Annotated in this window: 48 protein-coding genes (1 of these 48 running past the window's edge); 19 read left to right on the top strand and 29 right to left on the bottom strand. The window is 67.6% G+C overall.

Annotated features, from left to right (window positions below; all coding sequences use genetic code 11):
• Both modB and ACTJJK_RS17145 read left to right on the top strand, forming a co-directional pair.
• Positions 1–545, top strand: partial view of a molybdate ABC transporter permease subunit gene (gene modB / locus ACTJJK_RS17150; protein ID WP_440730792.1) — the 3' portion only. It extends 148 nt beyond the left edge of the window; only the last 545 of its 693 coding nucleotides appear in the window; its start codon lies off the left edge, out of view; its stop codon occupies positions 543–545.
• A 44-nt stretch (positions 546–589) separates the two neighbouring features.
• Positions 590–1,222 carry a molybdenum ABC transporter ATP-binding protein gene (locus tag ACTJJK_RS17145; RefSeq protein WP_440730796.1) on the top strand — a complete coding sequence of 211 codons (633 nt, stop codon included), beginning with the start codon at positions 590–592 and terminating at the stop codon, positions 1,220–1,222.
• A 66-nt stretch (positions 1,223–1,288) separates the two neighbouring features.
• Here the strand turns inward: ACTJJK_RS17145 and ACTJJK_RS17140 are convergent, their stop codons facing one another.
• Entirely contained in the window at positions 1,289–2,473 is a 1,185-nt protein-coding gene (locus tag ACTJJK_RS17140) for a M56 family metallopeptidase (RefSeq protein WP_440730791.1), read from the bottom strand.
• 78 nt (positions 2,474–2,551) lie between these two features.
• Complete coding sequence (locus tag ACTJJK_RS17135) at positions 2,552–2,923, bottom strand: BlaI/MecI/CopY family transcriptional regulator (RefSeq protein WP_031372614.1); 372 nt, start codon at positions 2,921–2,923, stop codon at positions 2,552–2,554.
• Positions 2,924–3,007: 84 nt separating this feature from the next.
• On the opposite strand from ACTJJK_RS17135, the gene ACTJJK_RS17130 reads away from it, so the two are divergent.
• A complete protein-coding gene (locus ACTJJK_RS17130; protein ID WP_440730790.1) occupies positions 3,008–5,026 on the top strand; it encodes an acetyl-CoA hydrolase/transferase C-terminal domain-containing protein in 2,019 nt (672 codons plus the stop codon).
• Positions 5,027–5,633: 607 nt separating this feature from the next.
• On the opposite strand, the gene ACTJJK_RS17125 is transcribed toward ACTJJK_RS17130, so the two are convergent.
• The 14 genes from ACTJJK_RS17125 to ACTJJK_RS17060 form a co-directional block, all read right to left on the bottom strand.
• On the bottom strand, positions 5,634–6,464 hold the full coding sequence (locus ACTJJK_RS17125) for an acyltransferase family protein (RefSeq protein WP_440730789.1): 831 nt from the start codon (positions 6,462–6,464) through the stop codon (positions 5,634–5,636).
• A 187-nt stretch (positions 6,465–6,651) separates the two neighbouring features.
• Positions 6,652–8,652 carry a transketolase gene (gene tkt / locus ACTJJK_RS17120; RefSeq protein ID WP_440730788.1) on the bottom strand — a complete coding sequence of 667 codons (2,001 nt, stop codon included), beginning with the start codon at positions 8,650–8,652 and terminating at the stop codon, positions 6,652–6,654.
• A 304-nt stretch (positions 8,653–8,956) separates the two neighbouring features.
• Entirely contained in the window at positions 8,957–10,336 is a 1,380-nt protein-coding gene (locus ACTJJK_RS17115; protein ID WP_031372618.1) for a dicarboxylate/amino acid:cation symporter, read from the bottom strand.
• Positions 10,337–10,542: 206 nt separating this feature from the next.
• A complete protein-coding gene (locus ACTJJK_RS17110; protein WP_031372619.1) occupies positions 10,543–12,261 on the bottom strand; it encodes a BatD family protein in 1,719 nt (572 codons plus the stop codon).
• A 5-nt stretch (positions 12,262–12,266) separates the two neighbouring features.
• The gene (locus tag ACTJJK_RS17105; RefSeq protein WP_031372620.1) at positions 12,267–14,054 is read right to left on the bottom strand and encodes a tetratricopeptide repeat protein; all 1,788 of its coding nucleotides are present in this window, start codon (positions 14,052–14,054) and stop codon (positions 12,267–12,269) included.
• Entirely contained in the window at positions 14,051–15,052 is a 1,002-nt protein-coding gene (locus tag ACTJJK_RS17100) for a vWA domain-containing protein (RefSeq protein WP_440730787.1), read from the bottom strand. The genes ACTJJK_RS17105 and ACTJJK_RS17100 overlap by 4 nt, the downstream gene beginning before the upstream one ends.
• Entirely contained in the window at positions 15,052–15,507 is a 456-nt protein-coding gene (locus tag ACTJJK_RS17095) for a DUF4381 domain-containing protein (RefSeq protein WP_161786129.1), read from the bottom strand. Before ACTJJK_RS17095 ends, ACTJJK_RS17100 begins: the two co-directional genes overlap by 1 nt.
• On the bottom strand, positions 15,504–16,400 hold the full coding sequence (locus ACTJJK_RS17090) for a DUF58 domain-containing protein (protein WP_031372623.1): 897 nt from the start codon (positions 16,398–16,400) through the stop codon (positions 15,504–15,506). The genes ACTJJK_RS17095 and ACTJJK_RS17090 overlap by 4 nt, the downstream gene beginning before the upstream one ends.
• 67 nt (positions 16,401–16,467) lie before the next feature.
• Complete coding sequence (locus tag ACTJJK_RS17085; RefSeq protein ID WP_031372624.1) at positions 16,468–17,496, bottom strand: AAA family ATPase; 1,029 nt, start codon at positions 17,494–17,496, stop codon at positions 16,468–16,470.
• 348 nt (positions 17,497–17,844) lie between these two features.
• On the bottom strand, positions 17,845–19,935 hold the full coding sequence (locus tag ACTJJK_RS17080) for a type IV pilus secretin PilQ (protein WP_430536914.1): 2,091 nt from the start codon (positions 19,933–19,935) through the stop codon (positions 17,845–17,847).
• 15 nt (positions 19,936–19,950) lie between these two features.
• Positions 19,951–20,445, bottom strand: a complete 495-nt coding sequence (locus ACTJJK_RS17075; RefSeq protein ID WP_051885112.1) for a pilus assembly protein PilP — start codon at positions 20,443–20,445, stop codon at positions 19,951–19,953.
• Positions 20,446–20,503: 58 nt separating this feature from the next.
• The gene (locus tag ACTJJK_RS17070) at positions 20,504–21,214 is read right to left on the bottom strand and encodes a type 4a pilus biogenesis protein PilO (protein ID WP_031372627.1); all 711 of its coding nucleotides are present in this window, start codon (positions 21,212–21,214) and stop codon (positions 20,504–20,506) included.
• On the bottom strand, positions 21,211–22,005 hold the full coding sequence (locus ACTJJK_RS17065; RefSeq protein WP_031372628.1) for a PilN domain-containing protein: 795 nt from the start codon (positions 22,003–22,005) through the stop codon (positions 21,211–21,213). The genes ACTJJK_RS17070 and ACTJJK_RS17065 overlap by 4 nt, the downstream gene beginning before the upstream one ends.
• The gene (locus tag ACTJJK_RS17060) at positions 22,005–23,063 is read right to left on the bottom strand and encodes a pilus assembly protein PilM (protein WP_031372629.1); all 1,059 of its coding nucleotides are present in this window, start codon (positions 23,061–23,063) and stop codon (positions 22,005–22,007) included. Before ACTJJK_RS17060 ends, ACTJJK_RS17065 begins: the two co-directional genes overlap by 1 nt.
• A gap of 404 nt (positions 23,064–23,467) precedes the next feature.
• Between ACTJJK_RS17060 and ACTJJK_RS17055 the strand changes: the two genes are divergently transcribed.
• From ACTJJK_RS17055 to ACTJJK_RS17035, 5 genes are all read left to right on the top strand, one after another.
• The gene (locus ACTJJK_RS17055) at positions 23,468–26,056 is read left to right on the top strand and encodes a penicillin-binding protein 1A (RefSeq protein ID WP_440730786.1); all 2,589 of its coding nucleotides are present in this window, start codon (positions 23,468–23,470) and stop codon (positions 26,054–26,056) included.
• A 281-nt stretch (positions 26,057–26,337) separates the two neighbouring features.
• Positions 26,338–26,991 (top strand): hypothetical protein, encoded by a 654-nt coding sequence (locus tag ACTJJK_RS17050; protein ID WP_440730785.1) that lies wholly within the window; start codon positions 26,338–26,340, stop codon positions 26,989–26,991.
• A 313-nt stretch (positions 26,992–27,304) separates the two neighbouring features.
• Positions 27,305–28,261: a hypothetical protein gene (locus ACTJJK_RS17045; RefSeq protein ID WP_440730784.1), complete on the top strand. Its 957-nt coding sequence runs from the start codon at positions 27,305–27,307 to the stop codon at positions 28,259–28,261.
• A 71-nt stretch (positions 28,262–28,332) separates the two neighbouring features.
• The gene (locus ACTJJK_RS17040; protein WP_440730783.1) at positions 28,333–29,343 is read left to right on the top strand and encodes a hypothetical protein; all 1,011 of its coding nucleotides are present in this window, start codon (positions 28,333–28,335) and stop codon (positions 29,341–29,343) included.
• A gap of 151 nt (positions 29,344–29,494) precedes the next feature.
• Positions 29,495–29,869 carry a hypothetical protein gene (locus ACTJJK_RS17035; protein ID WP_440730782.1) on the top strand — a complete coding sequence of 125 codons (375 nt, stop codon included), beginning with the start codon at positions 29,495–29,497 and terminating at the stop codon, positions 29,867–29,869.
• A gap of 105 nt (positions 29,870–29,974) precedes the next feature.
• Here the strand turns inward: ACTJJK_RS17035 and ACTJJK_RS17030 are convergent, their stop codons facing one another.
• From ACTJJK_RS17030 to ACTJJK_RS16995, 8 genes are all read right to left on the bottom strand, one after another.
• On the bottom strand, positions 29,975–31,282 hold the full coding sequence (locus ACTJJK_RS17030) for a citrate synthase (RefSeq protein WP_031372635.1): 1,308 nt from the start codon (positions 31,280–31,282) through the stop codon (positions 29,975–29,977).
• 456 nt (positions 31,283–31,738) lie between these two features.
• The gene (locus ACTJJK_RS17025; protein ID WP_031372636.1) at positions 31,739–31,981 is read right to left on the bottom strand and encodes a type B 50S ribosomal protein L31; all 243 of its coding nucleotides are present in this window, start codon (positions 31,979–31,981) and stop codon (positions 31,739–31,741) included.
• A gap of 325 nt (positions 31,982–32,306) precedes the next feature.
• Positions 32,307–33,257, bottom strand: coding sequence for a nucleoside hydrolase (locus ACTJJK_RS17020; RefSeq protein ID WP_440730781.1), 951 nt, complete (start codon positions 33,255–33,257; stop codon positions 32,307–32,309).
• Complete coding sequence (locus ACTJJK_RS17015; RefSeq protein ID WP_440730780.1) at positions 33,254–33,880, bottom strand: DUF4166 domain-containing protein; 627 nt, start codon at positions 33,878–33,880, stop codon at positions 33,254–33,256. The genes ACTJJK_RS17020 and ACTJJK_RS17015 overlap by 4 nt, the downstream gene beginning before the upstream one ends.
• Positions 33,881–33,975: 95 nt before the next feature.
• The gene (gene recG, locus ACTJJK_RS17010; protein ID WP_440730779.1) at positions 33,976–36,093 is read right to left on the bottom strand and encodes an ATP-dependent DNA helicase RecG; all 2,118 of its coding nucleotides are present in this window, start codon (positions 36,091–36,093) and stop codon (positions 33,976–33,978) included.
• Between the two features lie 180 nt (positions 36,094–36,273).
• A complete protein-coding gene (locus tag ACTJJK_RS17005) occupies positions 36,274–38,697 on the bottom strand; it encodes a TonB-dependent receptor (RefSeq protein ID WP_440730778.1) in 2,424 nt (807 codons plus the stop codon).
• Between the two features lie 83 nt (positions 38,698–38,780).
• Positions 38,781–39,908 carry an SO2930 family diheme c-type cytochrome gene (locus ACTJJK_RS17000; protein WP_440730777.1) on the bottom strand — a complete coding sequence of 376 codons (1,128 nt, stop codon included), beginning with the start codon at positions 39,906–39,908 and terminating at the stop codon, positions 38,781–38,783.
• An 18-nt stretch (positions 39,909–39,926) separates the two neighbouring features.
• Complete coding sequence (locus ACTJJK_RS16995) at positions 39,927–41,156, bottom strand: parallel beta-helix domain-containing protein (RefSeq protein ID WP_440730776.1); 1,230 nt, start codon at positions 41,154–41,156, stop codon at positions 39,927–39,929.
• Between the two features lie 167 nt (positions 41,157–41,323).
• Here ACTJJK_RS16995 and ACTJJK_RS16990 point away from each other — a divergent pair, with 167 nt between their 5' ends.
• On the top strand, positions 41,324–42,385 hold the full coding sequence (locus tag ACTJJK_RS16990) for an AraC family transcriptional regulator (RefSeq protein ID WP_051885114.1): 1,062 nt from the start codon (positions 41,324–41,326) through the stop codon (positions 42,383–42,385).
• Positions 42,386–42,619: 234 nt separating this feature from the next.
• Here the strand turns inward: ACTJJK_RS16990 and ACTJJK_RS16985 are convergent, their stop codons facing one another.
• The 5 genes from ACTJJK_RS16985 to ACTJJK_RS16965 form a co-directional block, all read right to left on the bottom strand.
• On the bottom strand, positions 42,620–43,003 hold the full coding sequence (locus ACTJJK_RS16985; RefSeq protein ID WP_031372644.1) for a RidA family protein: 384 nt from the start codon (positions 43,001–43,003) through the stop codon (positions 42,620–42,622).
• 152 nt (positions 43,004–43,155) lie between these two features.
• A complete protein-coding gene (locus ACTJJK_RS16980) occupies positions 43,156–45,336 on the bottom strand; it encodes a RelA/SpoT family protein (RefSeq protein ID WP_031372645.1) in 2,181 nt (726 codons plus the stop codon).
• A 328-nt stretch (positions 45,337–45,664) separates the two neighbouring features.
• Entirely contained in the window at positions 45,665–45,964 is a 300-nt protein-coding gene (rpoZ, locus tag ACTJJK_RS16975; RefSeq protein ID WP_031372646.1) for a DNA-directed RNA polymerase subunit omega, read from the bottom strand.
• A 309-nt stretch (positions 45,965–46,273) separates the two neighbouring features.
• Positions 46,274–46,894: a guanylate kinase gene (gene gmk, locus ACTJJK_RS16970; RefSeq protein WP_031372647.1), complete on the bottom strand. Its 621-nt coding sequence runs from the start codon at positions 46,892–46,894 to the stop codon at positions 46,274–46,276.
• Between the two features lie 115 nt (positions 46,895–47,009).
• A complete protein-coding gene (locus tag ACTJJK_RS16965; RefSeq protein WP_031372648.1) occupies positions 47,010–47,870 on the bottom strand; it encodes a YicC/YloC family endoribonuclease in 861 nt (286 codons plus the stop codon).
• A 69-nt stretch (positions 47,871–47,939) separates the two neighbouring features.
• Between ACTJJK_RS16965 and rph the strand changes: the two genes are divergently transcribed.
• The 10 genes from rph to ACTJJK_RS16915 all read left to right on the top strand — a co-directional run bounded on the left by rph (position 47,940) and on the right by ACTJJK_RS16915 (position 57,395).
• Positions 47,940–48,704: a ribonuclease PH gene (gene rph, locus ACTJJK_RS16960; protein ID WP_051885115.1), complete on the top strand. Its 765-nt coding sequence runs from the start codon at positions 47,940–47,942 to the stop codon at positions 48,702–48,704.
• A 740-nt stretch (positions 48,705–49,444) separates the two neighbouring features.
• On the top strand, positions 49,445–49,837 hold the full coding sequence (locus ACTJJK_RS16955; protein WP_031372650.1) for a VOC family protein: 393 nt from the start codon (positions 49,445–49,447) through the stop codon (positions 49,835–49,837).
• Entirely contained in the window at positions 49,834–50,430 is a 597-nt protein-coding gene (gene rdgB / locus ACTJJK_RS16950; protein WP_031372651.1) for an RdgB/HAM1 family non-canonical purine NTP pyrophosphatase, read from the top strand. Before ACTJJK_RS16955 ends, rdgB begins: the two co-directional genes overlap by 4 nt.
• A complete protein-coding gene (locus tag ACTJJK_RS16945) occupies positions 50,427–51,011 on the top strand; it encodes a hypothetical protein (protein ID WP_152566272.1) in 585 nt (194 codons plus the stop codon). Before rdgB ends, ACTJJK_RS16945 begins: the two co-directional genes overlap by 4 nt.
• A 53-nt stretch (positions 51,012–51,064) precedes the next feature.
• Entirely contained in the window at positions 51,065–52,240 is a 1,176-nt protein-coding gene (gene hemW / locus ACTJJK_RS16940) for a radical SAM family heme chaperone HemW (protein WP_081930990.1), read from the top strand.
• 254 nt (positions 52,241–52,494) lie between these two features.
• Positions 52,495–54,786: a DUF1631 family protein gene (locus tag ACTJJK_RS16935; protein WP_051885116.1), complete on the top strand. Its 2,292-nt coding sequence runs from the start codon at positions 52,495–52,497 to the stop codon at positions 54,784–54,786.
• Between the two features lie 10 nt (positions 54,787–54,796).
• Positions 54,797–55,147, top strand: coding sequence for a PilZ domain-containing protein (locus ACTJJK_RS16930; protein ID WP_031372655.1), 351 nt, complete (start codon positions 54,797–54,799; stop codon positions 55,145–55,147).
• Between the two features lie 160 nt (positions 55,148–55,307).
• A complete protein-coding gene (gene pepQ, locus ACTJJK_RS16925; RefSeq protein ID WP_440730775.1) occupies positions 55,308–56,678 on the top strand; it encodes a Xaa-Pro dipeptidase in 1,371 nt (456 codons plus the stop codon).
• A gap of 7 nt (positions 56,679–56,685) precedes the next feature.
• Complete coding sequence (locus ACTJJK_RS16920) at positions 56,686–57,006, top strand: low molecular weight protein tyrosine phosphatase family protein (RefSeq protein WP_440730774.1); 321 nt, start codon at positions 56,686–56,688, stop codon at positions 57,004–57,006.
• Entirely contained in the window at positions 57,006–57,395 is a 390-nt protein-coding gene (locus ACTJJK_RS16915) for a hypothetical protein (RefSeq protein WP_440730773.1), read from the top strand. The genes ACTJJK_RS16920 and ACTJJK_RS16915 overlap by 1 nt, the downstream gene beginning before the upstream one ends.
• Positions 57,396–57,671: the final 276 nt, after the last annotated feature.

Genomic DNA, 57,671 nt, shown 5'->3' with positions numbered 1-57,671 from the left:
CCTTGCTGTACCTGCCGCTGGTGTTGCCGCCGGTGGTCACCGGCTACGCCTTGTTGATCCTGTTCGGCGCCCAAGGCGCGGTCGGGCGTTTCCTGTCGGACTACTTCCACTTCAGCTTCGCCTTCCGCTGGACCGGCGCCGCCCTGGCCAGCGCGATCATGGGGTTTCCGTTGATGGTGCGGGCGATCCGCCTGTCGATCGAAGCGGTCGACCGCCGCCTCGAACAGGCCGCCTCGACCCTCGGCGCGAACCGCTGGCGGGTGTTCTTCGGCGTGACCCTGCCGCTGGCCTGGCCCGGGCTGGTCGCCGGTGCGGTGCTGTCGTTCGCCAAGGCGCTCGGCGAGTTCGGCGCCACCATCACCTTCGTGTCCAACATCCCCGGCGAAACCCAGACCCTGTCGTCGGCGATCTACGGGCTGATGCAGGTGCCCGACGGCGAGTCCGGCGTGCTGCGGCTGGCCCTGGTCGCGGTGGCGATTTCGTTCGCCGCGGTGTTCGCCTCGGAGTGGCTGGTGCAACGCCAGCGACGCGAGACCCATCGATGACCGAGACCAAGCCCGATCGCGACCGTAGCGCGGGCGATCCGCCCATGGACGACATCCACGTCCTCGATTTCAGCCTGCGCCGCGGCAGCTTCGAACGCAGCGTGAGCATTCGCAGCCGCCATCGGGTGATCGCCCTGGTCGGCGAATCCGGCGCCGGCAAGACCTCGCTGCTGTATGCGGTGGCCGGGCTGCTGCGGCCGCAACGCGGCCGCATCGAGATCGCCGGCCGCTGCCTGTTCGACAGCGAACGCGGCATCGACGTACCGGCGCATCGCCGCCGCATCGGCTACGTGTTCCAGGATGCGCGCCTGTTTCCGCACCTCAACGTGCGCCGCAACCTGCTGTACGGCCTGCACGGCGAAGCGCGGCACTCGCCGCGCTTCGCCTTCGAGGCCATCGTCGACTTGCTCGGCATCGCGCCCTTGCTCGAGCGCGATACCGCCGGCCTGTCCGGCGGCGAAAGCCAGCGCGTCGCCCTGGGGCGCGCGCTCTTGTCCCAGCCGCACATCCTGTTGCTGGACGAGCCGCTTTCGATGCTGGACATGAACCGCCGCGACGAACTGTTACCTTATCTGCAGCGGGTACGCGACGAGATCGCCTTGCCGATGATCTACGTCAGTCACTATCCCGAGGAAGTACGACGCATCGCCGACGAGGTGCACACCGTCGGTGCCTGAGCGCGTCGGTTGCGCAAGCCTGGCGCGCAGCGTTCGGAGGAACGCTTCGAATCGACGGCGATGCCGTCAGCGCTTGACGTCGACCGGAACGAAGGTGACCGACCGGCCCTGGAACACCGGCTTCATGCCCGAACTGCCGGCGACGAGCTCCAGGGCACTGCGCGCCGGTATGCGATCGGCCTGCAGGCTGACGCCCTTGCCGCTGTCGTCGAGCACCTGCGGATTGGTCAGGATCAGGCCGGCCTGGGTGGCGATGCGACCGGCGACTTCGCGCGGCATTTCATCCCTCGCCGCGAGGGAGACCATCGGTTCGCCGGGCACCGAGTGCAAATAGACCGATTCGGTCTTCGGCGCGTCGGCGGGTTGGCCGGCCCATACGCCGAAACCGGCGGCAGAGGCGACCAGGGCGAGCACAACTACGCCGATTGCGACCCGCTTCGGCGCAGGCAAAGGTTGCTTGAGCATGAGAATTCTCTCCTTCAAAGGATGGGCTTGCGCCCAGTGGCATGCCAACGGCGAAGGGTTCGCCGCCAGCAGGGTTTTCAACATCGCTTCGCCGTAGGTACGCCGCGAGCGGGGATGCCGGGCGAGCACGCGCAGATCGCAGGCCAGCTCCTGGTCGTGGCGGAAACGGCGCACGGCGTAATGCAGCAGGGGGTTGAACCAATAAACGCAACGCAACAGAACGACGAAGGCATTGACGTGCAGATCGCCGCGCCGGATGTGGCTGCGTTCGTGGGTGCGGATCAAGGCCTGCTGTTCGATCGAGTAGCGCGTGTCGAAATCGCGCTGCACCACGATGCGCGGCCGCAACAGGCCGAGCGCCGCCGGCAACCCGAGGATCGCTTCGGCTTGATAGAGGCCGTCCTCGCGGCGCGCGACGCGGCCAAGCCCGCGTTGGAAACGCCGTTGCTGGCCTAAGGTCGCTACGGCCATGACGATGGCGCCTGCAAGCCAGACGGCGAGCAGCCAAGGCATCGGGTCGAAATCGGACGACGCGGCCGCCTGCATCGACGGCGGCGGGATCGGTGCGGCGCTTGCGCCGGCGACCACCGCAGGCAATCTGTGCCCTGCCGTCGGCAGCAACACCGCGATCATCAGCAGCGGCACCAGTGCCCAGGCGGCATAGCCGATCGCGGCACCGAAAGCGCGGCGCAGCGGCAGGCGCGCGGCCAACACGAACAACACCGCCAGACTCGTCGCCACCGTGGTTTCGATCAGCCAGGTCGTCCATTCCGTACCCATGATCATGAGTCGCTCTCCAAACCGCCGGGGATTGCCGTTGCGTTCACGGCGCCGCATCTTGATGCGACACGCCTGCCAGCGACGTCAGTGCGCGTCATCGTCGAGCTCGTCGAGCAATTTGCGCAGATCGGCGATGTCCTTGCGGCTGAGCTTGCGCTGCTCGCTGAAGTGCGCGACTAGGGGCGCGACGCGGCCGTCGAACAAACGGTCCAGCAGGCTGCGGCTCTCGCCCATCACCCAGTCCTCGCGCTTGAGCACCGGCGCGTACAGATAACGGCGGCCGTCCTTGTCGGCGCGCACGGCCCCCTTGTTCAACAGCCGGTTGAGCAGGGTCTTGATCGTCGCTTCCTGCCAGTGCTGACTGTCGGCGAGCGCGGCAATGACCTCTTCGGCCGACTGCGGATGGCGGCGCCACAACACGTCCATGACGAGAGATTCGGCTTCGCTGATCTGCATCGTTTACATCCGTAATTTTTATTTAGATTACGCCTGTAAACGCTACTGTCAAGCCCGCCCTCGGCGGAATGCGATACTGCTCGCATGACCGCTCCCGCCCGCTTCGATTCCCTCGACGACGCCGTCGCTTTCCTCTACGAACGGCTGCCCGGCCCACTGCATGTCGGTGCCCCGCTCGGCCTGGGCAAGCCGCATCGGCTGCTCAATGCGCTGTACGCCCGGGCCGAACGCGAAACCGCGCGTCCGCTGCATCTGTACACGGCGCTGTCGCTGGATCCGCCAGGAGCCGGCAAGGGTTTGGAGGGGCGTTTCGTCGGTCCGTTCGCGCAGCGCCATTTCGGCGACGACTTCCCGCGCCTGCGCTATGTGCAGGCGCTCAAGCGCAACACCCTGCCGGCGCATATCGAGATCGAAGAGTTCTATCTGCAATCGGGCGCGCTGCTCAACGCCGTCGCCGCCCAGCGCCGTTACGCCAGCCTCAACTACACCCACGTCGCACGCGCTCTGGCCGACCGCGGCGTCAATGCCATCGTGCAGAAGGTCGCGGCCGAGCCCGGCGGCGATCGCCTGTCCTTGTCGTGCAACACCGACCTGACCTGCGATGCGGTCGACGCGATCGTCGCCCGCGGCCTGCCGCGGCCGGTGCTGATCGCCGAAGTCGATCCGCAACTGCCCTGGCTCGGCGGCAGCGCCGCCGTCGACCCCGGCTTTTTCGACGCGGTGGTGACTCCGGCTGGTCCGCACCCGAAGCTGTTCGGGCTGCCCCGGCAGCCGGTCGCCGACGCCGACTATGCGATCGGCTTCTACGCCAGCACCCTGGTGCGCGACGGCGGCACCCTGCAGATCGGCATCGGCACCCTGGCCGATGCGCTGTGCCATGCGCTGGCGCTGCGGCAGACCGACAATGCGGCGTACTTGCGGGTGGTGAAGGCGCTGGGGGTCGAGGTGGACGAAGCGGGTGCGCCGGTTGGGCGAACCGCTTTCAGTGCCAATGACCTGAGCTTGGGGCGTAACGCGATGGCGCCAGTTGCGCCGCTTGGACCATTTAGCACTGGGCTTTTTGGCTGTTCCGAGATGATCAACGAAGGGTTTCGGCGTCTCGTCGAAGTCGGCGTAATCAAGCGCAAGGTCGTCGACGACCTGGAGCTCATGCGCCGGCTCGACGACGGCAGCGCAAGCCCCGCAGACCACGCGCGGCTCGAAGACGAAGGCGAATTCCTGCAGGGCGGCTTCTATCTGGGCTCGCCGGACTTCTACCAGTGGCTGCGCACCTTGTCGGACGAGCAACGGCGCGGCATCGGCATGCGCCGGATCAGCGAGGTCAACGAACTCTACGGCGGCAACGAGACACTCGAACGCCTACAACGCCGCGATGCGCGTTTCTTCAACAGCTGCATGATGGCGACCGCGCTCGGTGCGGCAGTCTCGGACACGCTCGACGACGGCCGTGTCGTGTCCGGCGTGGGCGGCCAATACAACTTCGTCGCCATGGCGCATGCGTTGCCGAACGCGCGCTCGGTGTTGATGCTGCGCTCGACCCGCGAAAGCGCCGGCACGGTGCGCTCCAACGTGGTCTGGAACTACGCCCAGGCCACCATTCCGCGCCATCTGCGCGACGTCTACATCACCGAATACGGCATCGCCCACCTGCGCGGCAAGACCGACGAGGACTGCATCGAGGCGATGTGCGCGATCGCCGACACGCGCTTCGCCGGCGCCCTGCGCGAAGCCGCACGCGCCTCCGGCAAGCTGGCGCCGGGCGCGGCGGAGCCGGCGTCGAGCGCACGCGGCGGCGCCAACACCCCGGAACGTTTGCGCGACCTGCTCGCCCCGTTCCGCGCCGACGGCACCCTGCCCGACTATCCGCTCGGCAGCGACTTCACCGAAGTCGAACAACGCCTCGTCAAGGCGCTAGGCCTGTTGAAGGCCAGTACGACCACGCGCGCGGGCACCGCCCGCACCGTGCTGCGGGCCTTGTTCTCCCGGCCCGGCCACGACCGCGAGGCCATGCAACGGATGGACCTGGTACGACCGGCCGGCCTCGGCGACAAGCTGCAGGCGCGACTGCTGTCGTGGGCGCTGGCACAAGACGGGCAAGGCTGAGCCGGCTTCGGCGAGCACAGTGTCCCCTGTCAACGAATCGAAGCGCTGCGAACCCGAAGCCCGCCCCTGTTCGTTGCCGTTGCCGTTGCCGTTGCCGTTGCCGTTGCCGTTGCCGTTGCCGTTGCCGTGGAGATTTTGCTCTTGCTGTGGCTGTGCGTCGCTTGGCACTAGCGACGGCTAAAAAAGACCCGGAGGGCGGCGCGCAAGGATGCGCGCCGTTTTTCATCGGGACAGGGATGTCCCGTATGAAAAATCCCTGCGGAAGCACCGCTCGCGCGGGCCCTTGATTCAAAGAGAAGCATTTTTCTTTGGTTACCTTTCTTTTGTTGCTTATGACAAAAGAAAGTAACCCGCCGCTTTAGTGGCGGAAGCTTTTAGCGTTTGATCTTGATCTTGCTTCAGCGTTGCGCCGCAAACTTGAAAGGACGCGGTCGCGGCTCGCGCCGCTCCTACCCCGGCGAAAGCACGCCGCGTCGATGAATGACATCGGCCTTGGGGCCTCTGCGCGTCCCGCGGTCGCGGCTCATGACCGAAGGAAATCCAGTAGGACGCCGCTCCTACAGGAGAAGGATTCGCAAGGCTCCGCTCTTCAAGCAAGAGCCGACCCTCAGTAGGCCCCCTGCGTCTCGCCCGCGGGCGCCCGCTTACGCGCCGATACGCGAGCGAACAGCCGATGCCCGAGGCGGATGCCCGGTTTCTCGACGAAGCGATAGGTCAACCACGCGGCCGGAATCGCCAGCGCCAAACTGATCGCCGCACAGCCGGCATACGCCGCTCCCGGCGGAAGGTGCTCGTACGACCGTGCGAACACGCCATACAAGAGCGACACCACAAACGGATGCACGAGATAAAGCGAGTAGCTGATCGTACCCAGGAAACAGGTCGCACGATTCACCAGCAGCCGATTATTTGCCAGCAACAGGCCGAGCAGCATCGCGCCGTAGAACACGGCGCTCTGGTTCCAACCGCTCAACCCAGGCACCGGCGGCAGCATCCGATAGAACAATAAGGCGCTGCCGATCATGCCGACCAACAACAGAGCAACGCCGAGCGGTCGGCGAATGCGCACGGGCTTGTCGCGCAGGCATAACCAGAGCTGAAACAGGACGCAGCCCCAGGCCAATACCAGCCAATGCGTCAAAGCCAGCAGCAAGGGCGCGATGCGGAACCACCGGTTCAGATAAAAACTGCGCAAGGCCACGCCCGATGCGGCATGGCGCGTCCGGGTCAGGGACAACGAAAACGCACTCATGACGAAGAACAGGGCGACACGGGTGACCGCCCATCGACGAACGGCAGGAGCGCCGCTGGCACGGCGAGATCGGGATCGGCCATCGCCATGACGTGATAGATCACCACATACAAGGCGGCCAGTCCGCAGCGCATCCAACTGGGGCAAGCGGGACTGCAGCGGCTCGGTGTCGAGGTCTTGTGCCATGCCATGTCATGGCCTCGGCAGCTAAGGAAGGACTCGGTCGCCGGCGCGATCCGCCGCAGGGCGTCATCCGACTCGGTTCCGGATCGGCCCTGAGCCTCGTCATGGGTTGGTGCGACCGCCGGAGCGTCGTCGCACCTTGCCTTGCAGGCCCACGCCGCCGAGCGGCGGCGCGGCCTGCCGGGACCGGTCAGGCCAGGTTCTTGACCGCCGACACCACGCGCTCGACGGTGAAGCCGAAGTGCGGGAACAGGGCCTCGGCCGGGGCCGAGGCACCGAAGCCGTCGATGCCGATCACGTCGCCGTCCAGGCCGACATACTTGCGCCAGAAGCCGGTGACGCCGGCCTCGATCGCAACGCGCTTGCGCACCGCATTGGGCAGCACCGACTCACGGTACTCGAAGGGCTGGCGGTCGAACACGTCGCTCGACGGCATCGACACCACGCGCACCTTGAGGCCTTCGGCGCTAAGCACGTCGGCAGCCTGGGTGGCGAGGCCGACTTCGGAACCGGTCGCGATCAGGATCGCGTCCGGGGTGCCGTCGCTGTCGCGCAGCACGTAGCCGCCGAGCGCGATCTGCTTGACCTGCTCGTCGTTGCGCGGCTGATGCATCAGGTTCTGACGCGAGAAGATCAGGCAGCTCGGGCCGTCCTTGCGCTCGATCGCCGCGCGCCACGACACCGCCGACTCGACCGCGTCGCAGGGACGCCAGACGTCGTTGTCGGGGATGTAGCGCAGCGAAGCCAGATGCTCGACCGGCTGGTGGGTCGGGCCGTCTTCGCCGAGACCGATCGAATCGTGGGTGTAGACGTGGATCGCGTGCGCGCCCATCAGCGCGCTCATGCGCACGGCGTTGCGGGCGTAGTCGCTGAACACCAGGAAGGTGGCGTCGTAGGGGATGAAACCGCCGTGCAACTGCAGACCGTTGCTGATCGCGGTCATCGCGAATTCGCGCACGCCGTAATAGATGTAGTTGGCGTTGGGGTCGTCGGTCGCGACCGACTTGCTGCCCTTCCACAGGGTCAGGTTGGAATGCGCCAGGTCGGCGGAACCGCCGATCAGTTCCGGCAGCAGCGGCGCGAAGGTCTCGATCGCCATCTGCGAGGCCTTGCGCGAGGCGATGGTCGGGCCGTCGGCCTGCAGTTTAGCGATGTAGGCGTTGGCCTGGGCGAGGAAGTCGTCGGGCAGCTCGCCGTGCGAACGGCGGGTCAGCTCGGCGGCCTCGTCGGGATAACGCGCGGCATAGGCGTCGAACAGACGATTCCACTGGTCCTCGCGGACCAGGCCGGTGCTGCGCGAACGCCAGCCGTCGTAGATGCTTTCGGGAATCTCGAAGTCGCCGTACGGCCATTCCAGCGCGGCGCGGGTCGCGGCAATCTCGTCCTTGCCCAGCGGCGCGCCGTGCGAGGATTCCTTGCCGGCCTTGGCCGGCGAGCCGAAGCCGATGGTGGTGCGGCAGCAGATCAGGGTCGGCTTGTCGTCGTGCTTGAGCGCGGTGTCGATGGCGGTCTTGATCTCGACCGCGTCGTGACCGTTGACGTTGCGGATCACGCGCCAACCGTAGGCCTCGAAGCGGGCCGGGGTGTCGTCGGTGAACCAGCCGTCGGTGTTGCCGTCGATGGAGATCTTGTTGTCATCCCAGAACGCGACCAGCTTGCCCAGGCCCCAGGTGCCGGCGAGCGAGGCGGCTTCGTGCGAGATGCCTTCCATCAGGCAGCCGTCGCCCATGAACACCCAGGTGCGGTGATCGACGATGCTCAGCTCGGGGCGGTTGAAACGCTGTGCGAGCAGCTTCTCGCCGAGCGCCATGCCGACCGCGTTGGCCAGGCCCTGGCCGAGCGGACCGGTGGTGGTCTCCACGCCCGGAGTCATGAAGTTTTCCGGGTGGCCGGGGGTCTTGGACTCGAGCTGGCGGAAGCGCTTGAGGTCTTCGATCGACAGGTCGTAGCCGGACAGGTGCAGCAGTGCGTACTGCAGCATCGAACCGTGACCATTGGACAAGATGAAGCGGTCGCGGTTGAACCACTTCGGATTGTTCGGGTTGTGGGTCAGGTAGTCGTTCCAGAGCACCTCGGCGATGTCGGCCATGCCCATCGGCATGCCCGGATGACCGGAGTTGGCGGCCTGCACCGCGTCGATGGCGAGGAAACGAATGGCGTTGGCAAGGTCGCGGCGGCTGTGCGTCGTCATGGGAGTCTGCATGCTGGGGGCTTGGAAGCCGCTCCCGACGGGACCGGCGAAGAGCCGCCATTGTCCCATCCCGGCGCCGCCGTGTCGCCCCGAACCACTGGCCGAAAGCCGCACGCCGGGCTTGCAAATGCGCGGAAAACCGCGCTGGGCCTGCTCTGAGGGCAGGATCGGCACGCTCGCCACAAGCGATCGGTGCGCTAGGCCACGAAGCCCGCAGGGCCGATCGTGCCGACGGTCGCGCAAGCCCTTGCGCAAACGAAAAACCCGCCGTTCAGGCGGGTTTTCGTGCGCTCGGGCAGCGGCCTCAGTCCGCCAGGCTTTCGGCCGGCGGATCGGCGACGCCGCGCGACACCATCGCCGCGATGGCGATGTCGCCGGTGACGTTGAGCGTGGTCCGGCACATGTCGAGGAAGTGATTGACGCCGAGGATCAGGCCGATACCCTCGGCCGGCACGCCGACCATGGCGCAGATCATCGCCACCACCGGCAGCGAGCCCGAGGGCACGCCGGCGGTGCCGATGCCGCCCAGGATGCACACCAGCATCACCATCACCTGCTGGCCCAGGCTCAGGTCGACGCCGAAGAACTGGGCCAGGAAGATCACCGTGACGCCTTCGAACAAGGCGGTGCCGTTCTGGTTGGCGGTCGCGCCGACGGTCAACACGAAGCGCGACACCCGACGCGGCAAGTGCAGCTCGTCTTCGGCCACGCGCAACGCAGTCGGCAGGGTGGCGTTGCTCGACGCGGTCGAGAATGCCAGCACCATCGCTTCCTGTACGCCCTTGAAGAACTCCATCGGCGAGCGGCCGCCGATGAACTTCAGGGCCAGCGAATAGACCACGAACAGATGGATGGCGAGCGCAGCGACCACCACCGCGACGTACTTGGCGAGCTTGAACAACAGGTCCCAGCCGAACGCCGAAGCCAGGTTGAACATGAAACAGAACACCGCGTACGGCGCCAGCTTGATGACCAGGCCGATCAGGGTCATGGAGATGTCGAACAGGCCCTGGATGCCTTCGCGCAGAGTGTCCACGGCCTTGGAGCGGGTCAGCACCATGCCCACGCCGATCATCAGGGCGAAGAACATCACCGCGAGGATGGCGTCGTCGGCGGCGGCCTGGATGACGTTGCTGGGCACGATCGAGACCAGCATCTGAATGCCCTTGGGCGCATTGGCGCTGCCCTGGACGATGCTCTGCGCGCGCTCGGCGTTCTCGCTCATCAACAACTGGGCCTGGGCCGGGTCGACGCCGGCGCCGGGCTGAAACAGGTTGACCATGACCAGGCCGAGGATCACCGCCAGCGCCGACATCAGTACGGTCAGGCCGAGCGTGCGCCAACCCACACGGCCGAACGAACGGATGTCGCCCATCTCGCTCACGCCCATGACCAGCGCCGAGAACAGCAGCGGGATCACCAACATGAAGATCAGGCGCAGGAAGATTTCGCCGGCCGGGCCGGTGACGGTTTCGGTGAGCAGCTTGAGCAGCGGGCGGCACTGCCAGGCGATGTCGGCGCCGGCCGTGGTGGCCGGACAGACCTGGCCGGCCAGTTGCGCGTAGGTGACGCTGCCGATGCCGGCGGCGTAGACGATCAGGCCGAGGACGAGGCCCGCGAGGAAGCCGATCGCCATCTTCCAATGCAACGGCAGCGGCTTGCGCGCGTTAAGGTTTTCGCTCATGAATCCGGCCTGGCCCAAACAGCGGGCAGGATACACCAGGGGCTTGCGGCGGCCTCGCTGCGTCGCAGCCATACCGGCCGAGGCCGGCGGAGCACGCGTCGGCGGGCGGAGCGGCGATCGCGGCGCCCGCTCAGGGCGCCGGCCGGCTTAGGAGGGCTCGTTCGAGCATGGCTCGCTCGAACATGCCTCGCTCAAGCAGGGCTCGCTCAGGACGGCTTGCGCGGGGGATACAGCGGCGGCAACGGTGACGCTGCCGTCTGCTCCGCCTCGTGCCACGACGGCCCCTGGGCGAAGGCCTGACGCAGTTGCGCACGCGCGGCGACGCCGTCGCCCCCGCCCCAGCGCGCGCGGCGCAGGGCCTGTACCGCCTCGCGCTGGGCCGGATCGGCCAGGCGCTCGACCAGTTCGTCGTCGTCGGCCGCCGGCGGATGCGCCAGCGAACGCAGCACGGTCGCGATGTGGTCGAAATCGGCCAGATCGATCATCTGGCGCAAAGCCGGCACGTTGACCGGCACGCGTTTCACCGCAACGCTGGCCTCCGCAGTGGCCTCGGCGCCCGGTTTCGGCAGCAAGCTGGCCGGATGGCTGCGCAGATGCAAGGCCCAGACCAAGGTCGCCAACCACAGCGCCGCGAACAGCAGCGCCGCCAAGGCCCAAGCGCTGGAGATGCCGCCCGCGGGCGCGGCGCCGACAGCCGCTCCCGCCGCACCGGCCGGCAAGGCATCGGCGAGGGTCGTGGCCGCCCCTGCGGCACCCGCAGCCGCAGGAGCCGCGGCGGCCGCACCGCCCGCCGCCGCGATCGTCCACGACAGCGGCGGCAGCGCGCTGCTGCGCGGCTTGCCGGTGGCGACGTCCCACCACTCCATGCGCAGGCCGTCGAGCCGGGTCGGGCCGGTGCGCGAGGGCACCAGCGAGAACTTGCGCGTCAGCTTCACCCGAGGGCGGCCGTCGGCGAAACCGTCGTCGGCCTGGACCGGCTCGGGAAACACTTGCACGCCGTCGATCGGCGGCAGTTCCAGCCCGGGCAACTGCGCCGCGTTGGCGCCGTCGACCGTCGCCTCGACCACCAGGGTCGCCGCGCTGCCGACTCGCAGTTCCTGCGGCGTGGAGCGATAACGCAGGTTCAGGTCGTGCAAGGGCAGCCACGGCTGCGGCGCGTCGGCCGGCAGCGCCTGCACGTTCAGATTGCGCGGCCGGGCGCGCGCGCGCAGTTCGTCGCCGCTGCCGCCCATGATCTGGTCGATGAAGCTCGGCGCGCTGCGCCCCTCGAACAGCGCCGCCGGCACGCTGAGCGCGCCGCTGCGTTCGGGCACCAGCAGGAAACGCCGTTCGACCACGGTGTAGCGGCGTCCGGCGATATCGCGGCTGTACTGCGCGTCGTCGCCGACCCGCATCAACGACGCGCCCTCCGGCACCGGCTGGTCGATCTTGCCGGCCAGCAAGGGCACCGCCGCGTACAGGCGCACCACCCAGCCCACTGCCTGTTGCACGTAGGGGCTGAGGTCGTCGGCCTCGCTCTCGATGAAGACGTCGCCGCCCGCGCCCTGCGGCGCGCTGGCCGGTTCGCCCAGCACTTCCAACTCCAGGGGCTGGGTGCGCTCGCTGCCGACTTGCAGCGCCGCAATCGCGATGCGGCCGCTGCGGCGCGGCTGCAGCAGCACCGAGAATTGGCTGCGCACGGCCAGGCCGTTCTTGCCCGGCACCATCTCGCTGTTGCTGCGGCTGGCGCTCAACACGAAATCGCTGCGCAGCGGAGCGAAGTCGGGACTGTTGCCGAGCGAGCCGGTGGTCTCGACGTTCAAGGTCACCGTTTCGCCGGCATTGATGCGCTCGCGGTCGAGCCAGGCGCGCGTTTGCGCGAACGCGCCCGTGCTGAGCGTCGCCAGCAACAACCACAACCCAAGTTGGCCCATCCATCGCGACATCGGTTTCAATCCCCTCGCAGCGCTTCCATCTGGCGCCGCTCGTATTCGATCTTGAACTTCTCGCGCAGCAGGCCGCCCGGATCGTCGGGGACGCGCTTGAGCCAGGCTTCGTTGGCGAGCCGGCGTTCGCGCTCGGCCGGTGTTTCCTGCCCGGGCTTGCGCCCGGCGGCGGGCTGTTGCGCAGGGTCCTTGCCCTGGCGCGCGAGTTCGCGTTGCATGCGTTCGCGCTGGGCCGCATCGGCCTTGCGCTGGGCTTCGCGGTCGGACGGCTTGGATTCGCCACCGGGCTTCGGCTGGGATTGGGCGGGGTCGCCGGAGTCCTGCGAGGGCTTGGGCGGCACGGGCTTCGGCGACGCCGGCGACTGCTGCGGTTGCCCGCCCTGCTGCCCCCCCTTCTGCGAATCCTGGCCTTGGCTGTCGTTCTGGCCGTTCTTGCCGTCTTGCGATTTCGAGTTTTTGCCGTCGCCGCCGCCCTTCGGCGGCGGCGGGCGCTTCATCGCCGCTGCGACTGCGCGCTTGTTGGCCAGGGCGTCGGCCATGTCGGGCTGCAGCTTGAGCGCGCGATCGTAGGCCGCGATGGCGTCCGGATAACGCCCCTGGCGCGCCAGCGCGTTGCCGAGGTTGTACTGCGCATCGGCGCCTTGCGCGCGCTGATAGAGCTCGCCGGCACGCTCGAACTCGCCCTTGCGATAGGCCTGGGTGCCTTCGCGCATGCGTTCGTGCGCGGCCTGGTCCGGGCGCTGCCACAGGCCCTGCGCTTGCGCCGGCTGCATCGCCGGCCAGCACAGGCAGACCAGCACGACCGAGGCCACGCCGCTGCGACGGCGGAACGCGAACAAGGCCAGCAGCATCAACAGCGGCAACAGCCAATAGCCGTTGTCTTCGCGGGCCAGGCTCTTCTCGCCGCGCGCGCTGCCGGCCTCGGTCACCTCCGGCGCCAGCAACCGCAGCGTCTGCAAGTCTTCATCGCCGCGGCCGATGCTCGCGTAACGACCCTCGCCGTCGGCGGCGAGTGCGCGCAGCGAATCGGCATCCAGCTTGACGTTGACGATGCTGCCGTCGGGACGCTGGAACGGGGTCGCGGTTTCGCCGCCCAGGCCCAGTACCGAGACGCGATAACCGCGATCGGCGGCCTGCGCCGCGGCGCGGCGCGCGGCCGCGTCGGCGCGATCGGTCATCAACACGATTTCGCCACGTTCGAAACCGGCCTGGGCGAGCAGGCGCGCGGACCATTCGACGGCACGGTCGCTACGCTGGCCGTCGCCCGGCATGACATCGGGCGACAGCGCATCCAGGAACACCGCGACGTTGCGCGCGTCGTCGGTCAGCGGTGCCACCGTATAGGCATCGTCGGCGTATACGACCAAGCCGACCTGTCCGCCATCGCGCAGCTTCAACAGAGTCGCGAGCTTGGCTCGCGCCTGCGCCAGCCGCGTCGGCGGCAGGTCGCCGGCCAGGGTCCGGCTCGACAGGTCCAGCGCGATCACCAAGGGCGTGCTGCCCTGCCACAAGGGTTGCTCGCTCTGGCGCCAGCTCGGCCCGCTCAGGGCCAGCACCGCCAGCGCATAGGCGAACAACGCCGTCGCCGCGGCGAAACGCGAACGACGGCCGTCGCGGCCGTCGAGCAGATGCGGCAGCAGATGCGGATCGACCGCGCTGCGCCACACGCTGCTGCGATTGCGGCGACGGCGCCACACCCACGCCAACAACGGCAGCGCCAGCAAGGCCCACAGCCAATGCGGACGCAAGAACTGCAAGGGCGCCAGATTCTGCAGCCACAGCGACGGGTTCATGCCAGCCTCCGTCGCGGCCACGCGAAGGCCAACAGGGCCAGGGCGAACGCGGCCGCCAACGGCCAGACATAGCGTTCGATGCGTGGCCGCACCGCTTTGCCGGGGCGCTGCACCGGTTCGATGCGGTCGATCTCGGCGTAGATGCCGGCCAACTCGGCGGTGTCGCGGGCGCGGAAGAAACGCCCGCCGGTGGTCTGGGCGATGGCGCGCAACGAGGTTTCGTCGAGCGGATCGCCGCCCGGCACCGCGATCTTGAAACCGAACAGAGACAAGGAACCGTCGCCGCCGAAGGCGATGGTGTGGATGCGCACTTGATGATCGCGCGCGAGCTCGGCGGCCTTGTTCGGATCGAGCGCACCGGCGGTATTGACGCCGTCGGTCAGCAGGATCAGTACGCGCTGGCCGGAAGGCTGCTCGCGCAGACGCTTGACCGCCAGGCCGACCGCGTCGCCGATCGCGGTTTCCTGCCCGGCCAGGCCGACCACACTGTCCTTGAGCTGGTCGCGCACGGTGTCGCGGTCCAGGGTCAAAGGCGTAAGCACGTAAGCTCGGCGACCGAACACGATCAGGCCGATGCGATCGCCGACGCGGCGATCGAGAAAGTCGGCGAGTACCGCCTTGGCGGCGGTGAGGCGGTCCACCGGCGCATCGTTCAGGGCCATGTCCGGCTCACTCATGCTGCCCGACAGGTCGAGGGCGAGCATCATGTCGCGACCGGCCTGCGGCGGCTGCACCGCTTCGCCGAGCTGCTGCGGGCGCGCCGCGGCGATGCACAACAAGGCCCAGGCCAGCCACAGCAGCCAACCCGCACTGCCGCCGCGCAGGCTGCGTCCGCCGACGGCGGCGATCGCATCCAGGCGCTCGCCGAACGGCACCTTGAGTGCGGCCGAAGCATCGCGCGCGGCCGGCAACAGCCAACGCGCAAACAAAGGCAACGGCAAGGCCAACAGCCACCAGGGCCAGGCGAACAACTCGCGCCAATCGCTGAGCAAGGACATCAACGCGCCCCCATCCAGCGCAGGAAGCGTCGCCTGGCGAGTTCGCGCAAGGCCGCGACCTGGGCCGCATCGGCCTCGCGCCGATAGCCGCCGTCGAGCAACAGGCGCCCGGGGCCGTCGACGAAGTCGCTGCGCTTGCTGCCGCGATCGAGGAACTCCAGCCACTGCTCGCCCTGCAGGCGATCGGCCTCGCGATCGTGGCGACGCGCGGCGCGACGCAACAGCTCCGACATCGCCGCGACTTCGGCCGCTGGCGTGGCGACGGCTTCGAGTGCCTGATCGAAGACCCGCGCGATGTCGCGCCGCCGCCGTTGCCGGCGACGCTGCCAGAGATATACCGACAGCGCGACGATCGCGACCACGGCGATCAGCATCCACCAGCCCGGCGCCAGCGGCCACAGGGACGGCGCATCCGGTTGGTGGACATCGCGCAGCGGCAAGGTCGCATCCATCACGCCACCAACGGCCGCGAACGGCCCAACAGCGGCAACCACGATTCGCTCGGCGCCTCGGTCGACAAGGCCTGCACGCGCACGCCGCGCGCCGGCAGTTTCTCCAGCGCGACCTGTACCGGCGCGACGAACTGATCGTGCCAACGCTTGCGTTGCGCATCGATGCCGAGATCGAGTTCGACCCGCTGGCCATCGCGGCTGAACGGCAACGCCGTCTGCGGCGGCTCGGTTTCGATCGGATCGGTCAGCAGCAGCACGATCACTTCATGATGTTGGGCGAGCACCGGCCAGCGGCGCTGCGGCAAGGCCGCGATGCTGGCCGGGTCGGCGAGGACGATCAAGCGCGAACCCGGCCGCAACAAGCGCGCGGCGTGATCGAGCGCGACCTCGAGGCCGGCATCGTCGGCCGGCGGCTGCGCATACCAGCGCACCATCGCATCGAGCACGCGCAAGGCGCCGCGCGGGCCCGAAGCCGGCGTCACCGGCGGTTCGCGCAGACTGCCGCGCAGCGCGGCGATGCGGTCGCCGTCGCGCGCCGCGGCCCATGCCGCGACCGCACCCGCGCGCGCCGCCTGCACCGACTTGAAGCGTACGCGGGTACCGAAATACAGCGAAGGCGCGGTGTCGGCGACGATCAAGGTCAAGCGCTCGCGCTCGGCCTGGAACAATTTGGTATGCGCGCGGCCGGTACGCGCGGTCAGGCGCCAATCGATATGACGTGCATCGTCGCCGTGCGAATACTCTCGCGACTCCGCATATTCCATGCCGCGCCCGCGCAACGGCGACAAGGCCTGCCCGCTGACGCCGTGACGGCCCAGGCGCGCGCTGCGGCGCCCGCTGACCGCCGCGCGCAGCGCGACCAGTTCCGCCAGCCCCGGAACGATGCCTTCGCTCATCGGCCCATTCCGCTTGCGCGCATGTCGCCGTTACGAATCCCGGATCCCGATTCGCGCATCGCGGCGCTCAAGGCAACGGCACCTTCTTGAGCAATTCCCCGAGCAGGCGGTCGCCGTCCCAGCCTTCGGCGGTGGCCTCGTAGCTCGGCAGGATGCGGTGACGCAGCACTTCCGGAGCGATCGCACGCACGTCGTCGGGGGTGACGAAATCGCGGCCTGCGAGCCAGGCATGCGCGCGGGCGCAACGCTCCAGCGCGATCGAACCGCGCGGGCTGGCGCCCCAGGCGATGCGTCGCGCCAGCGCCGCGTCGTAGCGCGCGGCGTCGCGCGAAGCCAGCACGATTTCGATCAGGTAACGCTCGACCGCCGGCGCCACATGCAGGTCGAGCACGGCCGCGCGCGCGGCGAACACGTCGGCCTGCGGCATCTTCTCGACCGGCGTGGTCGCGGTTTGCAAGGTCTGGCGGGCGCGTTCGCGGGCCAGGCGCAGGATCTCGGTTTCCGCGGCGGCTTCCGGATAGCCGATGCGCACATGCATCAGGAAGCGGTCGAGCTGCGCTTCCGGCAAGGGGAAGGTGCCCTCCTGCTCGATCGGGTTCTGCGTCGCCATGACCAGGAACAACGGCGGCAAGGCATAGGTCGCACGGCCGACCGTGACCTGGCGCTCGCCCATGGCCTCGAGCAGCGCCGACTGGACTTTGGCCGGCGCGCGGTTGATTTCGTCGGCAAGCAGGATCGGGTGGAAGATCGGCCCGGCCTGGAACTCGAACCTGCCCTCCTGCGGGCGCCAGACTTCGGTGCCGGTCAAATCGGCCGGCAGCAGGTCGGGCGTGAACTGGACGCGGGCGAAATCGGCTTCCAGGCGTGAGGCCAGGGCACGCACCGCACTGGTCTTGGCCAGACCCGGCGCGCCCTCGACCAGCAGATGGCCGTCGGCGAGCAAGGCGATCAACAGCCGTTCGATCAGTTCGGCCTGACCGACGATCTCCAGCGCGAGCGCATCGCGCAGGGCGCGGAAGGCATCGTGCAGGCGCGCGGTCTCGGCGCCGGCCTGCGCGGGAACGGTGTCACGGGTGCGATCGAGGCTGCTGTCCATCCGGTATCCAATGACGATCGAAGGCGAGATCAGGCCGATTTTGACCGAAGTTCGCCATCGGGGTTCAAAAAGCGCGATTAAGGGTTCGAAACCGCAGCAGCCGCGAACGCGGTTTGGCCGCGTCGAATCCACGCGATGTACGACGCAAGTGCTTGATTGCCGCCGTTTAAAGCCGGCTGCGGCGATCCTCGCGCGACGGTTCGAAGGCGACCGCGGCCGGGTTGCGGTCCCGACCGTCATTCAGCTTGTGCGAACCGCGAGCAGAAATGCAAAGAGGGCCCGAAGGCCCTCTTTGCGATGCGACTGATCTGTCCGCCCGTCCTCGGGTCGGACGCTCGACGCCGTGGATCAGCGCTGGGTCACCTTCATCACCTTGGGGGTGACGAAGATCAGCAGCTCGGCCTTTTCCTTGCTGCGGCTCTTCTTCTTGAACAGATTGCCGAGGAAGGGAATGTCGGCCAGGAACGGCACCTTGGACAGGTCGGTGCGATCGCGGAACTCGTAGACGCCGCCGATCACGACGGTCTGACCGTCTTCGACCAGCACCGCGGTGTTGATGTTGCGCTTGTTGATCTGCGGCACCTGACCGATCGAGGTATCGACGAAGCCCTCGATCTCGTCCTTCTTCACGTTCATGTTGAGGAAGACGCGACCGTCGTTGGTGATGGTCGGGTTGACCTTCATCTCCATCAGCACGTCCTTGAACTGGACGTTCGGGATCGGGATGCTGTTGCCGCCCTGCTGCGGCGAGATCGTCACGTAGCCGACTTCCTGGCCCTGGCTGATCACCGCTTCGCGCTGGTTGCTGGTGACCACACGCGGGTTGGAAACCACTTCGCCGCGACCTTCGGTCTGCATCGCGCTGAACTCCATGTCCAGGTTGACCCACTTGCCGAGGATCGTGAAGGCGAGCGCACCGGCCGGATTGGCGATGCCAACATTGCTGTTGAGGCTGGCCGGGAAAAGGAAGGCCGGGTTGGTCAGGGTCTGCAGCAACGAACGGGCCTGGTTGAACAGCGCGGTGGCGCCGGCGGCATCGCCGCGGGCCTGTGCGTCGTTACCGTCGCGGGTCAGTGCCGCGGCCTTGCCTTCGATCAAGCTGTTTTGGGCTGCGGTGTTGCGGTAGTTGTTGATGCTCTCCAGCGTACCGCTGGTGATCACGTCGCCCTTCTGGCCGGAGACGCCGAAACGCGCGCCGAGGTCGCGGGCGAAGCTTTCGGTGGCGATGACGATGCGGGCCTCGATCAGGACCTGGTCGACCGGACGGTCGATGACCCGGATCAGTTCCTTCATCTGCACGACTTTCTTCGGAATGTCGCTGATCATCAAGGTATTGGTGCGCTCGTCGGCGACGAGGCGGCCGCGCGGCGAGAGGAAACCGTTCTCCTGCGTGCCGCCGCTTTCCCCGCCACCACTGCCGCCGCCACTGCCGCCGATGCCCTTGGCCTCGGTCAACGCCTTATAAATCTGCGCGGCGTTGTGGTAGTTGATCTGGATGTATTCGGTGGTCAGGTCGACGCGGTTATCGAGAGCGATGCGCGCGTCTTCGCGGTCCTGCTCGTACTTGGCGACCTCGGCCTGCGGAGCGACCCACACCACGTTGCCGCTGCGGCGCTTGTCCAGGCCCTTGGCCTGCAGGACGATGTCGAGCGCCTGGTCCCACGGCACATTGACCAGGCGCAGGGTGACGTTACCCTGCACGGTATCGGCTGCGACGATGTTGAGGTTGGACTCTTCGGCGACCAACTGCAGCACGGTGCGTACCGGCACGTCCTGGAAGTTGAAGGTCACCGGACGACCGGAGTAGGAACGAACCACGCCGGGCTGAGTGGAGCCCGTGGTGCTGCCCGCTGCGCTCGCCGCCGACTTGGCGCCGGCCGCACCGACCGCGCGATTGCCCACCGCCGCCGTGCGCGGCACGACCTCGACGATATATTCGCGACCGGTCTGGTAGGCCATGGTGTCGTAGGCGCCGCTGGTGTTGAGCACCAACTGGGTCCCGGTGCCGCTGGTGCGCGCTTCGACGCGCTGTACCGGCGTGGCAAAATCGCTGACGTTGAGCGGACGCTGCAACGAAGCGGGGAGTTGCGCATTGCCGACGTTGACCAGGACTTCGGAGCCCTGGTTACGCAGGTCCGGCAGTGCACCGTCGCCGTTGAAACGCACGATCAGCTTGCCGGAGCCGCCGTCGCCGCGCTTGAAGTCGATGTTGGCCACCGAGATCGTGCCCGGCAATTGCTTGCTCGGGTCGTTGCTCGGCGTCGGCGCGACCTGCACCGTGGGCGCCTGGACAGCGGGTGCCGTGGTCGCAGCCGCAGGCGGCGCCGCGTGGACGGCGCTGATGCCAGCCAGCAGGCCGACGACGAGTCCGGCCATGCGCGGACCGGAAGCCATGGGGCGTCGAGCCGACGGCATGGATTTGGCGTTGAGTACGATCATCATGCTATCCCCTAATCATTGATCTTCGAGCGCCACGGAAGCTGGACGTTCCAGCCAACCGCCTGCGCCGTCCGGCACCAGTTCCACCAAGTCGATGCGCTCCTCAGTCACGGCGGTCACACGACCGTCGTTCTGCCCCATGTACGCACCGGGTCGAACACGATAAGTCACTTTGTCGGGCGCCATCACCAGCGCCACCGTACCGCTACCGCGGCCGAGCGTGCCGACCATGTCCAGAGCGTCGAGCGGAAACTGTTCGAGCAACTGCTTGCGCCGCACCTTGTCCGGACGCAGGCCGGAGCCGTCGTCCTCGTCGGTGAAGGCGGTGCTGAACGGATCGCGCAGGTCCTGCGCGGCGTATTCGAAGGTCTCGAACTGCTGCATGACCGGCAACGGATCCAGCGGCGGCGCGGGCTTGGCCTTGACCTCGGCCACCCACTTCTCGAGGTTGGGCGCGTCGCCCGGCGTACTCGAGATGCTGCGGAAGCAGCCGCTGACGAGCAGCGCCATAGCGACGGCGCACAGGGCACCGACGAAAGAACGATTGAGAACGAAGTGCGTACGCATCTCAGCCCTCCTCCTTCTTGTCATTGGCCTTGCCGTCCTTGCCGCTTGCTGCGGCCGCGCCGTCGGCCGGCGGATTCTGCGCAGCCATCTCTTCTTCATCCAGATAGCGATAGGTCTTGACCGTACCGGCCAGTTCCAGCGGGCTGTTCGGCGTGATGCCGCCGACCGCGTCCTTACTGTTTTTACCCTTGGGCTTCAGCGAGATGTCGTGCATGGTCATGATGACCACGCGCGGCAGCGAGGCCACACCACTGACGAAGGCGCCGAACTGATGGTAGGTGCCCACCATGCGCAAGGCGATCGGCTTTTCGGCGTAGAACTCCTTCGGAACTTCGGCGCCGGGCTGGAACAACTCGTTGGAGATGCCGGTAGCGAGCGCGGTCTGCGAGATGTCGACGATCAGGTCGGGCATTTCGGTCTTGCTCGGCAGCTGGCGCAGCATCTGCTGGAGCTGCTGCTCCATCTGCACGAGCTGCTGCTTGAGCGGCTCCAGATTGGCGGCCCGGCCCTGCTTGGTCTCGAAGGTGGTGCGAAGATCGCTCTCTTTACGCTCCAGACCCTCAAGTTCTTCGCGCTTGTCACTGACGAACAGCCACCAGGCCAGGCCGATGATCACTACGCCGACGAGGGCGCAGAAAATGATCTGGGCCTTTCGCGGCCAACCGCCGATGTTGTTGATGTCGAGGTTCTTCATAGAAGCCTTTCTGCTCACGACGCGGCTCCTGTCTTGGTGGGCGCCGACGCGGGCTTGGCCGGCGCGGCAGCAGGCGTAGCGGCTTCAGCAGCCGGCTTGGCCGGCGCGGCGGCCGGTTGCGCGGCACCGGCAGGCGCGGCGGCAGGCGGCGTAGCTGCAGCGGCAGGCGCGGCACCCGCTGGCGCCGTTCCGGCGGTCGCATCGGTAGCCTCGGCCGTAGCGACCGGCGCATCCGGAATGCCGTCGCCGTCCTCGTCCTTGGGCGCGTTCGGATTAGCGAGCGTGACCTGGAGCTTGAACTCGTACGGCAGCCCCTTCTCGTTGCCCTTGGCTTCGATGATGGTCAGGTCGGGCTTGGTCATCCAGCCGGAGGTTTCCAGCGTGCGCATATAGGTACTGACGCGCGCATTGGACTGGGCCCGGCCTTCGAGCGTCAGAATTTCCGCATCCTGCTTGATCGCGGTGAGCACGGCGCCATCGGGGATGGTGCGCACCAGCGAATCGAACAGATGGACCATCTGCGAACGGTTGGACTGCAGCTTTTCGATCACTTCCTTGCGGGCGAGCAGCTTGGCCTTCTTCTTGTCGAGCTCTTCGATCTCGGTGATCTTCTTGTCGACCTCGACGATCTGCGCATCGAGGAAGGCATTACGCTTGCGTTGACCGCTGATTTCGCTGCTGTAGTAGAAAACGATCAGCACCGAAAGCGCGACGGCGACCAGGGCCGACAGGCCGAGGATGGCGCCGAATTCCTTCTGTCGAGCCTTGCGCCGTTCGGCGCGCCACGGGAGCAGGTTGATGCGTGCCATCAGTCGAAGCTCCTCAGGGCCAGTCCGCAGGCGATCATCAGCGCGGGGGCGTCCTGTGCGAGCGCATGCGCCTGGACGCGCGGTCCGAGGGTCATGTGCGCGAGCGGGTTGGCCACCGTGGTCGGGACGCCGAGTTGCTCCTCGACCATCTCGGCGATGCGCGGGATCGAAGCGCCGCCGCCGGCCAGTACGATCTGGTCGACACGGTTGAATTCGCTGCCGGCGTAGAAGAACTGCAACAGACGGCTGACCTGCTGGACCATCGCTTCCTTGAACGGCTCCAGCACCTCGGCCTGGTAGCTCTCGGGCAGCCCGCCCTGGCGCTTGGCCAGACCGGCTTCCTCGTAGCTCAGACCGTAGCGGCGCATGACCTCGTCGGTCAGCTGCTTGCCGCCGAAGACCTGCTCGCGGTGGTACAGGCTGCGGCCGTTACGCAGTACGTTGAGGGTGGTCATGGTCGCGCCGGAGTCGACCAGGGCGACCAGGCCGTCGCGCGGGCTGCTCAAGGTGTCGGCCAGCAGCGCGAAGGCGTTCTCGATCGCGAACGCCTCCACGTCCATGACGCGGGGCGTCAGTCCGCCGAGCTCCAGCGCCGAAGCGCGAACCTCGACATTCTCCGAACGTGACGCCGCGAGCAATACCTGGACCATGTCCGGGCTGCCGGGCATCGGGCCGAGCACCTCGAAGTCGTGGTTCACCTCGTCGATCGGGTACGGCACGTAGTTGGCCGCCTCCAGCTCGATCTGCGACTCCAACTCGTCCCCTTCCAGGTCGTTCGGCATGCCGATCACGCGGGTGATCACCGAGGAACCGGCGACGGCCGCAGCGGCATGCCTGACGCGGGTCCCCGACCTCGCGACCGCACGTTTGATCGCCTCGCCCACCGCCTCGACCTCGACGATGTTCTTCTCCACCACCGCATTCGGCGGCAGCGGTTCCACAGCATAGTGCTCAACGCGGTAGCGATTGCCGACTCGTGAGAGTTGCAACAGCTTCACCGCCGTCGAACTGATGTCCACGCCGACCAATGCCGGCTGGCTTTTCGTGATGAGTCCCACAGTTATCTCCCCATGCCACAAGCGCTTACGCGCACTTCGTGTGGCCCCGGCTTAGATAACGGACTTTTCACAGGCTGGCAACCACTTCTTTCACGATTGCCAACCCAGTCGTGCTTTTTTGACCCGCAACGTCACGTGACCCCCACCGTCAGTCTGTCGACTGCGTGCAAGACGGCGCAACACCACGGGCCCTCCCCAGCCCGACTACCCGTCATCCCGTTCCGTGCCGATTGCCCCCAATCGCCCCCATCGCGGCCGCCCTGCGGCGCGTGGTCGCGCCACCACCCTACTCGCCCGGGCGGGTTCCGTCGCCCACCGCCGGTCGGCTGGCGCCGGAACCGGGGCCGCCATCCGCGCTCCTCTATACTTGCCCGTCACGACCACCGACTCCGGAATCCGATTCGATGTCCCGTATTCGCCGTTGGCTGCGTTGGGCGCTCTATGCGTTCATCGGCGCAGTCCTGCTGGGCGCCATCGCGCTCGGCACCCTGTACTACCTGATCGTCCCCAAGCTTCCCGACGTCGAGACCCTGCGCACGGTCGAGCTGCAGGAGCCTATGTACGTCTATGCCCGCGACGGCCGCCTGATGGCGCTGTTCGGCGAGACCCGGCGCTACCCGATCGCCATCGAGGACGTGCCCGAGCGGCTCAAGCAGGCGTTCATCGCGATCGAGGACGCCCGCTTCTACAAGCACCACGGCATCGACTACAAGGGCATCGGCCGGGCGATCTGGCTGCTGGCGACCACCGACGACAAGCGCGTCCCGGGCGGCTCGACCATCACCCAGCAGGTCGCGCGCCAGTTCTTCCTGAGCTCGGAATACAGCTACAAGCGCAAGCTCGGCGAGATGCTGCTGGCCATGCGCATGGAGCGCGAGCTCAGCAAGGACGAGATCTTCGAGCTGTACTTGAACAAGAGCTTCTTCGGCAACCGCGCCTACGGCGTCGGCGCCGCCGCCGAGTTCTACTACGGCAAGAAGATGAGCGAGCTCTCGCTCGACGAGATGGCCTCGCTGGCCGGCATCCCGAAGTTCCCGTCCAGCGGCAACCCGCTCAGCAATCCCGACCGCGCCAAGCTGCGCCGCGACTACATCCTCGACCGCATGGCCGAGCAGCGCTTCATCAGCGCCGACGAAGCCGCGCAGGCCAAGGCCGTGCCGATGCACGCCAGCCCGCACGAGCGCCCGGTCGAGGTCTACGCGCCCTACGTGGCCGAGATGGTGCGCCAGGAAATGATCGCCCGCTACGGCGCCGAGGCGCTGACCAAGGGCTATCACGTCACCACCACCATCGACCCGACTTTGCAGGTCGCCGCCGACAAGGCCGTGCGCGACGGGCTGTCGGTCTACGACCGCCGCCATGGCTGGCACGGGGTCGAGCAGCACTTCGACCTCGCCGCCGGCGAGGACGCCGCGACCGCGCGCCAGCGCCTGCGCGGCATCCCGGCCCAGGCCAATCTGTTGCCGGCAGTCGTGCTCGGCAGCAGCGGCGGCCAGGCCAACGTCGTGCTCGGCGACGGCACCGAGCTGACCCTCACCGAGAAGCAGGGCTTCGGCGGCCGCAGCCCCGGCAGCCTGGTCAAGCGCGGCGACGTGGTGCGCATCCAGCGCACCGAGACCGTGACCGAACCGGTAGTCGCTCCCGCCGCTCAAACCGGCACCGCGGCGGCCGCACCGGTCGTACCCGCCGCGCCGGCCAAGCCGCCGGTGGTCAGCTACCGCCTCGACCAACTGCCGCAGGCGCAGGCCGCGCTGGTGTCGCTGGAGCCGAGCAACGGCGCCTTGCGCGCGCTCTCCGGTGGCTACAGCTTCGCCGGCGCCAAGTTCAATCGCGCCACCCAGGCGCGCCGCCAGCCCGGCTCGAGCTTCAAGCCGTTCGTGTATGCGGCGGCATTCGAGCGCGGCTACAACCCGGCCTCGATCGTCCTCGACGCCCCGGTGGTGTTCAAGGACCGCCGCGGCCACCTGTGGCGCCCGCAGAACGACGGCGGCAATTTCGCCGGCCCGATGCGCGTGCGCGAAGCGATGGTGCAGTCGCGCAACCTGGTCTCGGTGCGCCTGCTCGACGCCATGGGCGTCGACTTCGCCCGCAAGTACATCAGCCACTTCGGCTTCGATCCGGAGCAGTTGCCGCCCAACCTGTCGATGTCGCTCGGCACCGCCTCGCTGACGCCGCTGTCGGTCGCACGAGGCTATTCGGTGTTCGCCAACGGCGGTTTCCGCATCACCCCGTGGTTCATCGACGAGGTCAAGGATCGCGCCGGCGCCGTGGTGTTCAAGGAAAAGCCGGCCACCGCCTGCCCCGAATGCGGCGGCCGCGGCGGCACCTCGGTCGCGGTGCCGGTCAGCACGGTGGTCGACGGTTTCGACCTGGGCCCGGCCGGCGGCAGCACCGACACGGTCAAGCCCGACCCGAAGAAGCCCGATCCGAAGGCCAAGAAGGCCGAGGACAAGCCGGCCGCGCCGAAGAAGGAACTGACTGCGGCCGAGAAGGCGAGCATGAACCTGGCGCCGCGCGCGATCGACGACCGCATCGCCTACCAGATCGTTTCGATGCTGCGCGACGTGGTCAAGCGCGGCACCGGCACCGCGGCCAAGGTGCTCGGCCGCGAAGACGTCGGCGGCAAGACCGGTTCGACCAACGACCACCGCGACGCCTGGTTCTCCGGCTTCGGCGGCCCTTACGTCACCACGGTCTGGGTCGGCCGCGACAACTACAAGTCGCTGGGTTACCGCGAATACGGCGGTAAGGCCGCCCTGCCGATCTGGATCGACTACATGCGGGTGGCGCTGAAGGATCAGCCGCTCGCCGTCAACGAACCGCCGCAGGGCATGGTCAAGGTCTCCGTCGCCGGCAACGGCGCACTGATTCCCGACGGCGCCGGCGGCGTGATCGAGTGGGTCAAGGCCGAAGACCTCGAGCGCATGCAAACCTATACCGATTACGGCAACGAAGAATCGGCGCCGTCGGAAGAGTCCTACGACATCTTCTGATCGCCTGTCCCAGGCAAGGCCCCGGCCAAGGCCGCACGCAGCGCGTGCGGCCTTTTCTTTGCGCCAGCGTGCGGCTCGGATCGTCCGCGCCAGGCCTGGCGTCTTGCCCGGTCGCGTTTGCCAGGTCGTATCTTGCTGAATCAGGCGCCTCGCGCCCTGCCGCGGCGACGGCGAGCCGCATGGACATTGCCCTGACCGACGAACGTGCTAGGTTTGGTCATGCCAGCCCTACCCGGCCGCGGCGAGCGCCCTCGCCGTGACGTGCCAGCCCGGAGGTCGAGATGCACCAGGCCCGACAGCACGCACATCAGCATGCGCAGACCCGCATTCGCGAGCGTCGCCATCGCCTCGCCCACGAAGCGGCCCGCCTGATCGCCGAGAGCGGCATCCGCGACTACCACCAGGCCAAGCTCAAGGCCGCCGAACGCCTGGGCATCTTCGACGACGCTTCGCTGCCGCGTAACCGCGAGATCGAGGACGCCTTGCGCGAGTATCAGCGCCTGTTCCAGCGCGACAACCTCAACGGCCTGCGCCAACGCCGCGAGGCCGCGCTCCGCGCGCTGGAATTCTTCGCCGAATTCGAGCCGCGCCTGGTCGGCCCGGTGCTGGACGGCACCGCCGACGCACGCAGCCCGGTCGCCCTGCACCTGTACAGCGACGATGCCGAGGCCGTGTCGATGTTCCTGGATCACCATCTGATCCCGGCCGAAGCCCGCGAACGCCGCCTGCGCCTGGACCGCGAACGCAGCGAAGACTTCCCGGTGTGGGTGTTCGGTGCCGAGGACCTGACCTTCGACCTGACCGTGCTGCCGCTCGACGTGCTGCGCCAGGCGCCGTTGTCGAACGTCGACGAGAAGCCGATGAAACGCGCCTCGGCGTCGCAGTTGCGGCAGTTGCTGGCCGACGAGGAAATTTCCGACTTCGAGCGAGGATAGCGGGCCGTGGCGCCGATGCCGATGCGGGCAGAACCCTCCGGCTCGCCTCGGCCCACAGAACGCCCGACCAGGCGGCCCGGTCATCGCCGCGCGCCTGAACGCCCTCGCGACGCTACCTAGCCGTCATCCCCGCGAAGGCGGGGATCCGGAGACTTCAGAGCCACGTCGCGACCGAGCCCCAGGGGCCACGCCTTCGCGGGATAGCGGCACGAGATGAGCCAAGCACCATGCGGCCGTGTGCGCATCAAACGAATACGATCCAACGAATACGAAACCGTATCAGCCCGACAAAACCGTTCGAAGGACCGAACCCATGCGAGACCACCCCCGACGCGGCACCGCAGCGATGCAAGTCATCGCGTCCGGCATTCGCCTGCTCTTCGGCGGATTGATCCTGTCGGCCGTGTCGTTCGTCGCAGCAGCGACGCCGCCGGCGCAACGCACCGCATCGAACACAAGCACACCGACCGAACCGAACACCGTCGCCGGTTTGGTCGCCCGCTTGCGTACGCAGGCCGCGGCATCGCAATCCAGCCCCGCCGTGCGCGCCGACTACGACGCCCTGCGCGCCGCCCAGAGCTTGAGTGCCGCACAACTGCCCTACGCCGACTACGCCTATCTGCGCCTGCTGTTCGAAGCCACTCGCGACGGCGGTTACTGGAACCTGCATTGGGCGATCACCGATCGCGAACCCAATTCGGACGCGATCTGGGCCCAATGGCGCGCCCGGCGCAGCGCGACCCCGACCGGCATCACCGCCACCGCCGAATGCGACGAGCTGTCCGCGCTGTACGCCTTCCTCGCCCGCCGCGGTGGCGTGCGCAATGTCGGCCTGTTCTGGCCGACGGCGAACCACACCGTCGCGGTCTGGCGCATTCCCACGACGCCAGGCGAAACCCGCATCGTGGTTCCGACCACGCAGATTTTCCTGAGCCAGTACGACAGCTTCGGCACCCGCGGCTTCGACCCGTGGAAGCAGGCGAAAATCTACGAATACGGCCGTCGCGACATCGCCGACGATGCGCGCCTGCCGCAAGCGCTGATCGGCTTCTTTCTGGCCCAGAACGACAAATACGCCCGCGCCTCCGGCCTGAGCCTGCAGCGCATGCGGCAACTGCGCGACGGCGTGCTCGACGGCAGCCTCAGTGCCGACCAGGCCATGCGCCAGGCGCAAGCGCAACGCGAACGCATCGCGCCCGGCGCCGCCGACGACCGCAGCGCATATGCGCATTTCATCCGCGACCTGCAAGCGGCCGCAAAGACTCCATAGCGCCGGCCCCACCCCGCCGCTGCCGTAACGCGTATAAATCCGCATCGATCCTTAGCAGGAAGCGCCCTACCATGACCCATCGCCTCGGCCGTCCGTTCTTGTCTGCCATGGCGGTCGCGCTGTGTTCGCTGGGCGTGGTATCGGCCGCATTCGCGCAACAGCCTCCCGCTGCCGGCGCGCGTCAACTGCAACTCGAAGCGCGCCTGCAAGCCGAGCCTTATCGCTGGGAGCTGGCCGACGGAACCGTCCTCGTCCAAGGCCTGGCCGACGACTCCGCGCGAGTGACAGTGACCGAGCAGGCCGGCCAGGAGCACTACGCCCTGGAAATGCTCTGGGGTCGGTTCCCGGTCAAGGTCGCCGCGGAATGTTGGCTGCAGCCGCCGGCGCGGTTCGAGGCCTGCGCCGAAATCGGGCGGCGCGAGGACACCCGGGCGCAGAAAGAACAGAGCGCCGAAGAGGAACGCAAGGAACTCGAACGCAAGCGCCGGTTGGCCGCGCGCACGGCCTGGATACGCCCGGCGCTGAGCCCGAAGCGCGTCGTCTCGATCCTCTCCAAGGCGATGCGCGACCAGCAGGCGTGGATGCGCACGCCCGCCGCGCGCTTGGTCGCCGACAACTTCGCCTGCGATGCCGGCAATCCGGGGCTTCCGAAAATCGCTGCTGCCGCGCGGGAAAAATACGCACGCGCCCGTAGCGTCGGTGCGTACGAGGCCGAGGGCGAGCCCTTGCTGATCGAAGCCGCCGAGTTGGGCAACTGGCGCGCGGTCGCGACCTTGTTCAACGTGGCGATGCATGGCGAAGACTGGGAATCGGCCCAGCCGTTGGTCGCCTGGCTGCTGCAACGCGGCGCGCCGGCCGGCTACAACAAGCTCGCCGAGCTGCACGGCACCATCGCCAGCTACGAAGACGGCCAAGCCTCGCCCGCCGAGCAGGATCTGGCCACGGCGCTGCGTTGGCGCGCCGCGCAAGCCGGCGACCCGGGCGCGCAGCGCGATATGGCCGGCTATTTCAAGGAACGCGATCCGCAGCTGTCCGAGCGACTGACGCACTGCGCGCTGCAACGCTTTCCCGACCTCAAGTAAGCGCACGCCGCGCAACGCCCTCCGGGCTCCACGGCAGCCCCTCGTCCGGCCGGGTCGAGGTTTCCGTGAAATCTGCCCGATGACGAACGAGACGCCGCCACGCACCGACGGCACAATGACGATTCTTTACGCAGCCACCCAAGGAAGCATCATGCGATTTCATGGAACTCTACTGCTGTGCCTGGCGACGCTTTCGTCGGCCGCCCTCGCCGCCGACAAACCGGCGATCAGCCTGTCCAAGCTCTACCAAAGCTACGAAGAGGCCGGCCACAGCGCGCTGTCGATGCCCGAGTACGATCAGGCCGTACGCTTCACCGCGGTGGTGCTGGAACAGAGCACCTCGATGGCCGACACCTCGCTCACTTCCGCGACCGACGCCGACGGCGAGGTCGAGTACGCGCGCCTGACCAGCGAGGACGGCAAGCTGGCCGCGTTGCCGCCCGGCACGGCCTTCACTGCCACCTGCACGGTCGGCTTCACGTCCGGCACCGAGTACCTGAATCTGACCGACTGCGTCATCGAGTAAGGCGCCGCGCCACAGCGGCGCCGCCTCGGCGATGCCGTTGCCGAAGCGCAAACGAAAACGCCCCGCCGAAGCGGGGCGTTTTCGCATCCGGCCTGCGAACGCGGATCAGCGCTGGTCGGCGCCGACGTAATCGCGGGTGGCGTGGCCGGTGTAGATCTGGCGCGGACGGCCGATCTTGTTCTCGGGGTCGTTCTGCTGTTCTAGCCAGTGCGAGACCCAGCCGGCGGTGCGCGCGATCGCGAACATGACCGTGAACATCTCGACCGGAATGCCGAGCGCCTTGTAGATGATGCCCGAGTAGAAATCGACGTTCGGGTAGAGCTTGCGCTGGACGAAATACTCGTCCTTGAGCGCCGCCTCTTCGAGCTTCATCGCGACTTCGAGCAGCGGATCGTTGACGCCGAGCTCGCCGAGCACGTCGTGGGTCATCTTGCGGACCAGCGCGGCGCGCGGATCGTAGTTCTTGTAGACGCGGTGGCCGAAGCCCATCAGGCGGAAGCCCGATTCCTTGTCCTTGGCCTTGTCGATCGCGCCCTTGACGTTCTCGGGGCGGCCGATCTCGTTGAGCATCTTGAGCACGGCCTCGTTGGCGCCGCCGTGCGCCGGTCCCCACAACGCGGCGACGCCGGAAGCGACGCTGACGTAGGGGTTGGCGCCGGTCGAACCGACCAGGCGCACGGTCGAGGTCGACGCGTTCTGCTCGTGATCGGCGTGCAGGATGAACAGCAGGTCCATCGCCTTGGCGGCGACCGGGTTGAGCTCCAGCGGCTCGCTCGGCACTTCGAACAGCATGTGCAGGAAGCGCGTGGTGTAGTCGAGGCTGTTCTTCGGATAGCGGATCGGCCAGCCGATCGAATAACGATGGCAGGCGGCGGCGATCGTCGGCACCTTGGCGATCAGGCGGATCGCGGCCAGGCGGCGCTGTTCCGGATCTTCCAGGTCGAGTTCGTTGTGGTAGAAGCTCGCCATCGAGCCGAGCATGCCGACCAGCATCGCCATCGGATGGGCGTCGTGGCGGAAGCCGTACAGGAAGGTACGAAACGCTTCGTGCATCATCGTGTGATGCGTGACTTCGTGCTCGAACTTGCTGAACTCGCCGGCGGTCGGCAGTTCGCCGTTCATCAGCAGATAGGCGACTTCGAGGAAGTTCGACTTCTCGGCGAGCTGTTCGATCGGGTAGCCGCGGTACAGCAGCACGCCCTCATCGCCGTCGATGTAGGTGATCGCCGACTTGCAGCTGGCGGTCGCGGTGAAGCCGGGGTCGTAGGTGAACATCCCGGTTTCTTTCGGCAGCTTGGCGATGTCGACGCAGGAAGCGCCCAACACCGGGTGCTGCACCGGCAAGATCACGCTCTTGTCGCCGGCGGTCAGGGTGACCTGATCGAGGCCAGCTTTTTTGGAATCATCGGACACGAAACACTCCTCAATCTGCCTGCCGCAGGGAAGGCCGCGGCAGGAGGGGGACGGGGGTCGCATTTGAACTGCGATGCTGAATTATCGCACAACGCTTCTTGAGCCCAAGCTCGGACTTTGGTCGGGAGGGGCGCATGGCGGCCACGCAGCGTTTCATCGCCGAGGCCGGTTTTCGGCCCGCAGGCAGGCCCCGGAAGGCCTCGCGCCGGCGCACGCGGGCGGGCTTGTCGCGGCTTGGCGGAAAGCCTGTCGCGAGACGGTCGCCGGCTCGAACCAGCGCGACGAAGGTGTCCCGGGGCGGGACGAACACCGCGGCCCGGCAGCGGCTAAACACCGCCAGGACGCGGCAGCGCGAACCGTCGCGGTTGCGCCGTCGTTCACCGGAACCTAAGGCGACGCAAACGCAAACGGCCGCCCTTTCGGGCAGCCGTTGTGCGCACAGCGATTGCGACGCGATTACTTCTGCGCGTAACGCTTGCGGAACTTGTCGACGCGACCGCTGGTGTCCATGATCTTGTGCTTGCCCGTATAGAACGGGTGCGACGCCGACGAGATGTCGACCTTGATCAGCGGATACTCGGTGCCGTCGAGCTTGATCGTTTCCTTGCTCGACAGGGTCGAACGGGTCAGGATCTGGAAGTCGGTGGTGACGTCCTGGAACACGACGTTACGGTATTCGGGATGGATGCCTGCCTTCATGGCACTCAACCTTAGGTATGCGGGAAAGTCGGGCAGTATAGCGGCCGGATTGGGGGGCGTGCAAGTCCATTTGGCCGGAAAAACCAATCGGCGGCGGCGAGGCTGAATGAGGTGGGGGGGGGGCTGGACCTACCCTGCTTCCTGCCTGATTCGGCGGCACCTGGCCGGCGATCGCGGGCGAGGCTTGGGGCGTCGCCCGCTGGTGGCCCCTGCTTCCCGGCTTGCGCCGGGCTGGGGCGGTGGAGATGAGCTTTCGCGTTCCTCCTCCGCTGGTTACGACGCCCGGGAGATGACCTTCCGCGCTCCTGCTGCTTTCGCCGTACGCCTACTCTCCTCTGCGAGGGTGTGCGGCCAGTGCCTTCTGAATCAGGGTTTCGAAGCGCTGGTGATCATATTTCATGAGAATCGCGACTTTGTCGGGGCGGCCTTCCTGGCGACGCCAGTCGACCACGGTCGCGCCGCGGCTGTGGGTGCCTTTGAGTTCGATCGAGACCGGCCGCGATTGCACGTCCTGGGCGCCGTCGGGTTCGAGCGCGAACGCCATCGCCAGGGCGTCGGCGGCATGCCAGTGATCGCCGCGACGGTCGATCGACCACATCCGCGTCTTCTCGGAAATGCGCTCGTAGAACTTGCCGCGCGCCGAATCGGTCTGGAACCAGGTGAGCACTCGTTCGTGATGCAGGCCGTGGGCAATCACCGCTTCCCAGTCGGCCAGGTCGATATGCTCGAAGGCTTCGAACACGATGTGCGCCGCTTCCGGATCGAAGTAGATGTTGAACTCCGCCGCCGGGGTGATGTTGCCCTGGCAGGTCACCGCGCCGCCCATCACCACCAGGCGCGCGATGCGCTGCGGCAGGGTCGGATCGAGCTTGAGCGCCAGCGCGACGTTGGTCAGCGGCCCCAACGCCACCAGCAACAGCTTGCCGGCGTGTTCGTGCGACAGGCGGATGATCGCGAGCGCGGCATGTTCGGCTTCGACCTGGCGCTGGGCGGCTTCGTAGCCGACGTCGCCGAAACCGTCCTGGCCGTGCACATAGCCCGCGTCCGGCGAGGGATGCAGCAAGGGCGCATCGGCGCCGGCGAACACCGGCACGTCGACGCCGGCCACCTCGCACAGCTTGAGCGCGTTGGCGACGGTGTGCTTGAGGCCGACGTTGCCGGCGGCGATGGTCAGTCCGACCAGTTCGTGGCGCGGATCGTTGAACGCCATCAGCAGCGCCAGCGCGTCGTCCACGCCGGGGTCGGTATCGATAAGCAGGGGAATGCGATCAGTCATGAAGCCACTCGTTCGTCGGTAACGGCCGCGTCGGCCGGGACAGCGTGCAGCGCGCCTTCGTAGCGCAACAGCTCGCCGAAGGGAAACAGGGAGAAAGCGACGGCGAAGCGGTAATGCTCGCCGTCTTCGATGCGCTTGTAGGCATCGGTGCGCGGAAACAGGAACAGCGGCAGCGGCACGCCGCGCACTTCGACGCCGCGCAAACGCCAGCGCCAGCCGCCGTCCTCGAGTTCGACACCGAGTTTCATCCGCGCCGGGCCGGTGCTTTCCAGCCAATGGCCATCGGGATAACGGCCGACCGGACGGAACACCGAGATCAGTTCGCTGCCGTCGTCGAAACGGCGGCGCCACTGCATGGCCTGCGCGTCATGGACGATGTCGACCCGGAAGCCGCGATATGGGCGATCGATCGGAATGCCGAGGCGTCGGGCGAGACGGCGGCCGATGTACCCGGCCGGACCGGTTCCGGTGGAAAGAGCGACCTGCCCGCCCAGGGTTCCGCCGCTGCGATGCAGCGCCTGCAGCAAGGGATGCAGCCGGTCGAAAGCCGGGCTGAACCATTGCGTGACCGCGTTTTGAAGGGCTCCCGGCATCCGGGTGGGGCGCTCCAGCTGGCGGGACACTATGCCATTGTTTGCCGTCGCGGGGAGTGTTCGATTGTGCCCGGCTTGCGGTCTTGGCGATGGCGCTCAGGCGCCGCCGAGACAGCCCTCGACGATCAGGCCGAAGCGTATCTCGCCGCACCGCCGACCCAGCGCGAGACGATGCGTTCGGCCAGCTCCGGCGAGGTCTTCAGCAGGCGCTCGCCCAATTCCTGCACCAGCGGCAGCAGGTCGGCATCGCGGGCCAGATCGGCGACGCGGAAGCCGGCCAGGCCGGTCTGGCGGGTGCCCAGCAGTTCGCCGGGGCCGCGCAGTTCCAAATCCTTCTCGGCGATCACGAAACCGTCGTGGGTCTTGCGCATGGTGTCCAGGCGCTGCCGCGCCAGACCCGACAGCGGCGAGCGATACAGCAGCACGCAGCTCGACGCGGCGCTGCCGCGACCGACGCGTCCGCGCAGCTGATGCAACTGGGCCAGGCCGAGGCGCTCGGCGTTTTCGATGATCATCAACGAAGCGTTGGGCACGTCGACGCCGACTTCGATCACCGTGGTCGCAACCAGCAGGTCGAGTTCGCCCTCCTTGAACGCGCGCATCGTTTCCTGCTTTTCCTTGGCCTTCATGCGCCCGTGCACGAGGCCCACGCGCAAGGGCGCGAGCTGCTGCGACAGTTCCTCGAACGTGGTCTGCGCCGCCTGGGCGATCACCTCGTCGGAATCGTCGATCAAAGTGCAGACCCAGTACGCCTGCCGGCCTTCGGCGCAGGCGGTGCGGATGCGCTGCACCAGTTCCGGCCGACGCTCTTCGCCGAGTGCGACGGTCTGCACCGGCGTGCGCCCGGGCGGCAGTTCGTCGATCGCCGAAACGTCGAGATCGGCGTAGGCGGTCATCGCCAGGGTGCGCGGGATCGGGGTCGCGGTCATCACCAACTGGTGCGGCACGATCGCATCGTCGCCGACCGCGCCGCCGGCGCCTTTGTCCCTCAAGGCCAGGCGCTGGTGGACGCCGAAGCGATGCTGCTCGTCGACGATAGCCAGGGCCAGGTCGCGGAACGCCACGCCTTCCTGCATCAGCGCATGGGTGCCGACCACCACCTGCGCTTCGCCGTTGGCCACCTGTTCGAGCACCGCCTTGCGTGCGCGGCCGGTGACCTTGCCGGCCAGCCAGGCCACGCGCACGCCCAAGGGTTCGAGCCAGCGGCGCAGATTATTGAGGTGCTGCTCGGCCAACAATTCGGTCGGCGCCATCAGCGCGGCCTGGCGGCCGTGCTGCACGGCCAGCATCGCCGCGAGCGCGGCGACCACGGTCTTGCCGCTGCCGACGTCGCCCTGGACCAGGCGCAGCATCGGCGAGGGTTTGGCCAGGTCGGCGCGGATCTCGTCGAACACCCGCCGCTGCGCGCCGGTGAGTTTGAACGGCAACGCCTTGCGCAGTTTCTCGGCCAGCGGCATCTGCTTGAGCGGGCGCGACTTGTGCGCCTGCTGGCTGATGCGCTGGCGGCGCAGGCTGAGGTGGTGGGCGAGCAATTCTTCGAGTGCGAGCCGGCGCTGCGCCGGGTGGCGGCCGGCGATCAAGGCGGCCACGTCGGCGTCGACCGCCGGCCGGTGCACGGTCAGCAGCGCTTCGCGCAAGGTCGGCAGTTGCAGGCGCTCGCGCAGCTCGCGCGGCAGCAGCTCCAGCGAGGCATCGTCGGGCAGGCGGTCGAGGGCGTAGCCGATCAGGCGGCGCAAGGTCGCCGGGCCGATGCCTTCGATCGCCGGATAGACCGGGTCGAGTTGTTCGCCCAGCGCGACCTCGCCCTCGTCGTCGAGCACGCGATAGCTGGGATGAACGATTTCGAGCCCGTGCTGGCCCGGCTTAGGTGTGCCGTACAGGCGCACCCGCGCGCCGATGCGGAACTGCACGACCTGGGCGGCGCGAAAATGGAAGAAGCGCAGCACCAGCACCGAGCGCGAATCGTCGCCGACCGCAACGCGCAGCATCGGTCGGTAACGAAAGCCGCGGTCGACCGCCTCGACCCGACCTTCGACCTGGGCGGCGACGCCGGGCTGGAGCAGCCGGATCGGGGTGATCTGGGTGCGGTCTTCGTATTGCCGCGGCAGTTGCAGCCAGAAATCCTGCAGCGTGGTCAGGCCGCGCGCGGCAAGCTTCTCGGCCACACGCGGCCCCACCCCGGGCATCCGCGGCAACGGCTGTGTGTGGAGATCGACGGAGGGCCCGTCCTGACGGCTCGGCATCGCATAAGCATGCCGGGAACGGCCGCAAAGCTAAACCCCGGCGCGTCCCTGTGCCGGGTCTTAAGCATGAACCCCGATGCATCGCGGCGGCGAACGAAACCGCTGCCGCCGTCGAGGCTGGATTCTGCCGTGATCCCGCCGAAGCGGGAGCGACGGAACAACGAAACGACCGGCCCGGCCTCAGAACCTCGCGCTGAACTCCACGCCGTAGCTGCGCGGTTCGCTGACCCGCGCGCCGACCGTGCCGAGCACGTTCTTGCCGTAGGTGCCGAGCGCGTTGATGTACTGATTGTCGAACAGATTATTGCCGTAGGCGGCCAGGCCCCAGCGCCCCTGCGGCGAGGTCCAGCCCACGCGCAGGTCGGTGCGGTTCTGCGCCTCGCCGAGGTTCAAGGCGGGGCTGACGCCGCAGCGGTTCTGCGCCTGCGACTCTTCGCTGCAACGGACCTTGCCGCGATAGGCATGGCGCAGGGAGAAGCGCAGGTCGCCGTGCGCGCCGAGGTTCCAGACGTAATGCGCGCCGCCGGCCATCGACCAGTACGGCAGGCCGGTGGGATCGCCGCTGGCGTCGATGCCGTCGGAGGTCACGTAGTTCTTGTAGGTCGAATCGATGAAACCGGCGTTGAAGTCGAGGCCGAAGTTATCGGTGGCCTGCCAGCGCAGGTCGAGGTCGAGGCCGTAGGCTTCCAGGTCCGAGGTATCGACGACGAAACGCGGAATGTCGGTGCTGCTGTCCAGCCGCACCGCCTGGCGATTGTCGTAGACATAGTAGTAAGCCGACGCGTTGAGCTGCACGCGCTGCTCGGGGAAGACCTGCTTGATGCCGGTCTCGAAGTTCCACACGTCTTCGTTCTCGAAGCTGCTGCCGATCTGCAGCGAGTTGAAGCCGCCGGCCTTGTAGCCCTTGGCCAGCGAAGCGAACACCATGGTGTCGTCGCTGAAGTGGTAGTCGACAACGAAACGCGGGCTGAAATCGCTCCAACTGTTCGAGGTGCGGTTGAGCACGCCCTTGTTGAGCATCGCCGGCGGGTCGATGAAGGCGACGTCGAACACGAAGGCCTCGCGCGGCAGGCCGACCATGTCGAAGAAGCCGAAGGCCTGCAATTGGTTCAAGGTCGCGTCGAGGGCCGGTGCGGTACGCGGCGTGTTCAACCACGAGAACTTCTTCTCGTCGCGGGTGTAGCGCAGGCCGACGGTCAGGTTGAGCTTGTCGGTCGCGTGCCAGATCACGTCGCCGAACACCGCATAGGCCTTGGTATCGAGGGTGTTGTGGAAAGTCTCGTTCCAGCGGTGGCCGAGCAGGGTCAGGGGAATACCGTTGGCCTGCAGTAGGTCGTCGAAGAAACCGAACAGACGCCCGTCCGGAGTCGGCGCCAGACCGAGGTTGCGCACGATGGTGTCGACCGAATCGGTCAGCGCATTGACCTCGCTGGTCTGCCGGGCCTTCTCGTCGAAATAGCTGGCGCCGGCGATCCAGTCGAGCGTGTCGGTGCTGCCGCTGAACTTGAACTCCTGATAGAAGCTGCGGTTGCTCTCGGTGTTGGTCGAATCGACGTACAGATACTTGCGGTTGGTGCCGTCTTCTTCGACCCGGTTGACCGAGTCGTAGTCGCGCCACGAGGTGGTCGAGGTGAAGCCGCCCCAGTCGAAACCGTGGTCGACGATCAGGGTGACGCCGTCGAAACGCCGCGACTCTTCGTTGCCCTCGATGTCGACCGCCGTCGGGATCTTGCGCGGGTCGAGGTAAGCCGATTCGTCGACCGGCAGAGTCGGCAAGCCCGGCGCGGGCGGCAAGGCGACGATGCCGGTGGTGACCTGGCCGTTCTGGTCCAGGCTTTCGTGGTCCCAGCTCAGCAACGCACTGGTGCGCTCGCCGAAGCGGGTCTTGAAGGCCGCGCGCGTCGCCCAGTTGTTTTCCGGGCCGAGGTCTTCGCCGGTCACCGCGTCCTGAATCCAACCATCGGCGTGATTGACCAGGGCATTGAAGCGGAACGCCGAATGCTCGCCGGTCGGCAGGTTGAGCATGCCGTCGACGTATTGCTTGCCGTCGCTGCCCAAGCGCAAACGCGCCTTGACCTCGGTGGCGCTGAAGTCGGGCTTGCGGGTGATGATCGAGACCGCGCCGGCGGCGGTGTTGCGGCCGAACAGGGTGCCCTGCGGCCCCTTCAGCACTTCGATGCGCTCGACATCGGTGAACGGCAACAGCACGCCGCCGCCACGCCCGGCATACACACCGTCGACGTACACGCCGACGGCCGGATCGGTGCCTATGCCGAAGTCGTCGGTGCTGATGCCGCGCAACTGGAAGCCCGGCTGGGTCGGCTGCTGGCTGTCGACCACCAGGCCCGGCACGAAGCTGTCCAGGTCGCCCATGTCCTGCGCGGCGATGTCGTCGATGAGCTCGTCGGTCACCACCTGCAGCGCGATCGGCACGTCCTGCAGTTCCTGCTCGCGGCTCTGCGCGGTGACGGTGATCTTCTCCAGCTCCTTCGGCGCCGCCTCCTGGGCGTAGGCGACCGGCGCGGCCAGGGCGAAGGCGCCGCCGCAAAGCGCGGCGAGTGCGGCGGTGGTCGCGGTGACCAAACGGTGTTTGCGCAACGGCATCGGAAAGCTCCCCTCTCGTTCGTCGTAGACACGAACGCGCACGGCGGCGCGTTCCCCTCCCTGCCTTCCCCGACCCGCAGGTATCAGCCGCACTGCCCCTGTTGCGCGGCGATCCAGTCGCGGATCAGTCTTACCCCTTCGGTGTGCACGACACTGCGACCCAGCTCCGGCATCATCACCGAAGGATCGTCGCTGCGCATGCGATAGAGCAGGATCGATTGATCGGGCTTGCCCGGCACGATGTCGTGGCGGAAATCGCCGGTGCCCTTGCCGGCGGCGATCGGCAGCTTGCAGCGACCCAGCCGCATGGGCTCTTGGGTCGCCGCATCGAGCCACAGTCCCGAGGTATTGCCCGGCCCTTTCGGGCTGTGGCAATGGCCGCAATTGATGTCTAGGTAGGCACGCGCACGCGCGTCCAGTCCCGCCTTGGCGTCGCGCCAGTTCGCATCGCGCGGCGCGGCAGCCGCGGTGGGCGCGCCGTGCAGATAGCCGGTGCGAGTCCAGCGCGCGATCTGATTGCTCAGCCCATCGTCGTAGGCGAAGTCGCGATTGAGATGGCGTGCCTTCGGCCCGATCGGCTGCAGCGCCTTGCTCTTCATGTCGACGCCGTGGCAGCCGGCGCATTGGTTCTGGTCCGGCACTTGGTATTCGGCCGCTTCGCGTTGGCCGTCGGCCGCGACCAGACTCAGCGAAATCAAGGCGCCGCTGCGCATCAACCTGGCCTCGGTCTGTTCGGCGTTCCAAACATAAGGCAAGGCAACCCAGCCGTCCTCGCGCCGTATCAACAGACGGGTCTCGATCAATCGAACCTGGTTCAAGGCCAGGCCGCCGCCGCGCAAGTCCGGGCCATCGTCGGCGCTGCGCAGCACCGCATCGCCGCCGGCCTGGCTGCGTGGGTAGTAGAAGGTCTTGCTGAAGATGGTTCCGACCGGGAAATCGAAGGCCTCGTCGGCCCGGTACTGCGCGGCCTGGCCCTTCGGCATCCATACCGTGCGCAGCTTGTGCGCGTAGTCGGAGAACAGCGGCGTGTTCAAGTCGTAGGGCACGACCCCGGCATTGAGCTTCAAGCGGCCGTCGGCGACGCGCACCAGGTTCCATTCGGCCAGGGTCGGCGGCTGGCCGTCGGCGAAGAAATGCACCGGCGCCGGCGCCGACTCGCGCGCGCATCCGGCCAGCAGCATCGACAGCCATACGGCAACGACCGAGCGCATCATCGTCCTGCGCATCGATCAACCGCGCTTGAGGTCGATCGCCGGCAGCTTCGGCAGGGTGCAGGCGTAGGACTTGAGGTCTTGGCTCGGGCTCTTGTAGCCGCCGGGACCATCGGCGTTGATCACGCCGGAGACGTCGCGGATGCAGATCTGCGGCCCGTCCTTGAGCGCCTTGTTCGCATACCCGTCCCACAGCACGTCGGGGAAGCGGCCGCTGAGGCCGTAGATCGCCGTCTTCAGGGCCTTGAGGTCGAAACCGTCGGGCGAGTCGCCGCCGCCGGACAGGCGATTGCCGTAGATCGAGATCCGCTCCGGATAGGGATCGAAGTCTTTCGCCGCCTTGTCGTCCTTGTAACCGGTCGAATACACGCTGGAGACGATGATGTTGGTGGTGGCGTTGTCGCTGATGTCGTTGTCGAAAATCTCGACGTCGTCGTTGGAATTCACCACCATGCCGCTGCCGGCCGGCACGCTGGCCACCGGCGTGCCCTTGGCGCCGAAGTTGGCGGTGTTGTTCTTGAACACCTTGTTCTTGAACACGCGGATCGCCCCGCCCTGCTGCGACAGCGCCGGCATGTTGAACACCAGGATGCCGCCGGTGTTGTTGGTGGCGACGTTGTCGTAAACGTCGGCGTTGATCGTGTTTTCGATCTCGATGCCGGCGACGTTGAACTCGGCGCGGCTGTTGCGCACGATCACGTCGCGCGACTGGCCGACGTAGATGCCGGCATCGGAAGCGCCGATGGCCACCGAGTTCTCGATCAGCACGTTGCGGGTCTTGACCGGGTACAGACCGTAGGCGCCGTTCTTGGTGCTCGGCCCGCCGGTCCACTCGACCCGCACGTTGCGGATGGTGATGTCCTGCGCCTCGTTGATCTTGAGGCCGTCGCCCTTGCTGTCCTCGATCGCCAGATTCTCGATGGTGAACTGGCTGGCGTTGACCAGCAGGCCTTCGGCGCCGGCCTTCTGGCCCTTGAAACTCAGCACCGACTTGTCCGGCCCGGCGCCGCGGATGGTCACGCCGTCCACGCGCAGGGTCAGGCTGCGGTCGAAGGTGTAGCGCCCGGCAGGCACCTCGATCACCTCGCCCGGCTTGGCGTCGAGCAGACGGGTGCGAAAGCTCTCGGCGAAGGCGGCGTCGCCGGCGGCGACCTGCGCGGTCGCGGTGTGCCGGGGCTGCTCGGGACCGCAGCCGGCGGTCAGGGCCGCGGCGACGGCAAGGGCGAACGCCGGAATCTGTTTGCTCATGGATCTCCCCGTGATTGGCGACCGGGGCGCGGCGCGAATGCTCGCGTTGGGCGTCCCTCGTGGCTATGCGACGAGTCTCCGCCGCCGATGTGAGCGCGCGTGAGGGCGAATGCGGCACACTAAGGGGGCATTAGCGGTCAACCGTGCGGCCACGATCGTGAGGGGCGATGCGTCAGCCATCCGACCAGGACAGCGCCAAATCCGACATCGCCTTGATGTCGCCGAACCTGCTGTGGGGCTTGCTCGAGACCGCGGACCGGATCGGCGCGCCCAGCGACGATTGGTTCGCCGGCACCGGCCTGAGCCGCGCCCAGGTCAGCGACCCGGGCGTGCGCCTGCCCAACCGGCCGACCGCGATCGTGATCGACCGCGCCCTGCGCGTGCTGCCCGACACCATCGGCCTGGACATCGGCCGCAGCCAGCATGTCGGCAACTTCGGCCTGCTCGGCCTGGCGATGACGACCGCGGCGACCTTCGGCGAGGCCCTGCAGATCGGCCTGCGCTTCACTCCGGTGGTCGGCAGCCTGATGCGTTTCGTCGAAAGCGCCTCGGAATCCGGCACGGTCGCCCTGGCCGGGCAAATGACCCTGACCTATCCCTCGATCCACCGTTTCGTCTGCGAGGAGTTCTTCAGCAGTTGCCTCGCCCTCGCCCGCGGCTTGGTCGGCGAAGGCCTGCGGCCCTTGCGCATCGAGTTCAGTTATCCCGCGCCGGACTACGCCTCTCACTATCGCGACGTGTTCGACTGCCCGGTCGCGTTCGAACAACCGCAGAACCGGCTGGTGCTCGACGCGCAATGGCTGGCGGCGCCGCTGCCGACCCACAACCCGATCGCCTCGCGCCAGGTGCTGGCCCTGTGCGAGGCGCAGATGCCGGAAGGCGCGGTGCCCGGCGAGGTCACCGCCGCGGTCGAACGCCTGCTGCGCGCGCAATTGCCGCAGGACCCCAAGCTCGCCGGCATCGCCGCGCAATTGCACGTCAGCGAGCGCACCCTGCGCCGGCAACTGACCGGCGAAGGCACCAGCTTCCACGAGATCCACGACCGTCTGCGCATCGACCTCGCCTATGCGCTGCTGCGCGAACGCAATCTCACCATCGCCAGCGTCGGCGCCGCCATCGGCTACAAGGACCCGCGCGATTTCCGCCGCGCCTTCAAGCGCCTCACCGGCGAAACCCCGCGCGCGCTGCGCGAACGATTGTTGGCCGAGATTGCGCGCGAGCGCAGGTAGGGCTTGGCTCGGGAATCGGGAATCGGGAATCGGGAATCGGGAATCGGGAATCGGGAATCGGGGCGATGATTTGCGAGCTTGCGTCGCCCGGTCAAGGCTCGTCGCTATTGCGGATTCGCGATCGCAGCTCGCGCAGCTCCTACTCTGGAGTTCATGCCCTGACCATGCCGGCGCAAACGCAAACGGCCGCCTCGTGACGGGGCGGCCGTTGCTGGAAACACCGGGCGCCGCGGTTTAGCGCAGCACCATCACCGCATCGACTTCGAACGCCACGCCGCGCGGCAGTGCCGACACTTCGACGGTCGAGCGCGCCGGATACGGCGGGTTGAAGTACTCGCCCATCACCGCGTTGACCTTGCCGAACGCGCCGAGGTCGGTGAGGAACAGGCCCAGGCGGGCGATGTCGGCGAGCGAGCCGCCCGCGGCTTCGCAGACCGCCTGCAGATTGCGGAACGCGCGATGCGCCTGGGCTTCGATGTCGCCCTCGATGACCAGGCCGCTGGCTGGGTCGAGCGGGATCTGGCCGGACAGATAGACCGTATCGCCGACGCGCACGGCCTGCGAGTACGGGCCGATGGCGGCCGGAGCTTGATCGGTATGGATGATTTCGCGAGACATTTGGGGGCCGGGAATCGGGAATGGGGAGTCGGGATATTAAGGCCGGGAATCGGGAATAGGGAGTCGGGAATCGTAAAAACGAGGCGGTCCGGCCAAGCTCTGCGATTCCCTATTCTCGATTCCCCATTCCCGGCGGCGGCCCCCGCCGCCGCTCACATCCGCTGCACGCCCAGCACCACCGCCAGCCTGCGCACGCGGCGCATGACGTCGGCCAGATGGCGACGATCGCTGACTTCGATGGCGAAACGCATGATCGCGATGTTGGCGTCGCGCTCCAGGTATTCGACGCGGTCGATGTTGGATTCGGCCTCGGCGATCGCCGCGGCGACCTGGGCCAGCGAGCCGGGGCGGTTGTCGACTTCGATGCGCAAGGCGGCGGCGAAGTCGCCGGACACCTGGCGGTCCCAACCGATCGCGACCCAGCGATCGGGCGACTTGCGGTAGTCGGCGACGTTCGGGCAGTCCAGGCGATGGACCACGATGCCCTTGCCGGCGGTGTGGTAGCCCATGATTTCGTCGCCCGGCAACGGCAGGCAACAGTTGGCGAAACTGATCACGCCGCGCTCGGCGCCGGTGATCAGGATCTTGTCCTCGGGCAGCCGCGGGCGGTCGATCGCGCGGCCGCGGGTCTTGCCCGGCACTTCGCGCGCCAGCGCCAGGGCGACCTGGTTCGGCATGCGGTTGCCCAGGGCGATATCGGCCAACAAGGCCTCCAGGCGCGGATAGCGATACTCGGCGAGATAGCTTTCCAGGCGCAGCGCCGGAGTGCGGTCCAGCGAGGTCTCCAGCACTTCCAGCGCGCGGTCGAGCATGCGGTGGCCGAGCTGGACCGCATCCTCGTGTTCGAGCTGCTTGAGCTGCTGGCGGATCGAGGTGCGCGCCTTGCCCGAGACGACGAACTCCAACCACTGCGGCTTCGGCGTCGACGACTTGGCGGTGATGATCTCCACGCGCTGGCCGCTGGCCAGCTTGGTGCGCAACGGCACCAGCTTGCCGTCGACGCGCGCGGCGACCGCGCGATTGCCGACGTCGGTATGCACCGCGTAGGCGAAATCCAGCGCGGTCGAATTGCGCGGCAGCGACATGATGTCGCCCTTCGGCGTGAACAGGTAGACCTCGTCCGGGAACAGGTCGACCTTGACGTTTTCGAGGAATTCCAGCGACGAGCCGGTCGAACGCTGCGACTCGACCAGGCTGGCGATCCAGCTGTGCGCACGCGACTGCGCGCTGTTCGGGCCTTCGCCGCCGTGTTTGTACGACCAGTGCGCGGCGATGCCGCGCTCGGCGATCAGGTCCATGTCCTCGGTGCGGATCTGCACTTCCACGGGCGAGCCGTAGGGGCCGAACAACACCGTGTGCAGCGACTGGTAACCGTTGGCCTTGGGGATGGCGATGAAATCGCGGAAGCGCGCATCCAGCGGTTTGTAGGCCGAATGCACCACGCCGAGGGCGTGGTAACAGTCCGGCACGCTGCGCACGACGACGCGGAAACCGAACACGTCCATGACCTGGTTGAAGCTCTTATGCTCGTGGTGCATCTTCATGTAGATGCTCCACGGCGATTTCACCCGGCTGATCAAGCGGTGTTGAAGCTTCTCCTTCGCCAGGCGCTGGGCCAGGTGCGCTTCGATCTGGACCAGCGACTCGCGCCGCACCACCGGCTGGGTGCGGATGCGTTTTTCGATGACCGCATGACGCCAGGGATGCAGGGCGCGGAAACCCAGGTCCTGCAGCTCGGCCTTGATCAAATTCATGCCCAGGCGCTGGGCGATCGGCGCGTAGATCTCCAGCGTCTCGCGGGCGATGCGCTCGCGCGCCTCGGCGCTCTGCGCGCCGAGCGTTCGCATGTTGTGCAGGCGGTCGGCGAGCTTGATCAGGATCACGCGCAGGTCGCGCGCCATCGCCAGCAGCATCTTGCGGAAGCTCTCGGCCGCCGCTTCCTGGCGATCGCGGAACTGCAGCTTGTCGAGCTTGGTGACGCCGTCGACGAGTTCGGCCACGGTCGGCCCGAATTCGGTCGCCAGGCATTCGCGGGTCAGCGGCGTGTCTTCGATGGTGTCGTGCAGGATCGCCGCGACCAAGGTCTCGACGTCCAGCCCCTGCTCGGCCAGCACCTTGGCGACCGCGACCGGGTGAGTGATGTAGGGCTCGCCCGACTTGCGGGTCTGGCCCACGTGCGCGGCGGCGCCGACCGACCAGGCGCGACGCAGTTGCAGGCGTTGCGCTTCGGGCAGGTAGTGCGCGGCCAGTTCGAGCTCGCGCACATAGTCCGGCAGCTCCGTGTCGTCCAGAACGGCGGGATAGGTGCTCAGCGCGGGCTCGGCAGGGGTCATAACGGAAATTTACGCGGGCGATGGCTCAAGGTGCAACGCATCCATTGATATTGGGTGCGGCACGCAGGCAGCGCAGGCAAGCGGCGGGCCCCGATTGCGGCGCAAGGACGAGACATTCGTTCAGGAATGCGCCAACGGTCGCAGTCGGAAGGCGGCGAATACCGCGGCTGGCGCGTGATCGCGCTCGCGGCCGGCGCGGCCAGGCGCACGGCGTCGAGCGTCCCGCGGCGGCGGCACAAACGAAAACGGCCCCGCCTGGGCGGAGCCGTAAACGTAGCGGNCGGGGCCGCAATCGACTCCCCGCGCCGGAGCGCGGGGCCGGATGCACTCAGTCGTCGCTCTTCGACAGATCGTCGTCGGCGACCACTTCGGCGGCGGCCCATTCCAGGGCTTCGCGCTCTTTGCGCTCGCGCTCGGCCTTTTCGACCGCATCGATGTATTCGGGGTTGATCTGGCGCGCGGCGATTTCGCGCAGTGCCAGCACGGTGGGCTTGTCGTTGGCTTCGCTGTTGTCCAGCTGCGGCTCGACGCCGTTGGCCAGCTGACGCGCACGCTTGGCGGCCAACATGACGAGTTCGAAGCGGTTATCGACCACTTCCAGGCAATCTTCGACGGTAATGCGGGCCATGGGGCTCCTGGCGGCCGGTGGGCCGTCTTTACAAGCGGTTGGGGACCGGGGAGTTTAGACCGCTTGCCGGGCCGGGGCAAGGTTTCCTGCACCAAGCTCTTATGAATCAGACAGATACGGGCGGGATCGGGGTTCGTGACGATGGCTTTGCACGGGGGATGGGAACGGCCAAGAGCAAATCCCCCCTGCCCCCCTTTTTCAAAGGGGGGAAAGGCGGAGGCGGCGGGCTTGGAGGGACGCGAGTCTCGCCGGGGTTCGATTCCGAGCGCCGACTCCGGACTCCGACTCCCGATTCCCGATTCCCGGCCCTCAGCCCTCCTCGGCCAGCAACGCGGTGATCAGGCGGGAATGGCGGGCGACCTGCGGTTCGCGACGCAAGCGGCTGGCCAGGAAGATCGCGCACATTTCCTCGACCGCGGTGTCGAACACTTCGTTGACGATGACGTAGTCGAACTCGCCGTAATGCGACATTTCCTCGCGTGCGGCGTCCAGGCGCTGGCGGATCGTCGCCTCGCTGTCCTGGCCGCGCGTGCGCATCCGCGACTCCAGCGCCTGCCGCGACGGCGGCAGGATGAACACGCTGACCGCATCCGGCACCTTGGACCGGACCTGGCGCGCGCCCTGCCAGTCGATTTCCAGCAGCACGTCCTTGCCGGCGGCCAGGAAGGGCTCGACCGACTGGCGCGCCGAGCCTTTCCAGTCGCCGTGGACGCGGGCGTATTCGAAGAAATCGCCGGCCTCGACCATCGCCTCGAATTCCTGCGCGCTGACGAAGTGGTAGTGCTCGGCGTGGCGCTCGCCCGGACGCGGCTGGCGCGAGGTGAACGAGATCGACAGGCGGATGTTGGGATCGCGCGCCAGCACGGCGTTGACGATGCTGGATTTTCCGGCCCCGGACGGGGCCGCGACGATGTAAAGGGTTCCGCGCATTAGGCAGTGATTCGTGATTCGAGATTCGGGATGGGTACAGCGGTTTCGCCGAGACGGGAACCCGGTAACCCGGGATGCGCTGTGCGAATCCCGAATCCCGAATCCCCAATCCCGGTTATTCGATGTTCTGGATCTGCTCGCGGACCTGGTCGATCAGCACCTTGAGTTCGACCGCGGCCGCCGAACTGCGCGCGTCGACCGACTTGGAACCCAGGGTGTTGGCTTCGCGATTGAATTCCTGGAGCAGGAAATCGAGGCGGCGGCCGACCGCTTCGCGCAGCTTGAGCACGCGCCGCGCTTCGACCACGTGCGAATCGAGACGGTCGAGTTCTTCGTCGACATCGAGCTTCTGCAGCCACAGCACGAGCTCCTGCTCGACGCGGCCGTTGTCGGCCGGCTGGGCCAGATCGGCGAGCCGCGCCTCGAGCTTGGCGCGCTGGCCGGTGCGGATCGCCGGCATCAGCGTACGCACCTCGGCGGCGATCGCGGCGATGCCGTCGACACGCTCGCCGATGACGGTCGCGAGCTTGCCGCCTTCGCGTTCGCGCGCGGCGACGAATTCGTCGAGCACGCTGTCCAGCAGCGCCAGCGCCGCAGCCTGCAATTCGGCCGGATCGGTGCTCGGCGCCTGCAGCACGCCGGGGAACTGCAGCAGATCGGTGAATTCGGTGCGCAGCGCCGGGAACCGTGCCGACAGGTCGATCGCCAGATCGCTGAGTTCGCGCAGCCGGGTCGGGTTGAGCTGCAGCGCGTCGCCGCCTTCCGGCGCGCGCAGGCGCAGGGTCAGGTCGAGCTTGCCGCGGCTGATGCGCGCGGAAATGCGCTCGCGCAGGGCCGGTTCGAGCACGCGCAGCTCGTCGGCCAGGCGCACCCCGAGCTCGAGGAAACGATGGTTGACCGAGCGCAACTCGCAGCCGAGCGTGCCCCAGGGTGTCACGCGTTCGCCGCTGGCGAAGGCAGTCATGCTGCGAATCATTCGCGAATCCCAAGCCTACAGGGAGCGAATGGTAAACTCGCCGGCCATCAAAACGGTAACTTCGCGCCCATGACCGGTCCCAACGCCGCCCCCAACGAGGCCCCGACCGGCCCCCTCGCCCGTCCCAGCGGCCGTACCGCGGGCCAAATGCGCGAAGTCCGCATCGAGCGCAGCTTCACCCGCCACGCCGAGGGCTCGGTGCTGGTCAGCTTCGGCGAGACCCGGGTGCTGTGCACCGCCAGCGTCGAAAACAAGGTGCCCTCGTTCCTGCGCGGCAAGGGCGAAGGCTGGGTTACGGCCGAATACGGCATGTTGCCGCGCGCGACCCACACCCGCAGCGATCGCGAGGCCGCACGCGGCAAGCAAGGCGGCCGCACCCTGGAAATCCAGCGCCTGATCGGCCGCGCCTTGCGCGCCTGCATCGACCGCAAGGCGCTCGGCGAGCGCACCATCACCCTGGACTGCGACGTCCTGCAGGCCGACGGCGGCACCCGCACCGCGGCCATCACCGGCGCCTACGTGGCCCTGGTCGACGCGGTGCGCTGGCTGCAGTCGCGCCGCGAGATCGCCCGCGACCCGATTTTCGGCGCGGTCGCCGCGGTCTCGGTCGGCGTCTACCGCGGCGTGCCGGTGCTGGATCTGGATTACGCAGAAGACAGCGATTGCGACACCGACATGAACGTGGTCATGAACGACGGCGGCGGTTTCATCGAGCTGCAGGGCACCGCCGAAGGCCACGCCTTCCGCCGCGAAGAGCTCGACGGCTTGCTGGCCCTGGCCGAAGCCGGCATCGCCGAGCTGATCCTCAAGCAGCGCGAGGCGCTGGCGGTCTGATCGCCGCGAACGGCTTCGAGTCCCGATGCGGACTCGAAGCCGCTGTCATCGTTTCGCTCTTCCGCTCGCGTGCTGGCCTCTCGCTGCGACACGCCCGTCGTTCCGGCGCGACGGGACAGCACTGCGAGCCCTTCCTGCACCCATCCGCTCGCGGCATCCGCGCCGGTCTTGCGCTCGCGGCGAAAGCCGAAAACCATCGGATTTCCCCTGACTTTCGGCGGTCGCGCCGAGCGTGGGCACCGATCGAGACGAGTGCCGACCTTCTCCGGCGATGGCGATTGCCGACGAATGCACGCCACGACCGCGCACCGCACCGCACCGCACCGCACGGGCAAAGACTGTGCGCTACCCGTCGCGCATCAGGCGCAATGCGCTTGATCGATATCCAACGAATCAACACGCGATATACGCGCAGCGCTGAAGACACACCCGCAGCATCGAACTGAACGCTACGCGTACGCTCGACGCGCATCGCGTCGCCGTACATGCAGTTCAAGCACGAGCATGCCACCAGAACCACGAAACCCTTCACGGATGCACGAAGCCGGGCTTCGTATAACGGCGGCGGCGTGCCAATCTGCAGCGGGCTCGATGGCGACACGCTCGGGCACGCGCATCATCGCGACGGCCAGGGAATGTGCTTTCTGCCGGACCGTCGCGTCCTCCCTCCCCTCCATTCGGCCGGCTTCGCCCGCCCTCCTACCGAAGGCGATGGCGACGGCCCCTCAGCAAGGTCCGCCATGAATCGCAGCATCGGCAGCATCGCCCTCGTCGTCGCCGATTACGACGAAGCCATCGCTTACTACACCCAGGCACTGGGGTTCGTCCTGCTCGAGGACGTCGACCAGGGCGGCGGCAAACGCTGGGTCCGGGTCGCGCCCGCCGGCGGCGCCCAGACCGCGCTGTTGCTGGCCCAGGCCGTCGGCGAGGAACAAGGCTCGCGCATCGGCAACCAGACCGGCGGCCGGGTCGGTTTTTTCCTGCACACCGACGACTTCTGGCGCGACCACGCGGCGATGGTCGGGCACGGCGTGCGCTTCATGGAAACTCCGCGCGTCGAGACCTACGGCACGGTCGCCGTGTTCGAAGACCTGTACGGTAATCGCTGGGATTTGCTGGAACTGAAAGCATGAGATTAGTGCTGGCCAGCAGCAACGCCGGGAAGCTGGCGGAACTGCGCGACCTGCTCGGCGACACCGGCATCGAACTGGTGGCGCAAACGGATCTGGGGGTCGAGGACATCGAGGAAACCGGCAGTACGTTCGTCGAGAATGCGCTGCTCAAGGCCCGTCATGCGGCCGCGGTCACCGGGCTGCCGGCGCTGGCCGACGATTCCGGCATCTGCGTCGACGCGCTCGGCGGCGCCCCCGGCCTGTACTCGGCCCGCTACGCCGGCCAGCACGGCGATGCCCAGGCCAATATCGACAAACTGCTCGCCGCCCTCAAGGACGTGCCGGACGCCCAGCGCGGCGCGCACTTCTATGCGGTGATCGTGCTGCTGCGCCATGCCGGCGACCCGCGCCCGGTCATCGCCGAAGGCATCTGGCACGGCCGCATCCTGCACCAACGCCAGGGCGAACGCGGTTTCGGCTACCAGCCGGTGTTCTACGACACCGAGTACGACGTGTCCGCCGGCGAGATCGACGATGCCCTCAAGAACCGTGTCAGCCACCGCGCCCGCGCCCTGGCGGCGCTGCGCGAGCGCCTGCCGGAGGTCGCCAGGTGAACCGGATGATGCGCGCCGCCGCTCCGCCCCGACGCGCCTTTCGCACCGGCGGCCACACCGTGCTGTCGGTGGCCGTGCTGTACCTGCTGGCGATGCCGATCGCGATCTGGATCCGCCAGGACGGCCTCAGCGCCGGCACCCACCAGACCAACAGCTTCAGCTCGGAGATCGAGCTGGCGCTGTGGCTGCTGGCGACCCTGGTCGGGCTGGTCGCCCTGGCCGCCATCCAACGGGTCAGCCTGCAGGCCAGCCCCGGCCACACCATCGGCTACGCCAACATCACCACCGCCCATCGCACCCGCCGCTTCGCCCCGGGCGAGGTGGTGGGCATGTCCCTGCACCGGGCCAAGGACGGGCGCCTGCGCCTGACCTCGACCCTGGAACTGCGCCTGTCCCCGGCCCCGCACCGGCGCTGGAACACCGCCAGCATTTTCGACGGCGAAACCTCCGGCGACGGCAGCGCCGAGCCCCTGGCCACGATCATGCGGCTGGTCGTCCAGGCCCGCCCGGACGTGGCCATCGACGCCAATCTGCGCGCCCTGCTCGCCGTCACCCGCTACGGCGCGACGCGCGACCGGTAAGCTGTCGGCCCCTTCCGACTGTTTCCGGGCCCTCGGGTCCGGTCGAGCGCTGTTTGAGCGATACCCTGACCACCCCGCCGTTGTCGCTGTACGTCCACCTGCCCTGGTGCGTGCGCAAATGCCCGTACTGCGATTTCAACTCGCACGAATACAAGGGCGGCAAGGGCAGCGCCCTGCCCTACGACGCCTACGTCGACGCCCTGCTGGCCGACCTGGAGCACGACCTGCCCTTGGTCTGGGGCCGGCCGGTGCACAGCGTGTTCTTCGGCGGCGGCACCCCGAGCCTGTTCCCGCCCGAGTTCATCGACCGCTTTCTGCAGGGCGCCAGCGCCCGCCTGCGCTTCGCGCCGGGTTGCGAAATCACTCTTGAAACCAACCCCGGCACCGCCGAGCACGGCCGTTTCGAGCTCTATCGCGCCGCCGGGGTGAATCGGCTCAGCTTCGGCATCCAGAGCTTCGACGACGGCTGCCTGCAGCGCCTGGGCCGCATCCACGACAGCCAGGAGGCCGAGGCTGCGGTCAAGCTGGCGCAGGACGCCGGTTTCGACAACCTCAACCTCGACCTGATGTACGCCCTGCCCGGCCAGACCCTGGCGATGGCCGAGCGCGACCTGGAGCGGGCCTTCGCCCTCGACCCGGCCCACCTCTCGCATTACCAGCTGACTCTGGAACCCAATACCGTGTTCGCGGCGCGGCCGCCGCAGGGCATCCCCGACGAGGACAGCGCCTGGGACATCCAGGAGCACTGCCAGGCCTTGATCGCCGCGCGCGGCTACGAGCATTACGAGGTCAGCGCCTATGCGCGGCCGCAGCGCCGTTGCGCGCACAACCTCAATTATTGGCGCTACGGCGACTACCTCGGCATCGGCGCCGGCGCCCACGGCAAGATCACCCTCGGCGCCGAGCAGGCCATCCTGCGGCGCTGGAAGCACAAGCACCCGACCGAATACCTGGCCAAGGCCGGCACCGAAGCCGGGATCGGCGGCGACGACCGCATCGCGCCGGAGCGGCGGCCGTTCGAGTACATGCTCAATGTGCTGCGCCTGGTCGAGGGTTTCTCGCTGGCCGACTACGAGGCCCGCACCGGCCTGGCCCGCGCCGCCATCGCCACGCAACTGCAGGCCGCCTTCGACGCCGGCTGGCTGGAACAAAACGGCGACCGGGTTCGTCCGACCGAGCTGGGGCGCCGCTTCACCAACGACGTGGTGGCGCTGTTCCTGCCCGACTGAGGGCCGCTCGATGGCCGACTGAGCGGCTTGCGCCGCTCGCAAACCGGGGGCCGCGGCAGATGCCGGGCCTCACAAGCCCGCGACCGGCCCCGGTGGACACTCGCCTATGGCCGCCCGTGCGGGTCGTTCGCGTTAGTGCCATTGGCCGCCTCCTGTCGGCTGCACGCCCACGCGCGGTCGTCGTCGGACCGTTTCGAGTTGGCGAGCGCCGGGGAGGCGTGGTTATATCTTGAGGTCGTCAGTACCGAATCCACATGTCCGCCACGTTTGATCCTCTGGACGCCTCGCTGCCGCGGGCCACCCTGGCCACGGCCGCGCTGCCTCGTCGCGTGCGCCGATTGCTGGAGCAGTTGTACGCCCTGATCTCCGACGAAACCGCGCCGCAACTGGAACGGATGCTCGCCGAGTTCGAGCAGCAGCTGTTCCGCCAGGCCGACCAGGCCCGCAATCCGAGCCTGCAATCGGGCTATCTGGAAACCCTGCGCCTGGTCCGACTGCGCCGCGCCGACTTGATCCCGCGCTATCTGGTCGCGCTGGAAACCGCGCTGACCCGTGTGCGCCAGCCGGTCGCGCCGCGTTCGCAAGCGACGGTCGTGCCCAATTTCAGCGAGTTGCGCCTGGTCGACGACAGCGAGATCGACGAGAACACGGTGCTGCGCAGCATCGCCAGCCGCCACGAATCGCGCGCCGGCCTCGGCCTGTTGCTGCTCGGCCAGCGCTTCGGCGTGCTCGCCGGCGCGCCGGCCTTCGATGCCGAACGCCTGCCGGTCGGCCCGCACCGCCTGATCCGGATCTTCGCCGACGTCTGCCTGCCCCTGCAGATCGGCCAGGAGTCGCGCCTGGATCTGTTCCGCGTATTCGACCAGCAGGTGATGCTGGGCTACGCGCAGATGGTCGAGGCCATGAACGCCCTGCTCGCACGCGAAAACGTGCTGCCGGGCCTGTCGTTCGTGCCGCTGCGCGCGCGCCCCAACGCCACGCCCCAGGGCGAAGCCGCGGCCGTCGACGCCCCGCGGCGCGAACCGGCGCCCGACAAGAACCACGGTCCGCAGGCGGGGCCGTCGCCCTCGGCGCGGCCCGGCGACGAGCGTCCGCACACCGCCTGGCCCGGCCAGCAAACGGTGGCGCGGGCACCGGACGCAACCGATTTCGCGACCCTGCAGCAATGGCTCGGCGAACGCCGCGAACTGGTCGACAAGCTGCGTCCGCGCGGCGGCATCGCCGTGCCGGGCGCGGCCATGGATACCGCCGAAGTGTTGTCGGTGCTGAACCGGCTCAAGGACGAACTGCCGCGCGGCCCGCAGCCGCTGCGCAAGATCGCCGAGCTGCGCCAGTCGCTGCTGGAACACAGCGAGCCTCCGCCGGGCACGGTCGCCACATTGTCGCGCGACGACGGCGACGTGTTCGATCTGCTCGACATGCTCTATGACGAGATCGAGCAGCGCCTGCGCGGCGACGCGACCATCTCGACCCTGCTCAACCGCCTGCAGGCGCCCTTACTGAACGCCGCGCTGCGGGACCGCAGCCTGCTCGAGCAAACCGAGCATCCGGCGCTGCAGTTGCTCAACACGGTCGCCGAAGCCGGCGCGCGCTGGACGCCGAGCGAAGACGTCGACCCGCAGTTGCACGAGCCGCTGCGCCAGGCCGTCGACCACGTGGTCGAGCACTACGACACCGGCGCCGACGTGTTCGATACCGCCAACCTGCGGCTGCAGGAACAGTTGCAGAACCTCGCGCGCAAGGCCGAAGTTTCCGAACGGCGTCACGTCGAGGCCGCGCGCGGCAAAGAAAAGCTCGAGATGGCCAAGCGCCTGGCCAGCGAGGCGATCGAGCAGCACACCGCCGAGCAGCGCCTGCCGCGCTTCGTCCAGGCTCTGCTCAACCAGGCCTGGGCCGACGTGCTCACCCTGACCCTGCTGCGCCACGGCGAAGAGTCCGAAGCCTGGCAGCGGCAGTTGGAAACGACACGTCAGATCGTCTCGGCCAACCTCACCGGCGCCGATGCGCCGATGCCCTGCGGGCTCGACGCCGACATCGAACACGCGTTGACCCAGGTGGGCTATCACGGCGACGACGCCCGCGCGATTTCGCGCCAGCTCACGGTCGGCCCCGCGCACGAAGACGACGCCGCCTCGCGCACCGAACTTGCGATGAAACTGCGTTCGCGCAGCCGCCTCGGCGAAGACGCAGGCCCGGCCCGCTCGACCCTGCCCGCGCGCAACGACGACGAACAACGCTGTTGGGAACAGATCCGCAGCCTGCCGTTCGGCACCTGGTTCGAGTTCGTGCAGAACCAACAAGGCGACGCAGTGCGTCGGCGCCTGTCGTGGTTCAGCCCGGTCACCGACAACGCCTTGTTCGTCAATCAACGCGGCCAGCGCGCCGGCGAACAGTCGCTGGACAGCCTCGCCCGGATGATGGCGCGCGGCCAGGCGCGGGTGGTCGTCGAAGAACGCAGCCGCCTGGTCGATCGCGCCTGGCATGCCGCGCTCGACGTGCTGCGCGGTTTCGGCGGCAAACGCCCGGCCGATCCGGCCGGTGCATGAGAGCAGGCCTATGAACGAAGAATTCCGCCGCACCCGTCGTCGCCGACTCGCCGAAACGGTGCAGGTCGTCGACACCATGACCGAGACCGTGATCGGCCATCTGGGCAATTTGTCCGAGACCGGGATGATGCTGATCGCCAACACGCCGCTGGTCGACGACGCGCTGTACCAACTGCGCTTCAACCTGCGCGACGCCCCCCAGCACACCTCGCCGATCGAAGTCGGCGCGCACCTGCTGTGGCAGGATCGCGCCAGCGTGCCCGGCCAGACCTGGACCGGCTTCCGTTTCATCGCCATGCCCGAAGACGGCATGCAGCACCTGCGCCAGTGGCTGGACCTGCCCGGCGGCAGCTACGAGTAAGCGGTTCCCGCACCAGGCTGTTCTCCCTGTCGCGCCTGCGGCGAGCGTGGGCCATGCAAGGCGAGAGGGCCGAAGCGAAGGTACTGCCCCCCCGCCGGCGCAAATCCTGCCCCGGCGAATTACGGCAAAATGGGCCGGTTTCCTCCAGGCCAGGCCCGCAATGAACGCTTCCGCCCGCACCGCCGATCAGTCCGCCCTCGACACCCACGCCCTGTACCGGCAGCACTTCGCCGAATTGCAGCGCCGCTGCGAGCAGGCGCTGGAACGCGGCGGGTTCGATCACCTGGTGGTGCCGAGCGGCACCTTGCACTACCAGGTCTTCGACGATCGCGATTACCCCTATGCGGTGAACCCGCAGTTCAAGGCCTGGGTGCCGCTGACCCGCAACCCCGGCAGTTGGCTGGTAGCGACGCCGGGTCATAAGCCCAAGCTGATCTATCTGCAGCCCTTCGACTACTGGCACGTCGTGCCGCAGGCGCCGAACGGCTGGTGGGTCGATCACTTCGAGGTGATCGTGATCCGCCAGCCCGAGCAAGCGCTGGCCCACCTGCCCAAGGACCCGGCCCGCTGCGCGATTCTCGGCGAAGCGCAGAGCGCGCTCGGCGCCGGCAGCGACCGCGCCTTCGTGCCGAACAATCCGCCGGCGGTCATCGACTATCTCGAATACCACCGCGCCTACAAGACCCCGTACGAAGTGGCGATGATGCGCGAAGCCACGCGCAAGGGCGTGCGCGCGCATCGCGCCGCCGAGGCCGCGTTCCGCGCCGGCAAGAGCGAGTTCGACATCCACCTCGCCTATTGCGGCGCCGCGCGCCAGGACGCCAACGAACTGCCCTACGGCAACATCGTTGCCCTCAACCAGAACGGCGCGGTGCTGCACTACATGGAACTCGATCGCGAAGCCCCGGCGCAATCGCGCAGCTTCCTGATCGACGCCGGCGCCAGCCACCACGGCTACGCCTGCGACATCACCCGCACCTACGCCAGCGACGGCGGCGGCGAATTCCAGGCCCTGATCGACGCCGTCGACGCCGCGCAGCGGACGATGTGCGACCAGGTCCGCGCCGGTACCGACTACAAACGCATCCACCTCGACGCCCACCTGGCCCTGGCCGGCATCCTCAAAGACGTCGGCGTGCTCAAGGTCTCGCCGGAAGCGGCGGTGGCGACCGGCGTCAGCGGCGTGTTCTTCCCGCACGGCATCGGCCACGGCATCGGCCTGCAGGTGCACGAGGTCGCCGGCTTCGCCGCCTCCGACCGCGGCGGCCGCATCGACAAGCCCTCCGGCCATCCCTACCTGCGCATGACCCGCGTGCTCGAAGCCGGCATGGCGGTGACGATCGAACCCGGCCTGTACTTCGTCGACTTGTTGCTCGACGGCCTCAAGCAGGGCGAACACGCCGGCAGCGTCGACTGGGACCGCATCGAACAGTTCCGCCCCTTCGGCGGCATCCGCATCGAAGACGACGTGGTCTGCACCGACGCCGCGCCGGTCAACCTGACCCGCGACGGCTTCGCGGAAGCGGCCTGACCCCCGCGTGCGGCGCATCCTGTTCGTCTGCAGCCAGAACAAACTGCGCAGCCCGACCGCCGAACAGGTATTCGCCGCGCGCGACGGCCTCGACGTCGCCTCGGCCGGCCTCAATCACGACGCCGAGCAGCCGCTCGGCGCCGAACAGGTCGAGTGGGCCGAGCTGATCTTCGTGATGGAAAAGGCTCAGCGCAGCAAGCTGCAGCGCAAGTTCCGGGCGCAGCTGCGCGGCAAGCGCGTGGTTTGTCTGGATATTCCGGACGAGTACGAGTACATGGCGCCGGAATTGGTCGCCTTGTTGCGGGCGCGGGTGCCGCGGCATTTGTGATGAGTGTGCTGCCGGCCCGGCGCCCCGTTGCCGTTGCCGTTGCCGTTGCCGTTGCCGTTGCCGTTGCCGTTGCCGAGATTTTGATCTGCTTTTCTGCTTTTCTGCTTTTCTGCTTTTCTGCTTTTGTGCTTTTGTGCTTTTCTGCTTTTCTGCTTTTCTGCTTTTCTGCTTCTCCGCTTTGCCGGTCAAGTGGAGACCCGGAGGGCGGCGCACAGGACGTGCGCCGTTTTCCGATAAGACAGGGACGTCTTATCGGAAAATCCCGGCGCCGGCATCGCACTCGTGGCCTGTGCCCTTGCAAGGAGAGCCCTTTTCTTTGGTTACCTTTGACCGAAGGGAATCCAGACGGACTTTTGGGCTTAGCAAAAGAAAGTAACCCGGCCGCGTGAGCGGACGGAAGCTCTGCACTTGCTTCAAGGGAGCGCCGGAGGCCGGCAGGACGTGGTCGCGACTTGCGTCGCTCCTACCCTGGGCTCCAGTCGGAAGCGACGCGAGATCAGGGCGCCGTGGTCGCCGCTTCAAAGAGTAGGAGCGGCGCAAGCCGCGACCGCGCTGTCATGGTCTCGCTTCGAAGCGACCAAGCAAGATCAGGATCAAACGCTAAGAGCTTCCGCCACTAAAGCGGCGGGTTACTTTCTTTTGTCATAAGCAACAAAAGAAAGGTA

Origin of the sequence: Lysobacter sp. 22409 (assembly GCF_052045105.1) — a bacterium.
Taxonomy (GTDB): domain Bacteria; phylum Pseudomonadota; class Gammaproteobacteria; order Xanthomonadales; family Xanthomonadaceae; genus Lysobacter; species Lysobacter antibioticus_B.
Note: the sequence above shows the minus strand (reverse complement) of the source record. Positions and strands in the feature narration are given on the sequence as shown.

Coding starts and splice junctions, on each gene's coding strand:
- rdgB (WP_031372651.1), top strand. CDS start 49,834: ATGAGATTAGTGCTGGCCAGCAGCAACGCCGGGAAGCTGGCGGAACTG.
- ACTJJK_RS17050 (WP_440730785.1), top strand. CDS start 26,338: ATGCACCAGGCCCGACAGCACGCACATCAGCATGCGCAGACCCGCATT.
- ACTJJK_RS16965 (WP_031372648.1), bottom strand. CDS start 47,870: ATGATTCGCAGCATGACTGCCTTCGCCAGCGGCGAACGCGTGACACCC.
- pepQ (WP_440730775.1), top strand. CDS start 55,308: ATGAACGCTTCCGCCCGCACCGCCGATCAGTCCGCCCTCGACACCCAC.
- ACTJJK_RS17075 (WP_051885112.1), bottom strand. CDS start 20,445: ATGGCGCTGCTCGTCAGCGGCTGCTTCCGCAGCATCTCGAGTACGCCG.
- recG (WP_440730779.1), bottom strand. CDS start 36,093: ATGCCGAGCCGTCAGGACGGGCCCTCCGTCGATCTCCACACACAGCCG.
- ACTJJK_RS17130 (WP_440730790.1), top strand. CDS start 3,008: ATGACCGCTCCCGCCCGCTTCGATTCCCTCGACGACGCCGTCGCTTTC.
- ACTJJK_RS17055 (WP_440730786.1), top strand. CDS start 23,468: ATGTCCCGTATTCGCCGTTGGCTGCGTTGGGCGCTCTATGCGTTCATC.
- ACTJJK_RS17085 (WP_031372624.1), bottom strand. CDS start 17,496: ATGGACAGCAGCCTCGATCGCACCCGTGACACCGTTCCCGCGCAGGCC.
- ACTJJK_RS16930 (WP_031372655.1), top strand. CDS start 54,797: ATGAACGAAGAATTCCGCCGCACCCGTCGTCGCCGACTCGCCGAAACG.
- ACTJJK_RS17090 (WP_031372623.1), bottom strand. CDS start 16,400: ATGAGCGAAGGCATCGTTCCGGGGCTGGCGGAACTGGTCGCGCTGCGC.
- ACTJJK_RS17145 (WP_440730796.1), top strand. CDS start 590: ATGGACGACATCCACGTCCTCGATTTCAGCCTGCGCCGCGGCAGCTTC.
- rph (WP_051885115.1), top strand. CDS start 47,940: ATGACCGGTCCCAACGCCGCCCCCAACGAGGCCCCGACCGGCCCCCTC.
- ACTJJK_RS16995 (WP_440730776.1), bottom strand. CDS start 41,156: ATGAGCAAACAGATTCCGGCGTTCGCCCTTGCCGTCGCCGCGGCCCTG.
- ACTJJK_RS17125 (WP_440730789.1), bottom strand. CDS start 6,464: ATGGCACAAGACCTCGACACCGAGCCGCTGCAGTCCCGCTTGCCCCAG.
- ACTJJK_RS17115 (WP_031372618.1), bottom strand. CDS start 10,336: ATGAGCGAAAACCTTAACGCGCGCAAGCCGCTGCCGTTGCATTGGAAG.
- ACTJJK_RS17100 (WP_440730787.1), bottom strand. CDS start 15,052: ATGTCCTTGCTCAGCGATTGGCGCGAGTTGTTCGCCTGGCCCTGGTGG.
- tkt (WP_440730788.1), bottom strand. CDS start 8,652: ATGACGACGCACAGCCGCCGCGACCTTGCCAACGCCATTCGTTTCCTC.
- gmk (WP_031372647.1), bottom strand. CDS start 46,894: ATGCGCGGAACCCTTTACATCGTCGCGGCCCCGTCCGGGGCCGGAAAA.
- ACTJJK_RS17040 (WP_440730783.1), top strand. CDS start 28,333: ATGACCCATCGCCTCGGCCGTCCGTTCTTGTCTGCCATGGCGGTCGCG.
- ACTJJK_RS17110 (WP_031372619.1), bottom strand. CDS start 12,261: ATGTCGCGATGGATGGGCCAACTTGGGTTGTGGTTGTTGCTGGCGACG.
- ACTJJK_RS17000 (WP_440730777.1), bottom strand. CDS start 39,908: ATGCGCTCGGTCGTTGCCGTATGGCTGTCGATGCTGCTGGCCGGATGC.
- ACTJJK_RS16955 (WP_031372650.1), top strand. CDS start 49,445: ATGAATCGCAGCATCGGCAGCATCGCCCTCGTCGTCGCCGATTACGAC.
- ACTJJK_RS16935 (WP_051885116.1), top strand. CDS start 52,495: ATGTCCGCCACGTTTGATCCTCTGGACGCCTCGCTGCCGCGGGCCACC.
- ACTJJK_RS17140 (WP_440730791.1), bottom strand. CDS start 2,473: ATGATCATGGGTACGGAATGGACGACCTGGCTGATCGAAACCACGGTG.
- ACTJJK_RS17035 (WP_440730782.1), top strand. CDS start 29,495: ATGCGATTTCATGGAACTCTACTGCTGTGCCTGGCGACGCTTTCGTCG.
- ACTJJK_RS16985 (WP_031372644.1), bottom strand. CDS start 43,003: ATGTCTCGCGAAATCATCCATACCGATCAAGCTCCGGCCGCCATCGGC.
- ACTJJK_RS17045 (WP_440730784.1), top strand. CDS start 27,305: ATGCGAGACCACCCCCGACGCGGCACCGCAGCGATGCAAGTCATCGCG.
- ACTJJK_RS17020 (WP_440730781.1), bottom strand. CDS start 33,257: ATGACTGATCGCATTCCCCTGCTTATCGATACCGACCCCGGCGTGGAC.
- ACTJJK_RS17065 (WP_031372628.1), bottom strand. CDS start 22,005: ATGGCACGCATCAACCTGCTCCCGTGGCGCGCCGAACGGCGCAAGGCT.
- ACTJJK_RS16915 (WP_440730773.1), top strand. CDS start 57,006: ATGAGTGTGCTGCCGGCCCGGCGCCCCGTTGCCGTTGCCGTTGCCGTT.
- ACTJJK_RS17005 (WP_440730778.1), bottom strand. CDS start 38,697: ATGCCGTTGCGCAAACACCGTTTGGTCACCGCGACCACCGCCGCACTC.
- ACTJJK_RS17135 (WP_031372614.1), bottom strand. CDS start 2,923: ATGCAGATCAGCGAAGCCGAATCTCTCGTCATGGACGTGTTGTGGCGC.
- ACTJJK_RS16980 (WP_031372645.1), bottom strand. CDS start 45,336: ATGACCCCTGCCGAGCCCGCGCTGAGCACCTATCCCGCCGTTCTGGAC.
- ACTJJK_RS17025 (WP_031372636.1), bottom strand. CDS start 31,981: ATGAAGGCAGGCATCCATCCCGAATACCGTAACGTCGTGTTCCAGGAC.
- ACTJJK_RS17105 (WP_031372620.1), bottom strand. CDS start 14,054: ATGAACCCGTCGCTGTGGCTGCAGAATCTGGCGCCCTTGCAGTTCTTG.
- ACTJJK_RS17080 (WP_430536914.1), bottom strand. CDS start 19,935: ATGATCGTACTCAACGCCAAATCCATGCCGTCGGCTCGACGCCCCATG.
- rpoZ (WP_031372646.1), bottom strand. CDS start 45,964: ATGGCCCGCATTACCGTCGAAGATTGCCTGGAAGTGGTCGATAACCGC.
- ACTJJK_RS16990 (WP_051885114.1), top strand. CDS start 41,324: ATGCGTCAGCCATCCGACCAGGACAGCGCCAAATCCGACATCGCCTTG.